This is a genomic window from Paenibacillus sacheonensis (genome assembly GCF_009909195.1).
Taxonomy (GTDB): domain Bacteria; phylum Bacillota; class Bacilli; order Paenibacillales; family Paenibacillaceae; genus Paenibacillus_Z; species Paenibacillus_Z sacheonensis.
In genome coordinates, this window is sequence record NZ_JAAAMU010000016.1 from 57,672 (window position 1) to 115,342 (window position 57,671).

Here is a 57,671-nt window from a genome sequence, read left to right on the forward strand (position 1 = left end):
CCGCAACGATATGATTCGCGATGAGGTCTTAGCCTGGCGGGCAGCTTAAGGTGCATCCTTATCAGCGGCAGCACTGCCGCTTGCCGCCGTATCGCCGCTTGCCGCGGCATCCTCGCCTGCCGCAGACTCCGTAGCCGCCGGCTGCGACGCGGTCGATCCGAATGAATTGACGTCGATGAACGGTACGGCGCCCCCGGTTACGCTCGGCAGCTTGCCGTCCCATTTGTCCACGGCCATCTCCTGCACTTCGATCTGCTTCAGCTGAATCAACTCCGGCGTGACCTCCTGCTTCTTCAGCTTGAGCGACTCCGCTTCCGCCTGCGCCTGCGCGACCTTCTGCTGGGCTTCAATCTGTACGCGCTTCAGATCGTTCTCGGCTTTCAGCGCTTGCTGCTGGGCGACCTGCTTCGCTTCGATGGACTGGTCGAACGCATCGGAGAACTTGAAGTTGACGATATTAATGTCGTTTACGAGCAAGTCGTATTTAGCGAGCCGCTTGGTCAGGGCATCGCGGACCTCGCCGGCCACGATGTCGCGCTTGGCGATCAGATCCTCCGCCGGGTAGCGGGCCGTCACTTCCTTGACGATTTCCTGAATCGCCGGGTTCACGATCACGTTGTCGAACGAACCGCCGACGTCGTTCATCAGCTTGTAGGCCGATGCCTTATCGACGGAGTAGTTGACGGCCACGTGCGTCGAGACGGGCTGCAAATCTTTGGACGAGGCCGAAGTATCGGTCTCCGCTTTCGTCACCTGCACGTTCACTTGGATGATCGACTGTACGAAAGGAATTTTGAGGTGGATGCCGGGAGCCAGGATATTGTCGTTGAGCTTGCCGAACGTTTTGTACAGGCCGACATTCCCGTATTGAACGGTCGCGAATGCGTTCAAGATCATGACTAGCCCCGCAAACACGATGACGGCGGTCCAAATGAGGATTCGCAAAGGAAATCGCGGTTTATTCGTATTCGGTTCAATGACAGGCATGATGAACCCCTCCAATGTCGATTGGCCATGACGCTCTGGCAGAGCGTATGGGCGCTTATGGAAATCATACGTCCGGGGGAGGGGAAAGTGGCAACATTTTTTGGTAAACTGAATGGAGAGCATCGGAGGAGGAAGAACCCATGGAAAAGGATCAGAAAATTGAAGAAATCGCGCAGTGGATGCTGGAGGAACTTAGATCGGCAGGCAAGCTGTATCAGGATCAAGCGGTCGCGCACATTCGGGAGAAGTATGGCGATTCGTTCCTCTATATCAACGAGAACGGCAACGTGTCGATCGACAAGGAAGTGAAGAAGCGCTTCAAGAAGCTGCATGGCGGGCGCGCGGCCTGGGAAAGGGACGCTTTCTTCTGGGCATGGGTATAGCATGGAGGGGCGCCGGTGCAGGCAGCCCCTATGGATGTGCGCGGGAGCGATAGCTGCCCATTCATTGCATGACGCAAGCAGGATCACCCGCTAAACTAAACGTTGTAGTCGATGCGGCCGTCTGCCCAAATAATGAGCTGTTTGCGATCGACGTCATACTCGACTTCCCCATGCGTGGAGAAAAACCAGGTCTTGCGGTCGGCCGCACCGCCGGGCACGAAGAAAATATTCAGCTCGTCGCGGCTGCTGCAGATTCCCTCGGCATGTGCGCGGTCTCCAATTTCGATCATGATTTTCCAGCCATCCCGATTCGCGGCCGGCTCGATGGCAAACGGCGTTTCATGCTTGATGGAATCCAGGAACAGCCTTCCGCCTACGGTGTGACGGATATACAAATGGTCCATGACAACCCCTCCTTGACATCCTTACTATAGCACAATATGATACTTACATAAAGTAAGTAAATAAGCGTTTGGAATGTGGATTTGCGATAAGGCTGACTTGCGCGCGTTGAACAATGAACGTTGAACAGTGATCGTTGGACAGTGAACGTTGAACAGTGAACGTGAAGACAAACGAGAACGATGATTCCTATTCGTGCCAATACTCCCACTACTGCCATTACAAAGGAGCGTGTTTCCCATGATTAACGTATACCCGGCGTCCTCGCGTCATTCCGGCGATCTTGGCTGGCTTCAATTTAATTTTAGTTTCTCGTTTGCGGACTATTACGATCCGGACAATGTCAATTTCGGTCCGCTTCGCGTGTTCAACGAAGATTATATTCAACCGTCGCGCGGCTTCGGCATTCACCCGCATCGCGATATGGAGATCGTAACGGTCGTGCTGAAAGGCGAGCTGAAGCACGAGGACAACACGGGCGGAGCCGGCTTGATTCGTCCAGGCGAGGTGCAGCGGATGACGGCGGGCTCCGGCATCCTGCATTCCGAGGTGAATGCATCCGACACGGAAGTCGCGAATTTGCTGCAGATGTGGTTTCTTCCGGAAGCGAAGGGGCTGACGCCGTCTTACGAGCAGAAAGCATTCGACCAAGGGGCGATGAGAAACACGCTGCTGCCGATCGTCTCGAATACGATCCAGGGCGAATCGATCGTGAGCATTCATCAAGATATGAGCATCTATTTGTCCGAACCGGATGCCGGCACTTCCATTCATTACGAGGGCTCTGCTTCCCGTAAAATCTTTCTCTTCGTCATGCGCGGCGAGGTGACGCTGAACGGAACGCATACGCTCGGCAGAAGCGATTCCGCCCGCATTACCGACCTCGCGAAGCTGGAGATCCGTTCGGAGCAGGGCGCGCAGTTCATGCTGATTGATTTGCCGGGAATCGAATAAGCCTGCCAAGTCCCGTCAACACTGAATCGTAGGATGGTTACCATCGTACGCGAGGAGGAGACGAGATGGAGTTTAAACCAGCGTTATTGGACCGGATAGCCTTAACGCAGCTGCAGCAGCTCGAGAACGAGCTGCGCATGCATACCTCGGAGGAAATCGTCATTGTCGCCTATAAGGCAACGGGCGATTCGGATCGCGTGACGCATACCGCCGAGTAATGGGGAATAACCGATGAGCAGCCGCACGGGGCGCGAACTGTAACAAGTTCGTGCCTTTTTGCCTATACAAGGGGCAGGATTTGCCGCCAAGCCGACGAAAGAAGTTAGGCGAGAACGGCAAAGCAAAGGAGCAGAAGAAGAAACATGCGGTTGAGAACATCCATGCTGGCGCTCGTATGCGCGGCTTTAGCGGTCTTCATGCTCACGGGCTGCAGCAAAAGCGAGACGCCGTTGACCTATATGGACCAGGTCGAATCTACCGACTTGAGCGCCGAGCAGGGCGGAGCGGCCGACCTCGGCATCAGCGAGCAGGAGCTCGTGCGGCAGAAGGGCAAGCCGATCCGGACGCTGAACGACGGCGGGCGAAGCTTCATCTTCATGTACTCGGATTATCAGTATACGTCGGTCGACAACGAGGTGGTGGGCTACACCTTGAGCCCTGATTCCATGACGGCCAAGGGACTGAAGCTCGGCGCCGCCAAGGCGGATGTCCTAAGGCAATATGGCGACAGCTTCTACACGAGGGGCGAGAGCGGAAGCTCGGCAACGATCGGGTACATCGACAAGACGAATACGCTTGCCCTGGAGTTCGAGCTGAAGGACGGCCGGGTGAAGAATATCAGCGTCACGCTATTGAAAATGTACGAGTAAGGTCCATATCCGGGACACAAAGAAGCGGCAAAAAGAAGCGGCAAATAGCGAAAAACGGCTGCCCTTGGACGTAAGGAGGCGGCCGTTTTTCGCTTTTTCGTTGGAATTGCCCTGCGCAAACGATGCGGAATCAAGATTGGAGATTGCCTTGCGCCAATAAATTAGGCTGATAGATTTCCGGACTTAATTGCGCTAATAGCTAGCGGGATTAATGGTACGGATAACCTTAACTGCGCTAATTAATGGCGCACTATAACCGCGCGAATTCATGCAGGAATCGATACTGATTAGTAAGCGGACCAGCCGCCGTCCGCGGTCACGACCGTGCCGTTGACGAACTTGGCGTCATCGGAAGCGAGGAACAGCGCTACGCTCGCGATATCGTTCGGGTCGCCCGGCTGCGTACGCTGCAGACCCATGCCGGCCATAGCTTGCTCCAGACCGTATGGATCCGGCTCCGAACCGCCGATGCCGATGTTGGTCATGACGGCGCCGGGCGCGATCGCGTTGCAGCGGATGCCGAGCTTGCCGTATTGGAAGCCGACGTTCTTCGTCATCCCGACGACGGCGTGTTTGGACGCCGTATAAGCAAGTCCTGCCCGCGAGCCGAACAGACCGCCGACCGAAGCGGTGTTGATAATCACGCCTTGGCCTTGCTCCTTCATGATCGGAATCGCTTTGCGAATGGCCCGCATCGGACCGGTTACGTTGATGCTCATGACCTTGTCCCACATGGCATCGGTTACGGCTTCCGCGCTCATCATCGCATCCATGACCCCCGCGTTATTGACGAGAATGTCCAGCTTGCCGAAGCTCTCGACCGCCGTGTCGATCATGCGCGCGACGTCTTCTTCGTTCGTGACGTTGACGGTGACGCCTTTGGCACTGCCGCCGGCCGAGGCGATCTCCTGCACGACCGTATCTACGGCCGAGGCATTGATGTCGGCGACGACAACGCTTGCCCCTTCGCTTGCGAACAATAAGGCCATGGATTTGCCCATGCCTGATGCGGCTCCTGTGATGACTGCGCTTTTCCCTTGCAATTTCATCTTCGTTCATCCTCCTGTCGATTGGTCGAATGGTGCGTTCATTGTGGCAATAGGGTCCAGACGCTTATAATAATAGCAATCCGTTAACCGAATAGATGACATTTTCCCCGAAAATGTAGTCTCTCGACGAAGTTGGCGAACATGCGCAAGGGTGGGAACCAGGTATGACCAAAGTCGTTCATGAATCGGATGCACGGACCGCCCGTTCGCGGAGTCAATTGAAATCGGCGCTGCTCGAGCTGCTGGGCGAGAAGCCGTTCAGCCAGATCCGAACCAAAGAAATCGCCGGGCGCGCCCGTATCCATAGAGTCACCTTCTACGATCATTATGCGGCGAAGGAGGATTTGCTCGAAGAATTGATCGATGACGTACTGACGGAATATGCGGACATCATCGAAAGCACGCCGAGCAATCTGATCGCCCAATGGCCGCCGATGCTGCTCGTCAAAACGATTCGGCAGTCGATCCGCCATATCGGCAAGCACGCGGAGTTTTATCGGATCCTGCTGCTGACCAACGGCGTGCCCGACCTGACGAACCGGCTGCACGATCAGATGAGCCGTTCGCTTCACGTATCGCTCGGTCGAATGAGCACGAAGCATGCCGATATCGACTACGACCTGTTCATCGACTGGATCATCGGCGGCGCGATCGCGATCTATAAGCATTGGCTGCAAAGCGGCATGAAGCAGACCGAAGAAGACATCGCGAAGCAGATGCTCCGCATCACGCTGGCCGCGGGCCAGGTATTTAACCCGCGACGAGTCATCTTGTGAATAGGGAAGAGGAGGCATTCGTCGACCTTCTCCCCTATAAATAACGCTGCATCCGCCATCCTCTCCGTGAGTCATAACTCGCCGCCTGGCGCAGTCCAAGCACCTCATGCTTTCCCGCGCGAAGGCCGCACTCGGCGCGTTACCCCAAAAGAGCCGCCCGGGCGTCGAACAATCCGACGCCGAGGCGGCTCTTCACCATTTAAATCAAATCCACATAAAGCGGTCCGAACGTCTCTTCCTTGCCGCCGGCGGCAAGCTTCAGCTCCAGCGCGTCGCCGTCCGCCAGCGGTCCGACGCCCGCAGGCGTGCCGGTGTAGATAATATCGCCGGCGCCGAGTCCCATGCGCGTGCCGATGAAGTCGATCAGCTGCTGCAGGGAGAAGATCATGTCCCGCGGCGAGCCGGATTGCACGGTCTCGTCATTCTTGAGGAGACTGAAGACGATCTCCCCGAATGCCGCCTCGCCCCCGAACGGCTGAAACGGCCCCAATACGGCTGAGCCTACGAAGCCTTTGGCCAGCAGCCATGGATGACGCTTCTCCTTCAATTGCGACTGCACGTCTCGGGCGGTCAGATCGATGCCGAGCGCGATGCCGTCGACCAGTTCGTCCACGGTCATGCCGGCCTTATAAGTCTTCCCGATGCGGGCGACAATCTCCAGCTCGTAGTGGATTTCTCCGATCGAGCCGGGCAGCGCCAGCTTGCCGCTTGCCGGATGCAGCGCGTGCGTAGGCTTGGAGAAGATCATCGGCTCCTCCGGCACGTCGTTGCCGAGCTCCTTCGCGTGCAGCGCATAATTGCGGCCGACGCAGTAAATGTTGCGAATTTCTTCCATGATTCATATGCTCCTTCGCTTACGAGGTCTGTTTTTCCATCATGCCCTAATGATAGCACGAGAGGGGGGCAAACTTCATATCCGATCGTCGGCACCTTAAAAAAGCAAACCTCATCCCTTGATTTCGCGCATTGTTGAAAACCGGTTGGTACATGATAATAAGCGTATATTAACCCAAGGGGGATTTAAAGATGGTTAAAAAGTCCACAAAAACGGCCGCAATCGCTCTGACCGCGGCAACACTGCTGCTAGGCGCGACGGCATGCGGCAGCAAAAACAACGATAACAACACGAATACCGGCAATGCAGGCACGAACGCCGGTACGAACGCAGGCACCAACGCAGGCACGAACGCAGGCGCCAGCGACGAGAAAGTGACGATCAATTTCCAAAACATCTACCCGGATCCGGCGACCCCTTCATACAAAATGCTTCACGCGATCGTGGACCAATACCAAAAAGATCACCCGAACGTGAAGATCGAGCTCGAATCGATGAATACGGACCAACAAAAGTTGAAATTGAAGACGCAAGCGGCTTCCAACACAGTGCCGGACATCACGATCGTTAACCCGTCCGCTCAATTGCAGCCTTACCTCAAGGTGCTTGCTCCGCTGAACGACATGATCGATAAGAACGGCCTCAAAGACACGTTCCAAAAAGGCCTGCTCGACTACTACAGCGCTGACGGCAACACGTACGCCTTGCCTGACGGCAATAACATCGAAGTTGTCTACTACAATAAAGACCTGTTCGCGCAAGCGGGCATCACGGCTCCTCCGACGACGTTCGATGAATTCTTGGCGGACGTGAAAGCATTGCGCGCGAAAAACATCACGCCGATCGCCGAAGGCGAGAAAGACTCCTGGACGGGTTCGTTCCTGTTCATGAACATCCTGCTTCGCACGAACAACGGCCCAGGCTTCCTGAAAGACGTCAATGACGGCAAGAAAACGTTCAAAGATCCAGCGTTCATCGAAGCCGTAACGGCCATGCAAGATCTGATCCAAGCGAAAGCCTTCGAAGAAGGCGCAACGTCCATCGATTACAATACGGGCGGCAACATCTTCAAGACAGGCAAAGCGGCTATGATGATCATGGGTACTTGGGAAACCGGCGCGGTCGACTCTTCGGCTGTAGGTCCTAAAGTAGGCGTATTCAAATTCCCGACGGTCAACGGCAAAGGCGATCCGGACGAATTCATGCTGGCGCCAGGATCCGCATTCGCGGTCTCCGCGAACAGCAAGCACCTGCAAGCAACGAAGGATTTCCTGAACTACTTCATGACGGAAATGCCGAAGAAACAATTCGAACTGAAGAACGCAGTCGGCAGCGGCCAAATCATCACAGGCGACTTCAAAGCAGCCGGCTACTCGCAACTGGCGCAAGACGTGCTTGAAATGTTCAAAAGCCAAAAAGGCGGCGACATCGCGTTCGATAACACGATGAAACCGGCCATCGCGCAAGCTCACCTCAGCAGCATCCAGAACATGTTCGTCCAAAAGGTTGATCCGGCTGCCGTAGCTGCCGAGCACCAATCCGCATTCGACGCAAACAAGTAAGAATCGTCTGAAACGCACCGTAGTCGGTGGCGGGCAAGTCGCTTCGGCGGCTCAGCCCGCCGATTGACTTTGTTCGACGAAGCAGCATCGCGGCGGGCTATACTAAGCCGCGATCGTTGCTTCATACTTTTTCATGAATCAGGAGGCAACCCCAGTGAATGTTTTAAAAGTACCGGCCCGCACAATCGCTGTATTCGTCCTGCCGTGTCTACTTATTTACATCGGTCTCGTGTTTGTTCCCATTATCGTATCCGTTTACGACAGCACGTTGAATTGGGACGGCATCAATACGGCGAAGCACATCGGGATCGATAACTTTAAGACGATGTTCGCGCACGATGCGAATTTCTGGCCAGCCGTCCGCCATACTTTGATGTACGCCGTCTTCTCCATGCTTGAAATTCCGATTTGCTTGTTTGTCGCGGCACTGATGAACCGCTACGTCAAGAAGGCAAACACGCTCGTATCCATCTATTTCGTCCCTGTTATTTTATCCACCGTTATCATCGGCCAATTGTGGAAAACGGTCTATAATCCGGCTGAAATGGGCGGTATGCTCAATGGCATTCTGAATTCGATCGGTCTTGACAGCTGGACGCGCAGCTGGCTCACGGAGCCGAAAATCGCGATGTATTGCTTGTATGTCGTATCGTTGTGGCAGTATTTCGGTTATCACCTGCTTATTCAATTCACGGGCGTTCAGAACATCCCGCAAGAAGTATACGAGGCGGCCAAGATCGACGGCGCCGAAGGCTTCAAATCCGACTGGTACATCACGTATCCGATGGCGGTTCCGATCTTCAAAATTTCTATCGTACTCGCGTTTATCGGCTCTTTGCAGTCGTTCGACCTCGTATGGGTCATGACTGGCGGCGGTCCCGCGCACGCGACGGACACGATTGCGACGCTCATGTACACGAGCTCCTTCTCGTCTAATCAATACGGGTACGGAAGCGCGATCGCGACGTTCCTCGTTGTTATGTGTCTGGTTGTTACGGTCATTATCAACGCCGTGTTCAAAAAAGTCGAAGCGAAGTACAGCTAGAAGGGAGAACGGCAATCATGAAGGCAATTTCAAAATGGGTCGTGTACCTGCTTCTGGCGATCCTCGTTATTACGCAAATTTATCCATTGTTCTGGCTCGTTCTATACTCGCTTAAAACGAACGATCAGATTCTCGGCGGCAGCTTCTTCTCGATGCCGACGACGCCGCAATGGGCTAACTATAAAGCCGCCTACACGAGCGGACATTACTTGCAATATCTCGGCAACAGCGTGCTTGTCACTTGCGTGACGCTGCTGTGCGTCATCGTATTCAGTTCCATGGTCGCGTACGCGATTTCGCGCTTCAAATGGAAGTACGGCCCGGTCGTCACGCTTATCTTCTTGATGGGCATGATGATTCCGATGTCGGCGACCTTGCTGCCGCTGATGGTCATCTTCAAAAACATTCATATCCTGGATACCCGTTGGGCGCTCATCCTGCCGTATATCGCCTTCTCGACGCCGATCTCGGTCTTCATCCTGAGCGGCTTCATGCGCGGCATTCCGGCCGAAATCGAAGAGTCTGCCTTCATGGACGGCGCCAGCGTGTACCGGATCTTCCGCAGCATTATCCTGCCGGTATCGGTGCCGCCGATCATGACGGTCATCATCCTGACCTTCATTACGATATGGAACGAATATATCATGGCCGCGACCTTCATCTCGTCGGAGAAGTTGAAAACTCTCCCGTTCGGCATCTATACGTTTGTCAGCCAGTACAACGTCAACTACGGCGCAATCGGCGCATTCCTTATCCTCGGCGCGCTGCCTGTCCTGCTCGTGTACTTCATTCTTTCCGAACGAATTACGAAAGGTATGGTCGCGGGAGCGGTTAAAGGTTAAACTTAAAGGGTTATGTACAGAGTGAAGCATAAAGGGTTAGCAAGAAGCAATGCTGCCTCGGAAAGGCGGTAAAGGCGTGACGCGCGGTTTTCATTCCATCCAATATCGACTGTTCGTGCTTTTCCTGGTGAGCATGTCCGCGATCGTGCTTACGGTCAGCGTCTTATACTACAATCGAACGACGGTGCAATTTCATGAGAAGATCAGCAGCCTCTCGAAGCAGAACGTATCGCAGACGGCGGGCCTGTTCGATCTTCTTCTGAAAGGGTATGACAGCTTATCCAAATCCGTCACCGGCAATACCGACCTTACCCGCATATTGAGCAATCCTCAAATCGACAGCCCCGCTGTCGATTATTTTAATGAGCAGGCGATTACCAATATATTGGGCACCGCTTTTTTGTCGCAGGAAGACATCATCGGCATTCATGTGCTGACGGAAAAAGGGAAAGTCTATAATTACGGGAATTATGCCAATGTCATTAATCCGGATTACAAGACGACCGGCTGGTATGGCATGATTGCGGCTTCGACCGGCGACATGCAGTGGCTCGGCGTGTTCGATCACTCGATCATCGACCAAGTCGATGACCGCGACGTGTTCGCGTTCGGGCGTCCGATCTACGATCTCAACAATCATCAACCGATCGGCGTGGCTTTGTTCGAGACGGACCCGCAGGCGATCACCGCCGCAATGGACAATTTGAAGCTCGGCGCGCACAGCGAGGTTTTCCTGATGAACAGCAAGGGAGATATCATATCCACGACGGCGTACCATTGGGATCCCGCTTGGCTGTCGAGCCTGCCGCGTCCGAAGAACGGCGTGCCGGTCGTCGAGGAGCATGACAAACAGCTGGTCGTCGCCTCGCAGCTGCCGTTCGCGGATTGGACGGTGCTCAGCGTGACGCCGAACCGGGACCTGAACGTGGAGCTGACGGAGACGAAGCGATTCCTGATCATCGTCGGCGCCATTCTCGTCGTGGTCTCGGTGCTGCTTGCGACGATCTTCTCGCGCACGCTCTCGTCGCCGCTGAAGCGGCTGATCTCGGAGATGAAGCAGGTCGAAATCGGAAATTTCCGCGGCTCGCTTAACGTGACCTCCTATCGGGAAATCAACATCTTGGTCGCGTCCTTCAATCAGATGGTTAACCATATCGCGGAGCTGATCGAGCGCGTGAAGGTCTCCTCGATCAGCGAGAAGAACGCGGAGCTGCAGGCGCTGCAATCGCAGGTCAATCCGCATTTTCTGTACAACACGCTCGATATGATTTATTGGATGCTCGACGAGAAAGGGCATGATCGTCTCGGCGAGGTCGTGCTCTCGCTGTCCCGGTTGTTCCGCTACAGCAGCCACTGGGTGGACGGCGCCGCCGTCACGCTGCGTCAAGAGACGGAGCAGATCCAGCATTACTTGAACATCATCGTCACGCGCCTGGAGGGAAGGTTGACGGTCCACGTGGACGTCGGCGAGCCGTGGATGAGCATCCCGCTGCCCAAGATGACGCTGCAGCCCGTCATCGAGAACGCCGTGAAGCACGGCCTGGAGCCGATTGTCGATCGTCCCGGCGTGCTGCGCGTCTACACGGAAGAGGAGGAACGTCAGCTGCGCATCCTGGTCGAAGATAACGGTATCGGCATGGATGCGGGGACGCTGCAGGCGCTGAACGAAAGCCTGGAACGCGCGAAGGACGATACGGCCTCGGACGTGAACGAAGAGTCGGAACGCCGGGAGGGGGGCATCGGTCTCGTCAACTTGCAGCGGCGTATCCAGCATATGTTCGGCGAAGCGTACGGGATCGAATTAAGAAGCGAGCCTAACCGGGGGACGACGGCGATCATTACGATTCCGCTCCTGCCCCAGAAGGAAGGAGGCGCTGCACTTGGCAGTGAATATCCTCATCGCGGATGACGAAAGCGTCATTCGGGAAGGTGTAAAACGAACCATCAACCGGGCTTTTCCCGACTATATCATTCATCTGGCCGGCTCTGCGGAAGAGGCGGTCGGTATCATAGACGCGCAGCCCGTCGATATCGTGCTGACGGATATTTTAATGCCCGGCATCAACGGACTGGAATTCATGAAGATGTCGCGGCGTAAATATCCGCATGTGAAATGGGTCGTGATCTCGGCGCATTCCGAGTTCTCGTATGCCCAGGAGGCGGTGCGGCTCGGCGCGCGCGACTATCTCTTGAAGCCGATCGGGAAGCAGCGGCTCGTCGAGCTGATGGAGCAGCTTGCCGAGGAGACCAAGACGGAGACGGAGCTGTCTCGCGAGGGCGATCTCTTGAAGCGGAATCTGAAATATCTCCGCGAGGCGGTCTTCCAGCGGCTTGCTTCGGGGCTGGATATCGGGAATATCGATATTGCGCCCGTATTCGAGGCTTATCCGGAATTCCATCTCGTGATGACGCATATCGAAGAGGCCGTCAAATCGGTTCATCTCGAGCATTTCATCATCGAGAACGTCCTGTCGGAGCTGGTGGACCGGCATGGCGAGGGGTTCGTCGTCAATTTCGACCGGCAGAGCCTGCTGGCCATCGTCCATTTCAAGGACGCGGCCGAGGAAGAGGCGATGCTGGCGGAGCTGCGGACGCATCTCGGCCATTATTTGAAGCTGCCGTTCCGGATCTCGCACTCCGGCAACATAACGGACGTTCACGACATTGCCTCGGAAGTGAAGCGGCTCCGCCAGGCCTCCTCCGTTCCCGGCTTGGAGCGCGGCGAAGGCAGCGATCGCGCGATCGAGGTCGCCCTGCAGTATTTGAAGGCGCATTACAACGAGGAGCTGTCGCTGGAGAAGGTGGCGTCCGTCGTGTTTCTCAATCCCATCTACTTCAGCCAGCTGTTCAAGCAGAAGACGGGGCAGGGGTACAAGGACTACGTCATCAGCCTGCGCATCGAGCAGGCGAAGGAGCTGCTGCGGCAGCACGGCCTGAAGCTTGCGGATATCGCGGAGCGGATCGGCTACGGCGACGTGCGCCACTTCACGCAGGTGTTCCGCAAGAAGACGAATGTGACGCCTACGGAGTATCGTCAGATGATCTTCGCGGAGCGGGGGTAAGGGGAGGTTCCCCCCTGTGACCCCCTCTTTTCACTTCAACCTTTCAACCTGCAAACCTTTAAAGCTTAAACTTGCAAACCTTTAAACCTACAAACCTTTAAACCTACAAACCTTTAAAGCTTCAAGCTCTTAAACCTTCAAATCTTCAGGCTCATGTCAAGGGCGTTTCACAACCCCCTAAATCCCCCTTGCCTAAGGGGGACCCCAGGGACGCCGTCCCTGGACCCGGATGTGGCGCGCCTGCAGCGGGGCCGTCTTCGAACATTCGTTTGAGGAGGGCTCGTTTTCGTCTGCCTGGGCAGACACACTTTACGTGCGGCGTGCTTTCTTTACTTGGTGCCTGATGTTGGTAGGTCGCGCACGTGCCGTGCGCGACCTACCCCTTGCCTGAGACCCCAGGGACTCCGTCCCTGGACCCGGGTTTGGCGCGCCTGCAGCGGGGCTGTCTTCGAACTTGCGTTTGAGGAGGGCTCGTTTTCGTTTGCTTGGGCAGACACACTTTACGTTTGGCTTGCTTCCTCTACTTGGTGCCTGATGTTGGTAGGTCTCGCACGTGCCGTGCGCGACCTACCCCTTGCCTGAGACCCCAGGGACTCCGTCCCTGGACCCGGGATGTGGCGTGCCTGCAGCGGGGCCTCTTCGAACTTGCGTTTGAGGAGGGCTCGTTTTCGTCTGCTTGGGCAGACACACTTTACGTTTGGCTTGCTTCCTCTACTTGGTGCCTGATGTGGTAGGTCGCGCACGTGCCGTGCGCGACCTACCCCTTGCCTAAGACCCCAGAGACTCCGTCCCTGACCCGGGTTTGGCGCGCCTGCTGCGGGGGCCGTCTTCGAACTTGCGTTTGAGGAGGGCTCGTTTTCGTCTGCTTGGGCAGACACACTTTACGTTTGGCTTGCTTCCTCTACTTGGTGCCTGATGTTGGTAGGTCGCGCACGTGCCGTGCGGGACCTACCCCTTGCCTAAGACCCCAGGGACTCCGTCCCTGGACCCGGGTTTGGCGTGCCTGCAGCGGGGCCTCTTCGAACTTGCGTTTGAGGAGGGCTCGTTTTCGTCTGCTTGGGCAGACACACTTTACGTTTGGCTTGCTTCCTCTACTTGGTGCCTGATGTTGGTAGGTCGCGCACGTGCCGTGCGCTGCTTCCTGTGAATCAAAGTACGCCTGGTTTAGGTCTTCTTTTGTACCAACTAGGATTGACACCGAGGAAATTATTGACTATCATCGTATTTGTTTGATAATGATTATCAATATCAATATAAATTAATGGTGAGAGAAATGTCTTTCATCTGATGCCGACCGGGCATTGGGCTGTTGGAGGACATCTGATCGATACCAGGGGGAGAAACGACTGTCATGAGAAAGAAATTTATAAGTAGTGCGCTCATTCTTGTATTTACGCTGATTGTGAGTGCGTGCGGCAGCAATTCTAATGAGTCCGATGCCAACCCGAGCGCTAGCGCGAACGCTGCTGCCGACTCGAACGCCGGCACCGCTAATGAAGCCGGCACTGAAATGAACTCCGAATCCAATACCGAGGCCGGCACCAACCCCGGCGATTCTTCCGGCACTATTACGTATCAGTCGGAGAACGGTCCTGTCGTAGTACCGGCCAACCCGCAGCGCGTAGTCGCGCTTGCCGGATTTTCCGGACACTTACATACGCTGGGCATTCCGATCGTGGCGGTGGATGAGTGGTCCAAACAGAATCCGAACTTCGCCGTTTATTTGGGCGATACGCCGGAAGTGAACGATGAGGATCTGGAGAAGATCATCGAGCTGAAGCCGGATCTCATTATCGCCGCTGGCGACGTGAAGAATGATGACAAGTTGAAACAGATCGCGCCGACGATCACCTACACCTACGGGAAAGTCGCTTACCTGGATCAATTCCTGGAAATCGGCAAGCTGGTGAACAAGGAAGCGGAGGCGCAAGCATGGATTGACGATTTCAAGAAGCGCGCCCAAGCGGCCGGAGAGAAGATCCGGACCAAGATCGGCGCGGACGCAACCGTGACGGTCATGGAGAGCTACGAGAAGCAGTTGTATGTTTATGGCGATCATTACACGCGGGGCACGGAAATTTTGTATCAAGAGATGAAGCTGAATATGCCCGATAAAGTCAAACAGCAAGCGCAAAAGGAAGGCTACTATGCGCTGTCGACCGAATTGCTGCCGCAGTATGCAGGCGATTATATCGTCTTCAGTAAAGATCTCGCGCAAGACAACTCCTTCCAAGAAACGACGATGTACAAAAATTTGACGGCCGTGAAGAACAAGCATGTATTCGAGGTGGATACGAACCGTGCGTACTTCGATGATCCGGTCACGTTGGATTACCTGCTTGATTTCATCGTGAAGAGCTTCTTGGGTTAATTCCTTCGGCAAGGCAGGACCTCCTCGAACATTCGTTTGAGGGCGGTCCTTTTTTGGTTTGTGCCGCTTCCTTCGCGCGGTCCAGGGGGGGGCATACTCGGGGTTTATGGCGTGCGTCATAACGCCTAGGATTTGGTTATTATTGCGAAATTATGTTCTCGCGACCTATAGCCAAGCCAAGCGGAAGTGCGTTAGCGTGGTAGTGAATGGAAATTAAAGGAGGCAATGTAATGAAGAAAAAGATGCTGGCCGCTCTGCTCGTATCCGCGGCGGCGCTCGTGGCGGTGACCGGCTGCGGGAGCAAGAACGATAACGCTTCCGGCTCGGGCGCCAAACGCTACTCCATCGCGATCTCGCAGTACGTGGAGCATCCGTCGCTCGATGCGACGCGCGAAGGCTTCCTCGCGGCGCTGAAGGACGCGGGCATCGTAGAAGGCGATAACCTCAAGGTCGATATGAACAAAGCGCAGGCAGATGCCGGCAACAACCTCTCGATTGCCCAAAAGATCGCATCCGAGGATTATGATCTCGTGCTGGGCATTGCAACGCCGTCAGCGCTCGCCCTCGTGCAGGAGGAGAAGGAAAAGCCGGTGCTGTTCGCGGCCGTCACGGATCCGCTGAAGGACAAGATCGTCGACAGCCTGGACAAGCCGGGCGGCAACGTATCCGGCGCTTCCGATACGAATCCGGCGGCAATTACGCAATTGATGGATTTTATCGCGGGCAGCTTCGCGGACGTGAAGACCGTCGGCATGGTCATTAACGAAGGCGAATCGAACGCGGTCATCATGGCGGACTATGCGGAGAAGGCGCTCGCGGCGCATGGGATCAAGCTTATCAAGGCGCCCGTGACGGGAACCTCCGAGGTCAGCCAGGCGGCGGAATCGCTTGTCGGACGGGCGGATGCGCTGTATATCGCGCTCGATAATTCGGTCGTCAGCAGCGTGGATGCCATCATTAAAGTGGCGAACGACAACAAGATTCCGTTCTTCTCGAGCGATCGGGATACGGTGGAAGCGGGTGCTTTTGCAACCGTCGGCTTCAAATACTACGACCATGGCTATCAAGTCGGCCAAATGGCGGTCGATATTCTGAAGAACGGCAAGAAACCGGCGGATATGAAAGTAACGATCCCGGACAAGCTGGACCTGATTCTCAATTTGAAGGCTGCGCAAGCGCAGGGCATTACGGTAACGGACGAGATGAAGGGCGAAGTGAAGGATCAATCGGCCAACATTATCGAGTAACCACAACTAACCACGATCGGGGCAGGCGTTAGCAGCGCCCGCTCTATTTCGACAAGGAGGCTGGGCCGATGCTGGAGGCACTAACGGGAGCGGTAGAGCTGGGCCTGCTGTATGCCTTGATGGCGCTCGGCGTCTATATCACGTTCCGTATTCTGGATTTTCCCGATTTGACCGTCGACGGCAGCTACACCACCGGCGGCGCGGTTGCCGCGATCATGATCACGCACGGGTACAGCCCGATTATCGCGACGCTGTGCGCGTTCGTCTGCGGCTTGGCCGCGGGAGCATGCACGGGACTGCTGCACGCGAAAGGCAAAATCAACGGACTGCTTGCCGGTATTCTGATGATGATCGCGCTGTATTCGATTAATTTGCGCTTGATGGGAAGGCCGAATATTTCGCTCCTTCGCACGGATACGTTGTTCTCCGCCATCTCGGATAACCGCGCCGCGTTCATCCCGGTGCTCATTGCCGTGGTGCTCGCTGCGAAGCTGCTGTTGGACGCGTTTCTGCATACCGATCTGGGCCTTGCGCTCCGCGCGACCGGCGACAATGCCCGCATGATCCGCAGCCTGGGCGCCAATACCGATACGGCCAAAATCCTCGGCGTCAGCCTCTCCAACGGGCTCGTCGCCCTATCGGGGGCGCTCATCGCGCAGGAAGGCGGCTTCGCCGATATTGCCAGCGGGGTCGGCACGATCGTGCTGGGCCTGGCTTCCGTTATCGTCGGCGAAGCGATATTCGGCTTCCGTACGGTCTTCCAAGCTACGCTGGCGGTCGTCCTGGGCTCCGTCGCCTATCGCTTGATCTATGCGCTGGCGCTCCGTATCGATCTGCTGGATGCGTCGGATCTGAAAATCATGACGGCGCTGATCGTCATCGCGGCCTTGGTGATCCCGACCGTCAGGCGTTCCATGAGGCAGAAGGCTCTGGCCCGCAGGCGAACCGAAGAACTGCTCGGCGCGGCAGTCCGTCAAGGAGGTCGAACGTAATGCTGGAAATCGACCACGCATCGAAGCTGTTCAACCCGGGGACGCCGGACGAGAAAGTCGCGCTCATGAACGTTCGGCTGAAGCTGAACCCCGGCGATTTCGTGACGGTCATCGGCAGCAACGGCGCGGGAAAATCGACGCTGATGAACATCATCTCCGGCGTCATGAAGCCGGATATCGGCGAGGTGCGCATCGGCGGCAACGCGATTCAGGAGCTGCCGGAGCATGCGCGCAGCCGCTGGATCGGACGGGTGTTTCAAGATCCGATGGCCGGCACGGCACCGACGATGTCGATCGAGGAGAACTTGGCGATGGCGTACAGGCGGGGCGAGAAGCGCGGGCTCGGCCGGGGCGTGAACGCTTCCCGCCGCAAGCTGTTCCGCGAGCAGCTGAGCCGCCTCGGCATCGGCCTGGAAGAGCGGCTCGGCGCCAAGGCCGGCCTGTTGTCCGGCGGCGAACGGCAGGCGCTCAGCCTGCTGATGGCAACGTTCACGCAGCCGCGAATTCTGCTGCTGGACGAGCATACGGCGGCGCTCGACCCGGCCCGCGCGGCGCTCATTACGTCGCTGACGGAAGAAATCGTCCGCGAGACGAAGCTGACGACGCTGATGGTCACGCACAACATGGAGCAGGCGATCCGCTTGGGCAATCGCTTGATCATGATGGATAAGGGACGCATCATCCTGGACGTTCCGGAGTCGCGCAAGAGCAGCCTTACCGTGCCGCAGCTGCTCGGCGAGTTCGAGCGAATCAGCGGCAGTGCGCTGTCGGACGACCGGATCGTCCTGGGCTAAGCGCCGAAGACAAGCGAAGAAGAGGGTCGGAGATAGCGGTAGTAGAAGAGATCCAACAGCAGATGGCTTGTAGTAGAAGAATCGAACAGCAGCCGACAATTGCGCAAGACGACGAGCAGTAGGAGATACGCACAGAGGTCAGCTGGGCGGGGCAGAAGAAGTTTGCGTAGTAAAAGACGAGCAGGAGACGGCAGGAGAAGGCATTAGGCCGTCTCCTGTTTCTTTTATTTGGGTTCCGAGGGCTGGGATTCGTATGCTTTGGGCCGCGGTTTAAAAGAAGTCCGCAAATCCGATCGACACGGTTTTAACGAATTTTCGTATGCTTTGGCTGACTTATCGGCCCAATTCCAGAATCAGATCCGCCTCTGATTCCGGCACAGTTTTCGAAGCCGATTCCGGAGCCTGTTTCGGAGCGGCTTTCGGCGGCGCGGTCGGCCGGTCCCTTTGCAACAGGTTCGCCCGTAATGGTATGGTGTAAGAAGGTAATTATAGGAGGAAGAACATGGCGAACGAATCGAAGAAAAATAAACAATTTGCCAATCTGTCGCTTGGCGGGATGGCTGCCGGCTTCGCCGCGACTCTTCCGTTCGGCGGCGGCGGTCTCGGTCTGCTGCATGCCGGCTTCGAGGCTGGCGTCATCGGCGGGCTCGCGGACTGGTTTGCCGTGACGGCGCTGTTCCGGCATCCGCTCGGCATTCCGATTCCGCACACGGCGCTGCTGCCCCGCAACCGCAAGAAAATGACGGAGGGCATCGTGCGCGTGCTGGAAGACCGGCTGCTTGCCAAGGAGAGCATGCTCGAGAAGCTGAGGCAATTCGAGCTGATGGAGCAGCTGCTGCCGGCAGTCCGGAACGCGGTGCATTCGGCGGTGCACAGCGAGCGCCTGCCCGATCTCCTGGAAGGAGCAGTCCGCAGCGTGGACGCGGAACGGATCGTGCCGCTGCTGGCCGGCGAGATTCGAGGCGCCGTGCAGCGGATCGACCTGGAAGCGGCGCTGAGAGCCTTCCTGCGCAAAGCGGAGGCCGACGGCACGGACGAGCGGATGCTCGATCTGCTGCTGGAGCGCGCGGAGTCGTGGATCGCGACAGAAGGCATGCGCCGCGAGCTCGGCAGCGCGGTCATGACGCTGATCAAAGGATTGAATCTGGGCGGCCTGATGTCGTTCGCGGTGAACGCGTTCATCGGCTATCTGGAGGAAGACAAATTGGGGACGATGCTGCAGTCGTTCGTCCTCTCCAAGATTCACGAGCTGAAGATTCCGGATACGCAGCGTCGCATCATCGTCATGGGCAAGCTGCGCGAGGCGCTGGATATCCTGATCACGAGATTGGCGGAATCGGGTCAACTGGACGCCATGCGCGACGAGATGCTGAATGCCTTCGATCTCGACGGCGAGCTGCATAAGCTGTTCGAGCGCCTGCGGGAGCAAGGGATCGCCTTCCTGCACGCGGAAGATTTCGCCGGGAAGACATGGCCGTTTCTCGACGGCCTGCTGAAGCGGGTGGAAGAGAACGAAGCGCTGATCCATGATGCCGAACAATGGCTCAAAGGGCAGGCCGCTTCGTTGATCGAGCGCAACCATGTGCGGATCGGCTCCTTCGTGAGAGAGAACCTGGACCGCCTCGACAACGACCAGCTGGTCGAGCTGATCGAAGACAAGGTCGGGCAGGATTTGCAGTGGATCCGGGTCAATGGCGCGGTCTGCGGTTTCTTGATCGGGGTCGTGCTGCGCGGGATAGAGATGGCGACGGGGAACGGATAGCAAGAGGCACTGGCATGCGAGATTCGGCGGGGCTCCAAGCTGACGATTGCTGCGGGTTTTGGCTTAGCCAACCGCGCAAACCAATCGCCTTGGCCCCGCCGTTTGCCGTTTTTACAAAAAACGTTCATTTAGCGAGATAGCGGGAGATTGCTGGCGCCCGCCGCCATTGTAAGCGTTATATCCGACTCGCTTGGCTGTACAGGCGACCGAATTACCAGTGATATTCCTTTACAAAAAGCGGTGGCAGGCGTAACATACGATTCGTGCTAAAACAAACCATGTGACATCTACGCTGAATTTCCGAAGTAGGAAAACGGGGGAACCAATGACAGCTCGAGCATGCGAAGCCTTGCTTCGCCGCTTGCCGTCTGGGGTGAATCCCGAGCAAGGCCGCTGCGGCAGCCGTGCTCGGGTAGGGCAGCTCTTAGGGCCCGAATCCGACAGCTAACCTCGTAAGCGACCTGAGAGAGGCGACGAATATGCGTGCGACAGGACACTTCATTATAAGATGTGCCAGGAAGCCGCGAGAGGCGTTCCTCTGAACAGAGGCCGTTTTTCGTTGGCTTCTTTTTTGATGCTCGTATTCATCCGGGGCATAAGTTTCGGGAAAACATGTAAATTTATAGGTATAGGCAGGAAAGGGGCTTGTTGTTATGGCCGGCTACCGGCGTAAAACTCCGGAAGAGTTGCTGTTATCCATTTCTAAAATCCACCGCGGACGTCTCAAGATCTATATCGGCGCCGTCAGCGGTTCCGGGAAAACGTATCATATGCTGCGCGAGGGCCAAGCGCTCAAGCAGCAGGGGATCGAGGTGGTCGTATGCGCGGTTTCGACGATGCGCCGCCCGGAAACCGTCGAGCAGCTTGCGGATCTTGAACGTATTCCGAGCATCCATTGGATGAAGGGCGACGTGGAGAAGAAGGATTTGAATTTGGATGCGATCGTGGCGCGCAATCCGGAAGTGCTGCTGGTCGATTCGCTGGCGCATGAGAACAGGCCGGATGCGAAGTTTCCGACGCGGCGCGAAGATATCCGTTATTTGCTCAGCCTCGGCATCAGCGTCATCACGACGGTTAACGTTTACGAGCTGGAAGGCGTGACGGAGCAGGCTCAGAAGCTGACCGGCATTGCGCCGGAATGCACCGTATCCGCCGATCTGCTGGAGCTGGCGGACGAGGTGCGGCTGATCGACGCGTCGCCGGAGACCATTCTCAGCAGGCTAAGCGAAGGCCGGCTGAACAACGTCAAGGATCCGGAGCTGTTGAAACGCGGCAACGTCGGTAAGCTGCGCGAGCTGGCCCTTCGCCTGGTTGCGGAAGGCGTGAACGAGACGCTGGAGAAATACCGCGAGGAACAAGGGTTCATCGGACCCTCCGGCGTCTCCGAGCGTATCCTGGTCGCCGCGCAGTATCACATCAACGGTTCCATCTATATTCGGCGCGGGCAGCAGATCGCGAAGCGCCTCGGAGGCGACCTGCAGGTCGTCGTCTTCAACGATACGAGCCAGGAGCAGACCAAGGAGCGCGAGGCGTTCAAGAAATCGATCCTGAAGCTGGTCGAGAAGGTAGGGGCCGGCTTCCGCGAGATTGCCGTCTCTGGCCGCAAGCAGGTACCGCGCGCGATGATTCGTTATGCGATGCTGATTAATGCGACGCGCATCGTCATGGGCCATTCCAAGCAGACCCGTTCGGAAGAGCTGCGCCACGGCTCCATCGCCCACAGCCTGCTGAAGCAGACGCGCAATATCGACGTGTTCTTCATGGCCGACCGCGCGGAGCATGAGGGCGAGCGGGTGCTGCCGACGAAGCGCCACGTGCAGAAGCCGCCGTCCGAGCCGTACCGCCGCCTGAGCGAGCAGGAGGTCGAGAAGAAGATCGAGCGCATCCGGCGGGGCACGTTCAAGGTATACGTCGGGGCAGCGCCCGGCGCCGGCAAGACGTATATGATGCTGCGCGAGGGCAATGATTTGCTCCGCAAGGACATCGATGTCGTCATCGGCTATGTCGATGCGCACGGAAGACCCGATACGGAAGCCCAAATCGGCCGCTTGACGTCCGTTCCCCGCATGACGATCGGGGAGAACGGCGCCGAGGAAATGGACGTCGCGGCGATCATCGCGCGCAATCCGGAGGTCGCGCTGATCGACGAGCTGGCGCATGCCAACGTGCCGGGCAGCCGCAACAAGCACCGCTACGAAGATATCCGCGAGCTGCTGGACGCGGGCATCTCGGTCATCTCGACGATGAACGTCCAGCATTTGGAAAGCTTGAAGGACGCCGTGGAACAAATCACGGGAACGACGATCACGGAGACCGTGCCGGATCAATTCCTTCGCCTCGCGGACGAGATGGAGCTGATCGACGTGGCGCCAAGCGCGCTGCAGGAGCGGGTGCGGGACGGTCAGATTTGCAGGGCCGAGGATGTGGAAGGCGAGCTTGCCGGCATCTTCAAGACCGGCAACCTGATCGCGCTGCGCGAGCTGGCGCTTCGGGAAATCGCCGACGACGTGGATGAACGCCTGGAGTCGTGGGAGCGCAACGGCTCGCTGCGCGGACCTTGGAGACGCCACGAGTCGATCTTCGTCGGCGTCACGACGAGCAAGAACGCGGAGCGGCTTATCCGCCGCGGTTTCCGTATCGCGTACCGTCTGAAAGCAGACTGGCATGTGCATTACGTGCGTCCCGAAGGGGAGCGTTCGGCTGCCTGCGATCAGCGGATCGAGGAGATCAAGGCGCTGGTCGCCCGGCTTGGCGGCACGTTCGAGGCCGAGAGCGGCGTGGCGGCGAATCGGATTCCGGATGCGCTACTGGCGAAGGCGAACGAGCTGAAGAGCACGCAGATGATTCTGGGGCAGTCGGGTCGCGGCTTCTGGAGCCGGCTGAAGCAGAAACCGGTCATCGATACGGTCTTGCGGGAAGGCCGGCATATGGATGTCCTGGTCGTGGCGGACTTTAATCCGAACATGGCCCTTGGGGAAGAGGAAGAATAGAATAGATCGGGGTTCGGACATACATGTCCGGTTCAGCAGCGGCAACGCGTTGGACCGGGCTTTTTTTGTGTTATAAATGTTATGTTATCTAACATAAATATTACAAAAGGATTGTATAACCGAACAATTCTTGATAGGATTGGATTGAAATTCGGATTCTATCGAGGGGGACGCGAAATGAACAGAAGATTGGCGTTAGGTATTGTGACAATTCTATCGGCTGCCCTGCTTGCCGGTTGCGGGGCGAAGAAGGTCGCCGATAATAACGAAGGCGCTGCGGCGGGCAGCGGGAACAGTGGAAATACTGCAGCGGGCAGCGAGAACGGCGTCGCCGGCGGAAACGCCGCCGAAGAGAAGACGTATCAGTTTGCCAGCGATGCCAGCTATGCACCGATGGAGTTTCTGGATAAGGATGAGTTAAAGGGCTTCGATATCGACTTTCTCGCAGCGGTGATGAAGGAAGCCGGCCTTAAGTATGAGATCCGGAACGTCGCATGGGACGCGATGCTGGAGAGCGTCAAGCAAGGCACCGAGTTCCAAGCCGGGGTATCCAGCATATCGATCACTCCGGAACGGGGAGAAACCTATGATTTTTCCATGCCTTATTTCGAATCCAAGAACGTCATCATGGTCAAGGAAGGCAGCGACATCACGAGCGGGCTGGACCTGAAGGATAAGAAGGTCGCGCTGCAGGGCGGAACGACGGCGGATATTCTCATGACGAAGATCATGGGCGAAGGCAATACGGACTTGAAGAAGTTCGACAGCAACGCCGTCGCCCTGCTGGAGCTGGGCCAAGGCGGCGCGGATGCCGTCGTCGCGGATATCGCCATCGTGCGGGACTACATCAAGAACAATCCAGGCAAGAAATACAAGGAAGTCATGGACGACGTCAACTTCAATCCGGAGTATTACGGGCTTGCTTATCCGAAGGGCAGCGAGCTGAAGGCGCGGCTAGACCCGGCGATCAAGGCGGTTATCGAGAACGGCACGTACGCGGATATCTACAAGAAATGGTTTGATGAAGCACCGGACACGACGCATTTGCTGGAAACGAAATGATAAAGCGACGGCGGGGCATGCGTAATCGGGAACGTTGCGCGTGCCTTTGCTGTTCTTGCAGCCGAGCGAATGCGAAAGGGCGAGTGGACATGGACTTTAGATTCGATATTGTACGGGATTATTTGCCGCTGCTGCTGCGGGGCACGGTATACACGGTTTGCATTTCGCTGGCGTCGATCGCGCTCGGTTCGATACTTGGGCTTGGCGTCGGCTTGGGTAAAATGTCGCGGTACTGGTTCCTGCGCTGGCCGATGCACGCATACATTAATTTTTTCCGCGGGACGCCGCTGCTTGTCCAAATTTATATGGTGCATTTCGGACTTATTCCGCTCCTCTACGGCAAGACGGACGCGATCGCGGCGGCGGTGACCGCGTTGTCGCTCAATGCGGCGGCTTATACCGCGGAGATCTACCGGGCCGGCATTCAGTCCATCGACAAAGGACAGACGGAAGCGGCGCTGTCGATCGGCATGACGCCATGGCAGGCGATGCGGAGCGTCGTGCTCCCGCAAGCGGTGAGAAGGATGATTCCGGCGTTCGGCAACGAGTTTATCGTGCTGCTGAAGGATTCCTCGCTGGTCGCGCTGATCGCGGCGCCCGAAATCATGTACTGGAGCAGCGCGATGAAGAATCAGTACATCCGGGTATGGGAGCCGTATTTGACGGCGGCGCTGATCTATTTTATTTTGACGTACACGCTCAATAAGCTGCTGGTTCTGCTGGAAAGGAAGGTGGCCTGATCATGGCGTCGGCACATAGGCCCATCATTCAAGTGACGAACGTGTCGAAGCGGTTCGGCAAACACGAGGTGCTGTCGGACATATCGCTCGACGTCGCGCCGCGCGAGGTGCTCGTCGTCATCGGACCTTCCGGATCCGGCAAGTCCACCTTGCTGCGCTGTCTCAACTTACTGGAGCAGCCGAGCGGCGGAGAGATCGTCATCGACGGCAAGCCGCTGCTGGCGAAGGAGACGAATATCGTCGCCGTCCGCGCGGAGCTCGGCATGGTGTTCCAGCAATTCAACCTTTTCCCGCATCTGAAGGTGCTGGACAACATCACGCTGGGACCGGTGCGCGTCCGCAAATGGCCGGCGGCAAAGGCGCGCGACAAGGCGCTGGAGCTGCTGCGCAAGGTCGGCTTGGAGGACAAAGCCGGCGCTTATCCGGCGTCGCTCTCCGGCGGTCAAGCACAGCGTGTCGCGATCGCCCGCGCGCTCGCCATGGAGCCGAAGATCATGCTCTTCGACGAGCCGACGTCAGCGCTCGATCCCGAGATGGTCGGCGAGGTGCTGGCCGTCATGAAACGGCTGGCGAAGGAAGGGATGACGATGGTCGTCGTCACCCATGAGATGGGCTTCGCCCGCGAGGTCGGCGACCGGGTCCTCTTCATGGAGCAGGGCCGCATCATCGAACAGGGGGAGCCGAAGGCGCTGTTCGAGCGTCCGCAGCAAGAGCGGACGCGGGCTTTTCTGTCCAAGGTGCTGTAACGGCGGTCGTGGAGTTTATGGCAAGCTGAGTGAATCTTTCCCTCTAATCAAACAAAACGCTGGGAGTCCGATTGCGGACCTCCCAGCGTTTTTGCTTGTCTGACGTAATTCGTTTCAATGGAGCATGAACCGGCGACCGGCGACGCGGCCTGATTTAGATGGCCCAGTTGCCGCCGCGCATAAGCGGTTCGGCCGAACCGTCGGCGCGGATGCCGTCGATGTCGAGCTCGGCGGAACCGATCATGAAGTCGACGTGAACGAGGCTGGTGTTAAGGCCTGCGGCGATTTGCTGCTCTTCGTTCATTTCTTTGCCGCCCTCGATGCAGAAGGCGTACGCTTTGCCGATCGCAAGATGGCAGGAGGCGTTCTCGTCGAACAGCGTATTGTAGAAGATGACGTTCGTATCCGAAATCGGCGAACGGTGCGGCACGAGCGCGACTTCGCCCAAGAACGCGGCGCCTTCGTCGGTGCCGATGAGGTTCTTCAGCACCTCCAGCCCTTCTTCCGCTTGAATGTCGACCACCTTGCCGTCCTTGAATGTGAGGACGAAGTCCTTGATCAGATTGCCGCCGTAGCTGAGCGGCTTCGTGCTGGTGACGGTGCCGTTCACGCCGCCGCGAAGCGGAGCGGTGAACACTTCTTCCGTCGGCATGTTGGCGACGAAGATATCGCCTTTGGCGTTCTCGCTGCCCGCGCTGATCCAAATATGGCCGGGCGCAAGCTCCAGCGTCAGGTCCGTGCCCGGGCCCGTGTAGCGGAGCGCGAAGTACTTCTTCTCGTTCAGGAAGGCGGCCTTCGTATCGAGCGTCTCGATATGCGTCTTCCAAGCGGCTACCGGATCCGGCTCGTTGATGCGCGTCGCCGCGAAGATCGCATCCCACAGCGCATCCTCCTGCTGCTCGGCCGCAACGTCCGGGAACACTTTGGCTGCCCAGTCCTGCGAAGGCACGGCTACGATCGACCAGCTCACTTTGTCCGACATCGTGTATGTACGCCATGTCTTGAGCGCGATGCCGGCTGCCTTGTTGGCATTGGCGATCCGCTCCGGGTTGATGCCCTTCAGCAGATCGGGGTTGGCCGCGATGATGCTAAGGAAAGCCGCGTTGTCCTTGGCCATATCTTCCCAGCCCTGCGCGCGCCATTGCGGGTATTCCGTAAAGGCTTCGTCCGGAGCGAGCTCGTACTTGGTGCGGGTAACGACGTCGTCGTTCCACTCGACGTGCACGTTTTTGGCGCCGACTTCGTAAGCTTTCTTCACGACCATGTGCACGAACGGCGCGGACGAGATGCCGGCCGTCACGACAAGCGTTTGTCCCGGCTGCACGTTCACGCCGACCTCGACGGCAAGCGCCGCGTAGCGTTCGAGCTTCGTTTGGAAATCATTTATCATTGAAAACACTCCTTACGTTCATATAGCCCCATTTTAGCATAAAAGGTCTTCAAACCCTAAAGCGGGAAGGGGTCAGGAATGAAATTCCAGCAGAAGCGGAAGAAGGAAAATCCGCTTGCGCGGGGATGCTTGAACTTGAATCCAAGTAGTCGTAGATCAGGAAAATAGACGAAGCTTCTTCGGAAAATTTTGCGAACATATTTTCGCATAAACTGCTGTACGCACGGTAGAAGTGCGCTATACTAGGAAATACTAGAAATACAACTGGGGCTTGGCAGGCGGAGAAGGAGAAGGCGAGGGAGAAGAAGCGGACGAAAGTAACGCGGACGCGCTTCGAGCAGCATGAGCCGTCTCGCTGCCGCCGACATGAAAGGAAGGATCGAGGATTGACGCCATTTACAGCAGACGTAGTGAACATCATTCGGGGCATACCGCCCGGCAGGGTCATGACCTACGGCGGAATCGCGGAACGGGCGGGGAGCCCGCGCGCCGCGAGGCAGGTGGTGCGCATTCTCCACTCCATGAGCGGGAAGCACGATTTGCCGTGGCACCGCGTCATTAATGCCAAAGGCGAAATCGCCATCGGCAGCGACGAGGGGCGGTTCATGCAGCGCGCGCTCCTGGAAGAGGAGGGCGTCTACGTCAACCCGGCGGGCGTCGTCGATCTGGCGGAATTCCGGTTCGAGCCGGACCGGGACCTGCCTTACGGTAAGAATGTTGAAAGTTGAATGTTGGATGAAATGAAGGAAAGAAGGATGTATCGGTGCCCAGACTCGTCTATGCCGCGCTTCTCTGTTTGAGTCTTATCTGGGGCGGGTCGTTTTATTTCATCAAAATGCTGTTGCACGACTTCGGGCCGTGGTCCATCGCGTGCCTGCGCTCGACCTGCGGACTGCTCGTCGTGCTGCTCGTCATGCTTGCCTTGCGCAAGCCGTTCGGCTTTCGCGCGATTCCATGGTTAGCGATGTTCGCGATGGCAGTCATTAATACGGCGCTGCCCTGGACGCTCATCGCATTCAGCGAACAGCGGATTACGAGCGGAATGGCCTCGATTCTGAATGCGACCACGCCGGTATGGACGGTGCTCGTCGGCATGGCGTTTTTCCGCGGTCGGTCCGGCCGTATGCAGTGGGTCGGCCTCGGCGTCGCCATGATCGGTCTGCTCGTCCTGCTGGGGATCAGGCCCGGCGCGCTGCTGTCCGTGGACGGGATCGGATTTGCCGGCATGATGGCTGCGGCTTGCTGCTACGGCGTCGGCTCCCAGCTGTCCAAGCGGCTGTCCGTGCGCGGCTGTACGACGTATCAGATCACCTATGGGACGCTGCTCAGCAGTGCGGTACTATGCGGGGTCATGTCCTTAACGACGGAATCGATCCCGTTCTCGCGCCTGACATCCATGTCCACGCTGCCGATGCTCGTCGGCCTGGGCGCGTTCGGTTCCGGCATTGCCTATTTGTTGTTCTATTACATGGTGGAGAAAGGAAGCGCCGAGTTCGCCTCCATGGTCACGTATCTCGTGCCGTCGACGGCTTTGGTGTGGGGCTGCGTGCTTCTGAACGAGTCGATCCGATGGAATATGCTTGCCGGGCTCGCCATTATTCTGGCCGGCGTCTTCCTGGCCGGACGCAAGGGGCCGGGCGGCGAACGGCTGCCGGCGCGAAGGAAAGGCGTTCCATCGAGTTAAGCCCTTGAGGGCAAAGGAAATGGGGGAAACGGCGTGTCATTCGTAACGCGGCTGCAATGGTTTTTCAAAACAAGATGGTTGCATTATACGGCAGCGATCGTGCTCATGGCGACGGTCAACCTGCTTCAGACGATTCCGCCCAAAATGATCGGAAATACGATCGACGATATTCAAAAAGGCAGCTTGAACGCAGCGGAGCTTAGTCACAGCGTGCTGCTGCTGATCGGCTTGGCGCTCGGCATGTACGTGCTGGTGTACATATGGATTACGACGCTGTTCGGCAACTCCGTGCTGCTGGAGAAGTTACTGCGGGGACGCTTCATGGCGCATCTGACCCGCATGAAGCCGAGCTTCTTCCAGCGCAACAGCACGGGGCAGCTCATGGCGCTCGCCACGAACGATATTCTGGCGATCGGCAATACGGCGGGCTACGGCGTCATGACGCTCGTCAATACGCTGGTCGGCGCCTCCGTCGTCATCATCACGATGATCTCGCTGATCGATTACAGGCTGATGCTCGCCGCGCTGATTCCATTGCCGCTGCTGGCGGTCGTCATCAGCTACCTTGGCGGCAAGGTGAGAGTCCGGTTCCTCGCGGCGCAGGAAGCGTTCGGCAAAATGAATGAGCACGCGCTGGAGTCGATATCCGGAATCCGCGTGCTGCGTTCTTACGTCCAGGAGAAGCAGGACATCGCTGCCTTCGACGGCGTGACGACCGGCGTCATGGACCGGAACCGGGAAGTGTCGCTGCTGAACGCGCTCTTCCAGCCGCTCATTTCCCTTATCGTTGGGATCAGCTATTCCATCGGCATCGGGTATGGCTCGTATTTGGTCTTTCATCACGAGATCTCGCTGGGGCAATTGATTTCGTTCAATATTTATTTGGGCATGCTCATATGGCCGATGATTTCGTTCGGGGAGTTCATTAACGTGCTGCAGCGCGGCAACGCTTCCGCCGACCGCGTGGAGAAGTCGCTTGTCCAACAGCCGGATTTGGCTGACCCGGCCAATCCCGTCCATGTCGACGTGCCGGAGATGGTCGAGATGCGCGGACTTACGTTCACGTATCCGGCCGCCGAGCATCCGAGCCTGAAGGACGTCTCCTTCACGCTTGCGCGGGGCGGAACGCTTGGCGTCGTCGGGCGTACGGGCAGCGGGAAGAGCACGCTGCTCAAGCAGCTGCTGCGGCAATATCCGCTCGCGGAGAAGCAGCTGTTCATCGCGGGCGTCCCGGTGGAAGAGATCCTGCTTGACCGTGTCAAGCAATGGGTCGCGTACGTGCCGCAGGAGCATCTGCTGCTGTCCAAATCGATTCGCGACAATATCGCGCTCGGCAAGCCGGATGCGACGGACGAGGAGATTGCCAAGGCAGTGGAGATGGCATCCTTCGCCTCCGATGTCGCGCTCATGCCGGAAGGGCTGGGAACGATCGTCGGCGAGAACGGCGTCATGCTCTCCGGCGGGCAGAAGCAGCGGCTCGCGATCGCAAGGGCGCTCCTGCTGGATGCGGAAATTCTGGCGATGGACGATTCGCTGTCGGCCGTCGATGCCCGGACCGAGAGCCGGATTCTCCAGCATATCCGGCGGGAACGCGCGGGTAAAACCACCTTCATTACAACGCACCGCCTCTCTGCCGTCAGTCATGCGGACTGGATTCTCGTGCTTGACGAAGGCCGCGTTCTGGAAGAAGGGACGCATGAGCAGCTCATGCACTTCGGCGGCTGGTACCGGAAGCAATGGGACCGACAGCAGATGGAAGCCGGGCTGCAGGACTAAGCATTCTATGCGCCCTTCGGGGTGACATCGTCAGGAGGTCGTCCGATGAAATCAACCACGACGAGCAGGCTGAGCCGCTATGCGCTCGTCTACAAATACCGTATTATCGCAGCCATCCTCATTCTGTGCTGTGCCGTCGGCGCGGAGCTTGGCGGACCGTATATCGCCAAGACCATCATCGATAAGCATTTGTCCGCAGGCGAAGGGGATATCGGCGCCGTTCTGCGGCTGCTGGGCTTGTATATGGGCCTGCTGCTGACGGCCAGCGTCTGCAACTTCAGTCAGTCGTATATGCTGCAAGCCACCGCGCTGCGCATTATCAAGAATATGCGGATGGATCTAATGAAGCATATTTCCCGCATACCCGTAAGGTATTTCGACAATACCCCGATCGGTCAGGTCGTCTCCCGCATCGCGAACGATACGGAAGCGATTCGCGATTTGTTCATGAGCTTCATGGCGACCTTCGTCGTGAGCATCGTGCAGCTGATCGGCATCTACACCGCGCTATTCATCCTGGATGCCCGGCTGGCGCTGTTCACGCTGCTGCTTCCGCCGCTGTTCGTCGTCATCATGTACGTGCATCTGAAATTCTCCAAAATTTATATCACGATCATGCGCGCCAGGCTGAGCGACATGAACGCGATGTTCAACGAGATGATCAATGTCATGCCGATCATTCAGGCGTTCCGCCGGGAGAAGGTGACGATCGCCGAGTTCGAGACGCTGAATAACGACCGGTACGTCAATCAAGTGAAGCAGTTCCGGGTGTTCTCGCTGTCGTCGCGGAATATCGTGGGCACGATCGGCGGTTTGCTGACGGCCGGGGTCATCTGGTATTTCGGGAACGAGTCCCTTACGTCCGCGTCCATATCATTCGGCGTGTTCTATGCGTTCATCGATTATTTGGGCCGGATCTTCCAGCCGATCATCGGGTTCTTCGACCAGCTGATGAATGCGCAGCGGGCGTTCGTGTCCGCGGACAAAGTATTCGCGATCATGGATATCGAAGGCACGGAGGTGGAGGAAGCGGACGGTACCGCGCGTCCGGAAGGCGTCGTGAAGTTCGATAACGTAACCTTCGCGTACAAGGAAGGCGAGAACGTTCTGAAGGGCATCTCGTTCGAAGCCCGCAAGGGCGAGACGCTAGCGCTGGTCGGCCATACCGGCTCCGGCAAAAGCTCGATCATGAACCTGCTCCTCGGCTTCTACGAGCCGCAGCAGGGCATCATCTCGATCGACGGCCGGGATATCCGGACGTTCTCGAAGCAGTCGCTTCGCAAGCATATGGGTATCGTGCTGCAGGATCCGTTCCTGTTCGCGGGCGACATCATGTTCAATGTCAGCCTGTATAATAAAGACATTACGCCGGATCGCGTGAAGGGCGCGCTGCGCGAGGTCGGCGCAGCGTCGTTTATCGAGCAGCTGCCGAAAGGCTATAACGAGCCCGTCGTCGAGCGAGGAAGCACATTGTCTTCGGGGCAGCGGCAGCTCATCTCCTTTGCCCGGGCGCTCGCGTTCGATCCGTCCATTCTTATTCTGGACGAAGCGACGGCGAGCATCGACAGCGAGACGGAGGGGCTGATTCAGCAGGCGCTGAAGGTCGTCAGCGAAGGGCGGACGACGCTGGTCATCGCGCATCGGCTGTCGACGATCCGCGATGCCGACCAAATTCTAGTCCTTCATCGGGGCGAGATCGTCGAGCGCGGCAATCATCGCGAGCTGATGGCGCTAGGGGGAAGGTACTTTAAAATGTACCAGCTGCAGACGGGCGAAAGCGCGGCGATCCCGGCCAAGGCTGCGGTTCAAGATAGCGGGACGGCTTCAGGGAGCGGAACGTCGCAAACAGGCGGATCGCCTATCGTGATCTAGCATGCGACGGAAGCAAGTTCTATGCCGCAAGGCATCGCGCGGCAGCGAAGTTATCGGAGGGGAGCAGCAGCGAGGTATGGGGATGAACGAGTGGGTGAAACCGGACGGCACGCTGAATGAAGCGTCGGTCGCAGGGCGGGAGACGCTGTATACGGGAATGAACGGACAGCGTGTGGAGCGTCTGTTTCTCGTGACGGGGGAGAGCGTGATCTTCAAGCCGCTGACCAATGACAGCCAGCTGGGCAGGGAAGCGTGGGTATACGAGCATGTTTTGCCGGGTTTTCCGCCTATCTACCCTCGGCTTCTCGCGTACTCGGGGACCAAGGGGAAGTCGTGGGGTCATGCGGGCATGCTGGCTGAAGAAGAAGCCGCCTCTTGCGCTGTCGATGCCGATGCGATGGAGGCGACAGACCGAAATGGTGGTGAAGGCGATGGCTGCTGGTGCCTGTTCGAGGATTTGGGCCCGCTCTCTCACGAATTCACCGTTCGGACGGCCGCGGCGTTAATGCCATCGGTCGCTCGGTGGCAGGCGCTGCCGACGGAGGGACTGCAGACTGCTCCGCTGCTTGGACCTAAGCCGATGATAGACGTGCTGCTTAGGGATGTCCTAAGGCAGGAAGAGGAGCTGCGGGCTGCGCTGGCAGAGATCGCATGCGGCCGCGAATCGCTGGCACGAGTGTTGGATCCTCTAAGGGACGGCGGCGGGCTGCCTGAAGGCTGGAAGCTCCAGGTTCTATCTCACGGCGACCTTCATCTGGGCAACTATGCTTTGGTGAATGAGGAAGTCAAAGTGTTGGACTGGGAGCATGTCCACCTTAACAGTCCGTATTGGGATTTGTATCATGTGCTGGACCTGTCGCATCCGGTATTTCCGAAGGCGTTGGACGCCGTATCGAGGCAGTATCTATTGGATCTGTATGTACGGGAAGCAGACATAATCGGCATGAAGGTCGAACCTGTCGGCTTTAAAAGGGAATATGCCCGGTTTGCGGCCGTGTTCTCGCTGTGGATGCTGCTTCTGATCGAGAAGGATCTGAAGGCGGCGGCTGCCGCTGCGGGATTGCCTGCCAAATGGTCGCCGGAGCAGCTGCGCAGGCAGCGGACGGAGACGATCGACAGCTTCGCCCAGTGTGCGGAGCTGCTGGGTTAGAACTACGGGAGGAGCGCCTGTCGGTGAATGGGGAATCTCAAAGAGAATGCGAGCGTTTGGCTGGACCGGCTGCTCTCTTAAATCGGCGGGCCGGGCTAGGCCTTCCCTCAAAAAAAAGCACGTTCATGACTGCCCGTGGCGGTCATGGACGTGCTTTTTTTGATTCTTAGACGGAAGCCTGCAAGCTGCCGGCTTCGGCAATGAGTGCAAACGACCGCATCCGTGCTTCATGATCGTAAATTTGGGAGGTCACGATGAGCTCGTCGGCCATCGTATCCCGGAGAATCTCCTGCAGGCGCGATTCGACCGCAGCCTTGCTGCCGGTGATGCCGAAGTTGAACTTGGATTCCAGCGCTTCCCGTTCGTGCGGCTGCCACAGATCATCCATGTTGTCGACCGGCGGTCTCAGCTTGCCGGGGCGCCCGCGGATTAAGCTAAGGAATTGCTGCTGCTGGGAAGTCGCCAGCCGCTTCGCTTCTTCGTCCGTATCGGCGGCTACAATGTTGACGCCGACCATGATATAAGGCTTGTCGAGCGCTTCCGAAGGGCGGAAGCTGCTGCGGTAGAGATGAATGGCGGGCATGAGATATTCGGGCGCGAAATGGCTCGCGAACGAGAACGGCAGGCCAAGCTCGCCGGCCAGTTTGGCGCTGAAACCGCTGGAGCCGAGCAGCCAGATCGGCACGTTCAGCCCTTCGCCCGGCGTTGCGCGAACGGGACGATATTCATCGGCCGGCGGATTGAAATACGCGCGGAGCTCGGACAGCAGCTCGGGGAATTCCTGTCCGTGCGTCGCCAAGTCGCGGCGAAGCGCGCGAGCGGTCGTCTGGTCGGAGCCGGGCGCACGGCCGAGGCCGAGATCGATTCGGCCGGGGTACATCGACTCCAGCGTGCCGAACTGTTCGGCGATGACGAGCGGCGCATGGTTCGGCAGCATAATGCCGCCGGAGCCGACGCGAATCCGTTTCGTGCCGCCGGCTACGTAGCCGATGACGACGGACGTGGCGGAGCTGGCGATGCCCGCCATGTTGTGATGCTCCGCCAGCCAGTAGCGGTTATATCCCAAGCGTTCGGCGTGCTGGGCCAATTCCAGCGTTTGGGGGAAAGACGCGGCAGGCGTCCCGCCTTCTACGACAGGCGCCAAATCCAAGACGGAAAGCGGAACGGAACGTTCAAGGGTCATGTTAAAACCTCCTAAAAGTTTTGCGGGCGAAGCCGCGAAGCCGGGAACACGGCGAAAAAAGCAAAACTGCATCGGAAGCATGAGCTAAGTTTTGCAGCGAAGCCGGGAAGCCGGGAACCCGGCGAAAAAAGCAAAACTGCATCGGAAACATGAGCTAAGTTTTGCAGGTAAAGCCGCGAAGCCGGGAACCCGGCGAGAAAAAGCAAAACTGCATCGGAAGCATAAGCTAAGTTTTGCGGGCGAAGCCGCGAAGCCGGGAACCGGCGAGAAAAGCAAAACTACATCGGAAGCATAAGCTAAGTTTTGCGGGCAAAGCCGCGAAGCCGGGAACCCGGCGAAAAAAAGCAAAACTGCATCGGAAGCATAAGCTAAGTTTTGCAGGTAAGCCGCTGAGCGCTAATAGCAGCCCGGATCGTGGGGAACCGAGCGATAAGGTGTTCATATGGTTACTCCTTCTATTATGAAGCAGTCACAATTTTATATCAAGCTGCTAACAATTAGTTAGTGTCGGACGGCGCTGCTGCTGATCCGCAAGAAGGATGCAAATCGAATGACCTGTACAGGGGTCAAGCAGGAGCCGTGAAGGAATATAAGGAACCATGAGGAGCTCAACAGGCTGTCATTATTGGCTTCGTGCAGCAATCAAGCCAAGCCGATGCAGTCTTCTTGGCAATGTTGTACGCTGTACACAAATTTCCGCTATTTATCGCTGACATATCGGGATTGTTGTACTTTGTACAAGAAATAAGCCATTTTATGGGCAAAGAAGACCAAACGAAAGCAGCATTATTGTATTCTGTACATAAATCCGCGAAATTCATTGCTTACAGACAGGAATTTGTTGTATTGCGTACACAATCCTGCTTTGCCAACGCGGCGATAATCCTTCACTGTTCGGACGACACTCCCGCACGAACTCTCCCAAGCCACTCTTCAAATGCCACTATCGCACGCCACTCTCTCGAACCATTCGCCCAATCCACCTTCGCACGTCACTCCCTCGAGCCACGAGAGCCACTCTCGCTAGCCGCATGCGCACGCAGCACTTAGTAACTAGGGCCATATGCTTCATCTCCTAGTTTTGCTATAGTTAGGGAATGTTAACCAACTCTCAGGGGGCGTTCAAGCTTGTCCATCCTTAAACGTTTGGCTTCCTTGTCGATCTTGCCTAAGCTCGTGCTCACCTTCCTTATTACCCTTACCCCGCTCTACATCATCGGCTGGCGAATGAACGAGGTCGGCTCCAGACACGTGCAAAAGGAAATCACGGATTCTCTCGTATCGCGAACCTCCCTCTATATGAACATGCTGGAATTCGACCTGGACAGCGTGATCCGGCAGCTGCAGGAGTACGTCAACGACGACGATCTGCTGAAGCTCTCGTCCGCCTCCGAGTTCATGACCGAGATCGAGAAAATGCAGGCTCAGCTGCGCCTGAAAAATCGGCTCAATCAGCTGAAAAGCTCCAGTAAATTCGTTGAGAACGCAATCGCTTTCATCCCGCAGATGAACCGCGTCGTCTCGGCGAACGACAACGTCATCGGCAGTTTCGACCCGGAGGAATTCGAAGGGCTAAACAAGTCGACGAACCGGTTCGAAGCGCCTTTTCTGGTATGGAATAATCGGGTGTTCATCAGCCTGCCGAATCCCGATCCGGCCGTAGCCGGCGACCAGGAGCCGGTCTTTCTGCTGGCGGTGGAGATCTCCCGAAGCGAACTGGAACGGGCGCTGCAGGAATTCACGAACGAAGGCGGACGCACGGCGCTGGTCGGCGGCGAGCAGCCGTTTATCGTGACGGGCGGCGCGACGGCAGTCGACCAAGAACTCGTGCGGGATTTCAAGAAAGCAGGCGAGCATGCGGCGGAGGACCAGCTCCAAGCCGTCGACTGGAAAGGCGAATCGTATCTGCTCGTCTCCAACCATTCGAATCGCCTCGACATGACGCTGCTCATGTACGTGCCCGAGAACAAGGTCAACGCCTCGCTGGAGGTGTACCGGTTCTGGTTCTATGTCCTATCTGTCGTGTCGGTCATCCTGGTGATTCTATTCTCCTACAGCATCTACTTGATCATTCATATGCCGCTCAAACGGCTGGTCCGTTCCTTCCGGCGCATCGAGCAGGGGCAGTTCGACCAGGAGATGCACTACCCGCTGCAGGATGAGTTCGGCTACCTCTACGGACAGTTCAACGGCATGGTGCGTCGATTGGACGTGCTGGTGCACGAGGTTTATGAACAGCAGTATCGCGCGCGGCTGGCGGAGCTGCGGCATTTGCAGTCGCAGATCAATCCGCATTTTCTATATAACAGCTACTTCATCCTGTACCGGATGGCCAAGCAGCGGGATCATGACAACGTCATCTATTTCACAAAGCATCTCGGCGAATATTTTCAGTACATCACGCGCGACGGATCCGACGAGGTTCCCTTGTCCAGCGAGGTCCATCATGCCCGCACCTATGCGGAAATTCAGTCGATCCGCTTCTCCGAGCGCATCGAGGTGGCCTTCGAGGACGTGCCGGAGAACGTCCGGGACTTCCCCGTGCCCAGGCTGATCGTGCAGCCGATCATCGAGAATGCCTATAATCACGGTCTCGAAAACAAGCGGCGGGGCGGGCTCATATCCGTCGGCTTCCGCATTCGGCAGAGCGCGATCGATATCGTCATCGAAGACAACGGCGACGACATGAGCGCGGACAAGCTGCGCCTCCTGCAGGCGAGCCTGCAGGACAAGGCGGAGCCTACGGAGCATACGGGGCTGCTCAACGTCCATCGGCGGATCATCATTCGCTACGGCGGCGGCGGATTAAAGCTCGACCTTGGCGCGGAGCAGGGGTTGAAGGTAACGATAACCATTCCGAGAGAGGGAGGCGGGGCAGATGTATCGCTTATTGATCGTTGACGACGAGCGGTTCACGGTCGACGGCCTATACGAGATGATCGAGGAGATCGCGGACCTGGAGCTGGATCTGTACCGGGCGTATGCGCCGGAAGAAGCGCTGGAGTGGCTGGCGCGGACGAAGATCGACATCGTGCTGAGCGACGTGCGGATGCCTGGCATGACGGGCCTGGAACTGCAGAAGCGAATAGCCGCGCAGTGGCCGCGCTGCAAAATCATTTTCCTGACGGGCATTCATCAGCTTGAAACGGCGCAGCATGCCATTCGTTCCGGATCCATCGACTATATTCTCAAGACGGAGGGCGACGAGGCCATTGAACGCAGTATCCGCAAAGCGGTCGCGGCGCTGGATGCGGAAACGGCAAGCGAAGGCTTTCTGTTGCAGGCCCGGCTGCGCATGAGCGAAGCCATGCCCCTGCTTCATCGCGATTGGCTGCAATCGGTGCTGGAGCTGCAAGCGCCGGCGGTGACGGACGAGAAGCTTGCGGAACTGCACATACCGCTCAAGAGCGGATCGCTCCTCATACCGCTCATCGGGCGGATCGACTGGCCGGAAGCAGCCGGTTACAGGGATCGGGCGCTGATGTATGCGGTGCAAAACATTGCGGCGGAATATTATGCCCCGCTCGCTTTCTTCTCCGTCAGCCTCGATATGCACCACTTCGTATGCCTGGTGCAGCCGCATGCGGAAGAGAACGGATCCGACGCTGCAGAGGCGGAAGGCAGCGAGGCTTGGGCGCAAACGCAGAGCTTCGTGCAAGGAACGATGGAATCCATCCAGCATACGTGCGAGCGGCTGCTGAAGCTGAGCGTGTCGCTCGTATGCTGCGTGCAGCCGGTTGCGTGGACGGCGTTGTCCGGCGTCTACGAAAGCATGAAGAAGCGGCTTATCGTCGGACTGGGCTCCCGCGACCGCATGCTCCTGCTGTGGAATCCCGGCGAAGAAGGGGAGAAGCCGGCAGAGCCCCTGCCCATGCCGCCGCTGCGCGTGCTGAGCTCGAACCTGGAGCGTCTGCTGGAGGAAGGGAGCGAGGAAGAGTTCGAGGAAGCGGTGCGGCAGTACACGTCGCTTCCCGACCGTTATGCCGACTTTGCGATCGTCTATTACGGCATCGCGAGCCTGCTGCTCGGCCAATTGACGCAGGGACAGAGCGAGTCCGGCGAAGAAGACATCGGCGCGATCGACTCGCTGATGAACCTGACCGCCCACCAAAGCCGGGAGGCGGCGCTTCAGTTGCTCCTGCGCACCGCAGCCGGCATCTACGCCAAGCGCAAATCGTTGCAGACGGAACGGACGCACCAGCTGATCTCGAAGCTGCATCAATATATTCGCGCCCATCTCGGGGGCGACTTATCGCTTACGCGTCTATCCGAGATCGTATACTTGAACCCGGCGTATCTATCCGTTCTGTACAAGCAGCAGACGGGCGGGAATTTGTCGGAGTATATCGCGGAGGCGCGAATCGAGAAGGCGAAGGAGCTGCTGACGACGACGTCGCTGAAGATTCACGAGATCGCCGAACAGATCGGCTTCGAGACGGCGGGGTATTTCAATCGGTTCTTTAAGAAAAGGCTGCATCTCACGCCGCAGGAATTCCGGTTCCGGGAATAGCCCGGGCCGAGGCGGGCCCCCTCCGCCGGCACATTCTATACAAGAGAGTAGAAATCTATAGATTGTGCCATGGAGTTTGAAAGCGCTGTCTTCTACACTGGAAGGGAAGGAAGATCGTATCTAAAGGGGGATTCAAGAATGCGAAAGACTGTAAAGTGGACGGCAGCGACCGCGATGGCGTCCTTGCTGATTCTTGCAACCGCTTGCGGCTCCAACAACAATGAACCCGACAAAGCTTCCAATGCAGGCAATAACGGCAAGGCACCGGCCAACAATGCGGCGAATACCGGCGATAACGCGGCGAATACGCCGGCCAACGCGGCCAATTCGCCGGCGGAGGGCGATCCGTACCTCGGCAAGTACGATCCGCCGATCACGCTCACGAGCGTGCGGATCATCAACGACACGATCAAATTCATGGAAGGCCAAACGATCGACAATAACATGTGGACCAAGGCCCTCGAGGAGAAACTCGGCATCAAGATCAAATACGACTGGGTCGTCAGCGGCGACCAGCCGGGCGGACAAGGCGAGCAGAAGATGAACGTCTCGATCGCGTCCGGCGATTTGCCCGAAGTCATTCCGGTCAACGCGAAGCAGCTGCAGCAATTGCAGGACGCGGGCGAGCTGGAAGACATGACGGCCATCTACGACAAATACGCATCGCCGTTCCTGAAGGAAATCCTTAATCAGGACGGTCCTGCCGCGATCTCGTCGGCAACCTTCGGGGGCAAGCTGATGGCGATTCCGAACACGGGCTCCTCCATGGACGGGGCCGCGATGATTTGGATTCGGACGGATTGGCTGAAGAAGCTGGGACTGGAGCCGCCGAAGACGATGGACGACGTGCTCAAGATCTCGGAAGCATTCACGACGCAGGATCCGGACGGCAATAAGAAGAACGATTCGTACGGCATCGCGATGAACAAGGACTTGTACGGCGGTTTCGCCGATATTACCGGATTGCTGAACGGGTACCACGCGTATCCGAAGCAGTGGATCAAGGACGCGAGCGGCAATATCGTCTACGGCAGCATCCAGCCGGAGATGAAGACGGCGCTGGCTACGCTGCAGGAGATGTACAAGAAAGGCGAGATCGATAAAGAATTCGGCGTCAAGGACGGCGGCAAAGAAGCGGAGCTGACGTCATCCGGCAGGATCGGCATGGAATTCGGCCAAATGTGGAACCCGCTCTTCCCGCTCGTCGACAATAAGAAGAACGATCCGAACGCGCAATGGCAGTCGTTCCCGCTCGTCTCGAGCGACGATCAGGCGGTGACGCCGCAGGTTGGATTCTCGACGGGACAATATTTCGCGGTGAAGAAGGGCGCCGAGCATCCGGAAGCCGTCGTCAAGGCGATGAACCTGTTCGTCGAGACCGGCTGGGGCGAGACGACGACGCCGGAGAACTATGCGGCCTACTTCACGAGCGAAGGCTTCGAGAAGTTCAAAATGATGCCGTTCCAAGCATGGCCTTCGCGTAAAAACCTGGATATCTACCTCCATGTCACGGACGCGATCAAAACGAAGGATACGTCGAAGCTCAATGCCGAGGAGAAGGACAATTACGGCAAGATCGCTGCGTTCCTTGACGGCTCGAGCACGGATGCGCTCGGCTGGGCGTACGAACGGATTTTCGCGACGGAAGGCTCGTTCAAAGTCATCGACGGCTATGTAAGCAATAATCAGCTGAAAATGACGGAGTTCTACGGCGCGCCTACGCCGGCGATGGTCGAGAAGGACTCCAACCTGCAGAAGCGCGAGATCGAGACGTTCACGAAGATCATCATGGGCGACCCGATCGACAACTTCGATAAGTTCGTGACCGAATGGAAGAAGCTCGGCGGCGACCAAATCACGCAGGAAGTCAACGATTGGGCCAAAAACAAATAAACGCGCGGCAGCGAGCGGCGGGGGAAGCGATGGCTTCCCCTGCCCTTGCCATACGAATGAAGCGGAGCAGGGAGGAACAACGCCATGTCATGGAAGAAGAGGAGCGAGCGGCTCCCGCTGCACCTGATGATTTTGCCGGGACTCGTCCTCATCATCGTCTACTGTTACGGCCCGATGTTGGGGCTGGTCATCGCATTCGAGAAATTCGTGCCGGCGCGAGGCATCTTCCATTCCAAATGGGCGGGATTCGATAACTTTCGCTACGTGCTGGAAATGCCGGAATCGAGCCGGATCATCTATAATACCGTCCTGATCGCGATCATGAAGATCGTCGTCGGCCTCGTGGCTCCGATCGTCACGGCGCTGCTGCTGAACGAGGTGCGCAAGGAAGCGTTCAAGCGCGGCATTCAGACCGTCATTTATTTGCCCCACTTTCTGTCGTGGATCATTCTGGGCGGCATCCTGATCGACATCCTGTCGCCGACGGACGGCATCGTCAACCAAGTGCTGGGCTGGTTAGGCATCCAGCCGATCTATTTTCTCGGCGATAACGGGTGGTTCCGGTACGTGCTTGTCGCCACGGACACGTGGAAGGAATTCGGATTCAACACGATCGTGTATCTGGCCGCGCTGACAAGCATCAGTCCGACCTTGTACGAAGCGGCGATCATGGACGGCGCGGGACGCTGGAAGCAGACGCAGCACGTGACGCTGCCGGGCATGATGCCGATCATTATCCTGCTGACGACCCTTAGTCTTGGAAACGTGTTAAACGCCGGCTTCGACCAGGTGTTTAATTTATATAGCCCGCAAGTGTACGAGACGGGGGACATCATCGATACGTTCGTCTATCGCATCGGCTTGGTCGACGCGCAGTTCGGCGTCGCGACGGCGGTGGGCATTTTCAAATCGGTCGTTTCGCTGATCTTCATCTCCGTGTCCTACTACCTGGCCTACCGGTTCGCCAAGTACCGCATTTTCTAGAGAAAGGAGTGAGCGGGAATGCTGGAGCATTATACGTTTAGCCGACGGCTGTTTCTGGGCTTTAACTACGTTTTCCTCGCCTGCTTGGGAATCCTTTGCATTCTGCCGATCATCCACGTGCTGGCGCTGTCCTTCAGCTCGAGCAATGCCGCTCAGGCGGGATACGTCAAGCTGTGGCCGGTTCAGTTCACGCTAAGCTCCTACGATTTCGTGACGCATAAGGCCGCGTTCTGGAAATCCATTATCGTCACGCTGAAACGGGTCGGGATCGGCGTGCCGTTCAACATGCTGCTCACGGTGCTGGTCGCTTATCCGCTAGCCAAGGAAGTCGGCAAATTCCCGATGCGCACGTTCTACGCCTGGATCTTCGTCGTGACGATTCTGTTCGGCGGGGGACTGATTCCGCTCTATATGACGGTCAAATACACGGGCATCATGGACAGTTTGTGGGCGATGGTGCTGCCCGGCGCCGTGCCGGTGTTCAACGTCATCCTGCTGCTGAACTTCTTCCGCGGGCTGCCGAAGGAGCTCGAGGAAGCGGCGTTCATGGACGGCGCCGGCCATTGGACGACGCTGTGGCGGATCTTCCTGCCGCTCTCGCTGCCCGCGCTCGCCACGATTACGCTGTTCGCGACGGTCGGCCACTGGAATTCCTGGTTCGACGGCATCATCTACATGAACTCGCCGGACCATTATCCGCTGCAGAGCTATCTGCAGACCGTCGTCATCAACCGCGACCTGACGCTGATGTCCTCGTCGGACATGAAGTCGCTGACGGAGGTCAACGACCGAACCGCCAAAGCCGCGCAGATCTTCCTCGGAGCGCTGCCGATCCTGCTGGTGTACCCGTTCCTGCAGCGATTCTTCATGAAAGGGATCGTGCTCGGAAGCGTAAAAGAATAGAGATGATTGCGTCAGAACCCGCGCGTAGAGCGAATCTATGCGCGGGTTGTTTGGCATGCGGCGAAGGTGGATTACGCTAGTAAGCGCGATCCTATCCGTTCTCGCTGCGGATGCAAATTATGGAAACTAATGCTACTAATCTACTGTCTTTTTATGCTAATCTATGAGGGAATATGTAGAAATTGCACTGACCTGCCGAATAAGATTCTATACAGGTTTTTCGATTGTTTTCCGATTCATTCTCAAGGGGGTGTCCGGGTACGGATGAGAAAAGCTTTGAAAATCATGTTGGCGGGAATGGTCGTTATATCCGCTCTCCCGGTGCTGCAGGGAAAGACCGCCGAAGCGGCGGCAGCGCCTATATGCCCCGGCATGTCGGTGATGAGCGATCCGCTCGCGCTGAGCATGGAGGCCGGCAGCACGGTGATTTGGGACGGGGTAACCCCGGCTCTATTGGAAGCGAAGAAGAAATACGAGCAGCTGCTGAGCGAGCGGGGCTGGAAGATTACCTACAATTCCGCCTATCGACCCTTTGAATATCAGCGGCATTTGAAAGAAATCGTGTCGGCCCCGCTGAATGCCTGCAAGAGCGGCGAAAAAGCGAAGCATGCCTTGGGGACGGAAGTCGCCGCCGCGAACTACGAGGCGCCGCATACGAAGGGTATCGCCTTCGATGCTTCCGTCACGGACGAGAAAGGAAATGCGCTCAACGGCATGACCTTCGTGAGTCCCTTGCTCACGGAAGTCGCCGCGCGGGCCGGATTGGGATTTACGCTTCAGTCGACGGACGGCGTCCATCATGAACTGATGCTGGTAGTCGGCTCGAACCCGCCGGCACCGGGACAGCAAAGCCTGCCCGAGAAGAAGATCGGGACGGGCCTGGTCGTGACGACGAGCGGCAATCTGAATATCCGCAGCCAGGCGTCCGCCGTAGGGGCGATCGTCGGCAGCGCAAGCAGAGGTTCCTCCGTCAACGTCTACGGGATCGAGGGAGACTGGTATTTGATCCAAACCGGCAGCGTGGCTGGGTACGTGAGCAAGGACTACTTGAAGTACGTGCCGGCGACGCCGATATCCGATTCGCCGAAGGAGCCGAGTCTTCCAGCGGCGAAGATCGGGACGGGCACCGTCGTGACGCAAAGCGCGAATCTGAACATTCGTAGCCAGCCATCGACGGACGGAACGGTCGTCGCCAGGGTCCGGACCGGCGTTTCGCTGGACGTCTACAAATCCGAGCAAGCTTGGTATTTGGTCAAAACCGGTGCCATCGTCGGTTACGCAAGCAAAGACTACGTGAAGTTCGTGCCGGCAGCGACGGCGACGCCGAGCCCGCCGCCGACGAAGACGCCGCCGACGAAGACGCCGCCGGCGAAGACGCCGGAGTCTGGCGGGCAGACGCAGCCGGGCTTGCCGGATGCGAAGATCGGGACAGGCCTGATCGTGACGCAAAGCGGGGCGATTAACGTCCGCAGCCAGGCGTCGGCCGGAGGGGCTGTCATCAGCAGCGTGAATAAAGGCGCGACGGTCGATGTCTACAAGATCGCGGGGGACTGGTATTTGATCCGCTCCGGCAGCGTGACCGGGTATGTAAGCAAAGCGTATGTGCGGGTGGTCACGCTCGCCTCCGCGCCGCCCGCGTCGACCTCGGCGATCAAGCTTGCGAGCCAAGCGACCTTCGCCAAGATCTATCGCTTTACGATGGAGAAGGAAGGCTTGCTGACGAATAAGTCCTACGATTCCGGCGCCAAAACCAACCGCGGCATTACGCAAAGCGAATATTCGCAGTACCTCAAGAAGAAAGGACTGCGCGATAAAAGCGTGGCGCAGATCCAGGATGCCGAGGCCTACGACATTTACTACAATGCGTATTGGCTGGCTGTCGGGGCTGATCGCATGAGCGAGAAACTGGCCATTGTCATGTTCGACACGCTCGTGAACATGGGGTACGGCAGCAGCGGAGATACGGGCGGCGCCGTTAAGTTCCTGCAGCAAGCGCTTGGGGTAAAGGCGGACGGCGATTGGGGAGCGGCCACCGAATCGGCATTCCTGAAGCAGCCGCTCGAGAAGCATGATGCATTGGCGCGGCAGGTTCTCCAATCGAGGCTTGATTACCGCTACGCCCGCGTGAAGCAGGACATCGCGCAGCAGAAGTTTCTCGCAGGCTGGATAAACCGCGATTATGCGCTGCGGGCCTTCGTCGGCTTGAAATGAAGGAAAATGCGTTGGTCGGTTTGAAGTGAAGGAAAGCACGTCGAACGGAAAGAGCTGCCCGTAAGCCTTGTGGCTTTCGGGCAGCTCTTTTCAAATTGTAGAGAAACCCGCGTTTATGAAACGGCTGGTTCTCTCTTTATTTTTAAGTCTAAATTAGGGCGACGTAAACGACTGCGGCGGGGGCATCGGCTTGCAGCGGAAGCAGTCGATCGTTCAACGTGTGTTTGGGCACATCCCTAACTTCTAACGATTGTCAGCGGTGCTAATCCCCCAAAAAAACGGCTAAATAAACGCTAACGCTTCTGACAGACGTTATTAGGCGTATAGAGGCTGATTTCACGGAAAAATCGTTCAATAAGCTTCCTGGCAACCGTTAGCGATATAAAGTGCGCATTTTGAGCCGATTAGCGCTCCGTACAATCGTTAGCTGCAGAGCTGCAGGTGCTTTAAGGTTTAGGATCATTCTCGCAAGCAGGGTTTTAATGGCTTTCATCGGCGATCTGCATCCCGATAGAGTACCGGGATTTTTGGCATTCTCGACAATCTGAGAGCTGCCCGGAAGCCGCATGGCTTTCGGGCAGCTCATTTATTTTGTCCGACTCCCGTCCGCCGCTGCCATCATACATGCAGCAGCAGCAGGATAATCGAAGACAGGCTCAAGCATCCGTTGATCAGATAGAGAAACATGACGACCTGCTTCGGACTGAGTCCCGCCCGCAGCAGACGGTAATGCGCTTGACTGGCATCGGCCTGGTAGATGGGCTTGCCCATGAAGAAGCGCTTCACGACGACGAACAGATTGTCGAAGATCGGCACGCCGAGCGCCAGGATCGGGATGAAGAGCGAGAGCACGGTCGCCTGCTTGAACGCGCCGTCGAGGGCGATGACGGCCAGGATGAATCCGAGGAAGGTCGCGCCCGCATCGCCCATGAACACCTGAGCCGGCGGCTTGTTGTAGCGCAGGTACGCGATCGTGACGCCGCATAGAATGATCGCCATCAACGCGGACTCGGACTGCCCCTTGGCGAGCGCGACGACGAAGAGCGTAACGGCGGATATCGCGGATAGTCCTCCGGCGAGCCCGTCCATGCCGTCGGAGAAATTGATGACGGTCGTCACCCCGAAGATCCACAGAATCGTCAGGATGAACTGGAGCCATTCCGGTAAATTAACGAAGACGCCGCTAATGGGATTGTAGAAGCCGCTGAACGTGATGCCGGAGGCATAGACGATGACCGCGGCGGAAATTTGCACGAGAAACTTGGGCATGGTCGGAAAATCTTTGCCGCGCGTCTTGAACCAGTCGTCGACGGTACCGATGGCCAGCAGCAGCAGCGAGCCCAGGATGATCGCTCCCGTCTGCAGCGTAAACCCCTTCATCGCGAACAAATACGTCGCCATAAAGCCGGCGAAGATCGCGTAGCTGGCGGTCAGCGGAATCGGCTTGCGATGGATTTTGCGCTCGACGCCCTGCCGGGGCTTGTCCACGAAATCCAGGCGGAACGCCAGTTTGCCGAGCGGCGGGATGAGAAGGTACACGATGAAGAAGGATACGATGAAAGCAATGGCGTACGAAATGATCATCAGCTCCTGACATGATTTGGACGGTCCCCGTCGATGCTAAGGATGCGCTTTCCTGCCCGTCTTTATTCTATTGTTGAAGACGGGCCGACTCGGCGAAATGTTCCAATTTGTCGTCAAATGTCGAATCTTTTGTGAACAACCTGATAAATGGCTGCCAGTTGTGGGATAATAACCACATTCGTTCCAAAAAGGGATGCTGCAGATTCACTTTAATTTCCTGATTGTAATTCCGAGTAATCCAGTATACAATACTGGGAGATTGATAGACAACGAAGAGAGACAAGAGAGGGAGATCCACCATGCGTAGACGTAAAGGATTAGTAGGGGTAATCGTATTGCTGACATTGACACTGCTTCTAAGTGCCTGCGGCAACAACAACAACGGCAGCAATAATACAGGGGATTCTTCATCCGGGAATGCGCCGGCGAACAACGATTCGCAGAATGCGGCGGACGGCCAACCGAAAGACGGCGGCAGCCTGATTATCGCAGTTGGCGCGGATCCAGTCGTTCTGAATCCGAATTACGCGGGCGACCGCGTCAGCCTGACGATCGACCAAGCGCTGTACGCGCCGCTGTTCCAAGTCGACAATGGCAAGAAAACCTTCTATCTGGCGGACAGCCTGGAGCTCTCCGCGGATAAATTGACGTATACATTGAAATTGAAAGACGGATTGACTTGGCATGACGGCGAGAAGCTGACGGCCGACGACGTCGTGTTCACGATCGACAAGATTCTCGACGAGAAGCAGAACAGCTTCCTGCGCGGCAACTTCATCATTAACGGAAAACCGATCCAAGCCGTGAAAGTCGACGATCTGACCGTCGAGTTCAAGCTTCCGCAAGTGGCTCCGGCATTCGAAGCGACGCTCGTGCAAGTGTCCCCGATTCCGAAGCATATCTTCGAGAACGAAGCAGACATCGAGAAAAGCACGAAGAACGCTGCCCCGGTCGGTTCCGGCGCGTTCAAGTTCAAAGAATACAAGACGGGCGAATACGTGACGCTGGATCGTTTCGACAACTACTTCGGCGGCAAGCCGCATCTGGATTCCATCACGTACCGCATCGCGAAAGACACGAACGCGGCCAACCTGGCGCTTCAGAACGGCGAAATCAACGTCAAGTACCTTGATCCGCAGGACGTATCGACGATTCAAGCGACGAACAATTTCGATATCCAGCCTTACAGCGAAGGCCGGTTGTCCTACCTGCTCTTCAACGAAAACAGCGACAGAGGCGCATTGGCCAAGAAGGAAGTTCGCCAAGCGCTGTCTTACGCGCTGAACCGCGAGGAATTGATTACGACGGCCTACGTCTCCGGCGATTATGCCGACCCGGCCAAATCGATCCTGGCTTCCGACAACCTGTACTTCGACAACGACGTGCCTAGCTTCGACAACGACGCGGCGAAAGCCAAGGAAATGCTGCAAGCGGCGGGCGCGAGCAACTTGAAGCTTCGCTTCATCACATCGAGCGGCAACAAAGCGCAGGAAGCAATCGCCCTGTACGTTCAGCAGAAGCTGAAAGAAGTCGGCGTAACCGTGGAAATCAACGCGCTCGACGCTTCCGCGTACGGCACGAAATTCTCGGACCTGAAGGCGACCGATTTCGAATTGGCAGCCGGCGGTTACATCATGGGTTACGACCCTGACGCGTACAGCATTCTCTACACGACTGGCGGAGACGCCAACTACTTCCACTACTCCAACAAAGAAGTGGACGCGCTGTTCCAACAAGGCGCCGCCGAAGGCGATGCGACGAAGCGCGGCGAGATCTACAAGAAGCTGCAAGAGCTCGCGGCGGAAGACGCTCCGGTCTATCCGATCGCGTACACGAAAACCATCGTAGCCATCGACAAGAAATACGGCGGCTTGGATCAAGCGATATTGAAACCGGTCGTTATCTTCGAAGATCCATCCAAACTTTACGTGAAATAAGGATGAGCGAGAAAATAAGCTGGACCATCCAGCTTATTTTTTTGCCGTATTATTCGCCTTATTATTCGGCCCCGCGGGGCTGGCAGCAAGAATAAGCGTACGACCCGCGCGCACGTCGAGGACGCGCGGCGCGGAAGAACGCAGCTAGGAGAACAAGCCAATGAGACGACTGATTATCCGAAGACTCCTGCAAACCATCCCGATGATTTTCTTTGTTTCGCTGGTCTGTTTCGCGCTCGTCAAGGCGGCGCCGGGCGATCCGGTGAAGACGTTCCTGCCACCGAACATCCACCAGGCCGACATCGAACGCATCCGGCATAACCTCGGCTTGGATCAACCGGCTTACGTGCAGTACGCCAAATGGCTGAAAGAAAGCCTGTCCGGCAATTTGGGCTACTCGCTCGTCAATCACATGCCGGTGACGAAACAAATCCTAGACCGGCTTCCGGCGACGGCGGGACTCATGGGCGCGGCGATCGCGCTCGCGGTGCTGCTGGCGATTCCGCTCGGCCTTGCGGCGGGCTCGAACCGGAACAAATGGGTGGACAAGCTCGTGAACCTGTTCGCGTACATCGGCATTTCGGTCCCGCTGTTTTGGCTCGCCATTTTATTCGTTTATTTCTTCTCCATCAAGATGCACTGGCTGCCGAGCTTGGGCATGCACACGATCGGCAAGAAAGGCGCGATCGACGTCATCAAGCACGGCATCCTGCCCTGCTCGGTCTTGGCGATCAGCTTCTTGTCGTCGTACGTGCGTTACATTCGTTCCGGCACGATCAGCCAGTTGAAAGAAGATTACGTGCAAATTCAATACGCGTTCGGGTCCGGGAAGCGGACGATCTTGTTCCGCCATGTGATGAAGCATGTCCTGCTGCCGATCATCACGCTGCTCGGGATGTCCATGGGCGAGCTGGTGACGGGGGCGATCGTAACGGAGACCGTGTTCTCCTGGCCGGGCATCGGTTCGCTGGGCATGACGGCGGTGCGGGGCCTGGATTATCCCGTCATCCTGGGGATTACGCTGTTCTCCTCGCTCCTGCTGATCATCGGCAACCTGCTCGCGGACATCCTGTACGGCTTTGCCGATCCAAGAATCAAAACAACGAGGTGAGCACATGAATCGGAGCAAATGGCGCAATGTCGGCGCGGAGCTGATGGCGAACAAGGCGGGGATCGTCGCGATCCTTGTGCTCGTCGTGTTTGCTTTGGCGGCGGCCTTCGCGTTCCTGTCGTCCAAGGACCCGAACGAGATGAACGTAATGGAGAAGCTGAGGCATCCCGGCGCGGCGCATTGGTTCGGGACGGACGATTACGGAAGGGATTATTTCGCGCGCGCGCTGTACGGCGGGCGCGTATCGCTGACGGTCGGATTCCTGGCGATGATTCTGTCGACGGGCATCGGCGTGACGATCGGCGTGATCAGCGGGTATTTCGGCGGCTTGATCGACAGCCTGCTCATGCGTTTCGTTGAAATCATCATGTCTATTCCGTCCTTCTTGATCCTGCTGCTGCTCAGCATCTACCTGAAGCCGAGCATCGGCAACCTGATCGTAATCATATCGCTTCTGATGTGGATGAATATCTCGCGAATCGTTCGCGCGGAGACGATGTCCCTCAAGGAGCGGGAATACGTCCTCTACGCCAAGGCGTCGGGACAAAGCTCGTTCGGCATTATCGGCCGGCATATCCTGCCGAACCTGGTGTCCGTCATTATCGTCAGCGCGACGAACAACGTCGCATCGGCGATCATGATGGAGTCGTCGCTGAGCTTCCTCGGCTTCGGCGTGCAAGCGCCGAACGCCACGTGGGGCAGCATGCTGAACGGCGCGCAAGGCTTAATGTTTTCATCGCCGTACTTGGCGATTTTCCCGGGTTTGTTGATTTTCTTGACGGTACTTAGCTTTAACGTGCTGGGCGACATCCTGAGAGTCGGCTTCGAACCGAAGCTCGGCAAACGCTGACGCGCGGCGACCGATGGGCAAAGGAGTGATGGGACGATGACAGAACAACTGCTGACGGTCGATAATTTGAGAGTATCCTTCCATACCCGGGCGGGCGAGAACCAGGCCGTTCGGAGCGTGAGCTTCCGCGTCGGCGCCGGCGATACCTTGGGCATCGTAGGCGAATCGGGAAGCGGCAAGAGCGTCACGGCCAAGGCGATCATGGATCTGATCGCCGCGCCGGGCGAAGTGCTGGGCGGCGAGATCCGTTTCCGGGGCGAGAGCCTGCGCGGGCTGCCGCAGAAGAAATGGCGCCAGCTCCGGGGCAACCGGATCGCGATGGTCTTTCAAGATCCGATGACGTCGCTCAATCCGGTCAAGACGATCGGGTATCAGATCGCGGAGGTGCTTCGCAGGCACAAAGGGTTAGGCAAGGAAGCCGCCCTCAAGGAATCGGTCAACATGCTGCGCAAGGTCGGGATCAACGAGCCTGAGCGCCGCGTGCATCAATATCCGCATGAATTCAGCGGCGGCATGCGCCAGCGCGTCATGATCGCGATGGCGCTCTCGTGCGATCCGGAGCTGCTCATCGCGGACGAGCCGACGACGGCGCTCGACGTGACGATCCAGGCGCAGCTGCTCGATCTGCTCACGCAGCTGAAGCAGCAGTCCGACACCGCGATCGTGCTCATCACGCATGATCTCGGCGTCGTCGCCAAGGTATGCACCCGCGTCGTCGTCATGTACGCCGGCATGGTCATGGAAGAGGGCACAGTCGAGGATATCTTCTATCGGACGGGCCACCCGTACACGCAAGGACTGCTTCGGTCCCTGCCGCAGCGAGGAGGCGCGAACCGCGAACGGCTCGTGCCGATCGAGGGGTCGCCGCCGGATCTGATCGATCCGGAGCCCGGCTGCCCGTTCAGGGAACGGTGTCCGTATGCATTCGAGAAGTGCGGGGAGCTTCCGCCCATGCTCGAGACCGAAGGAGACGGGCACCGCTCGTTGTGCTGGCTGCTGGAAGGCGGCAAACGGACGCTTGCGCAGGCGCTGGAGGAAAGGGGCGAAGCGGCGCGATGAGCGACATCTTAATGAACGATGCGATCAGCAGTAAAGGCGCGGCTTCGGGCGCCAAGAACGACGTGCTGGTGGACGTGCGGAATTTGAAGAAGCATTTTACGAAGGGCACGGATATTTGGGGACGATCCAAGGACGTCCTGAAGGCGGTCGACGGCGTCAGCTTCCAGATTCGCCGGGGCGAAACGTTCGGCCTCGTCGGCGAATCCGGCAGCGGCAAGTCCACGGTCGGCCGCTGTCTCATCCGGCTGTACGACTACACGGCAGGCGAGGTGCTGTTCGACGGGACGGATATCTCGAAGCTCGGGGACAAGCAATTGAAGCCGTACCGCAGGCGTATTCAGACGATTTTCCAAGATCCGTATTCATCGCTTAATCCCGGCATGAACGTGCTGGATCTGATCGGCGAGCCGATGAACATTCACGGCTTGCACAAGAGCGGCGAGGAAAGGAAGGAAAGCGTCGGCGCCCTGCTCGAGCGGGTAGGGCTGAAACGCGAGCATATGTACAGGTACGCGCATGAATTCAGCGGCGGCCAGCGGCAGCGGATTTCGATTGCGCGCGCGCTGTCCGTGCGGCCCGACTTCGTCGTCTGCGACGAACCGATCTCGGCGCTCGACGTCTCCGTGCAGGCGCAGGTCATCAACATGCTCGAGGATCTGCAGGCCGAATTCGGACTGACCTATCTATTCATCGCCCATGATCTGTCGATGGTGCGCCATATCTCCGACCGGATCGGCGTCATGTACGGCGGCCGTCTCGTGGAAGTGGCGGACAGCGACGAGCTGTACGAGAACCCGCTGCATCCGTATACGAAGGCGCTGTTGTCGTCGATTCCGATTCCCGATCCGCGCGCGGCCCGCACGAGCAGTCCGCTGATCTATGATCCGCGAGGCGCTGCGGCCGGCGGGGATCAAGAGCTGAAAGAAGTCAGTCCGGGCCATTATGTAGCCGGTTATTGATCTTCTTGTATGTAGGGATCAACCAAAGCTAACAGACCGATAAGGAGGAACCGTCAATGGAAGATAAGGTCAAACTGTCCCAATGGGACGCGCTGCTGCTCGAAGGATTGCGCAGACTCGGCTGGTCCGACGACGAAGTGGTTCGGAGAGTGAAGGAACGCGACGAACTGCCTGCCGATGACAGTATATACGAATTCGATTACGGCCAGCTGGCGGATTTCGCCGCGGCTAACCCGGAGACTTTCGAGGCCGCCGTCCGTGGCGGTTACGGCATCAAATACAACACCGTTCGCGGCATTCGTTCCTGGATCAACGTCGCCTTCGCGCAGGAACCTGAGCTGGTGCTGGAAGCGGGCAATGAAGCTGTCGTCGCTTCGCTGACGCCTGCCGAGCATGAGCGGCTGCTGTCCGTATTGTCGTTTGGATGGGCGGTACGCGAGGAGAATCCCGGCAAAGCCGGATTGTACCGGATCGAACCAATCCAGCGTTAAGGCGGGTTGACGGGCCTCTCTTTGGCGCTCCGACTGGGCTAATCATGGGTAGCATGCGATACAAACTAACAAGGGGCGGTCCACTCGCGGGCGGCCCCTTTTTTTGCATATCGGCCGTTATCTACAAAACCTACATGGAATGCGCAGCGCGGGATGCTTCCAAGATATGCTACTATTATCAGTAAGGACGTTTTTAAGATTCGGACCCTATGGAGGCGGACACGTGGAAACGGCGGAGCTCGAGAAGCAGATGGCGTTCTTGGTTGAAATCGACAAGCTGAAGACGATTCGGCGCAAAACGAAAATCATGCACGGAGACCGGCTCGAAAACGACGCCGAACATTCGTGGCATTTGGCCATGATGGCGTTGATCCTGCAGAAGGAAGCGAATGCGCATATCGACCTGTTGAAAGTGATCAAAATGCTGCTTGTCCATGACATCGTAGAAATCGATGCCGGCGATACGTTCGCCTACGACACGAAGGGGCAGGAAGACAAATCGGCTCGGGAGCAGCGTGCAGCCGCGCGGATCTTCGGCCTCCTGCCGATAGAGCAGGAAGGGGAGCTGCTCGGGCTGTGGCGGGAGTTCGAGGCCAAGGAGACTGCGGAGGCTTGTTTCGCGGCATCGCTCGACCGCCTGCAGCCGCTCATTCACAATCACCATAACGATGGCGATACATGGCTGCGGTACAAGATTACCGAAGAGATGGTGCTGAAGCGCAATCGGGAGATCGCGAGCGGCTCGGAGAACTTGTGGGGTTATGCGCAGGAGCTCATTGGCCGCTCGGCGAAGCGGGGCATTTTGCGGCAATCGTACGAGGAATGAATCGAAGCCGGCCGCGCCGCTGGGTAAAGAAAGGGGTGGACCGTCGTCGGCCTTGCCCGCTGCAGGTTGACGCGGCCCAAATAATCGCATGGGAGGAGAAGGAACCGGAATGGATATTACGCTCGAGCCGCTCGGCGGCGAAGCGCTGAAGACGCTGTGGAAGTCCGCGTTCGAAGCGCATCGTTTGCACCGCCCCGAATCGTATTATGACGAGTGCCTGGCCGAAAACGCCGCCGGAACGCGCATTACGCTGCTTGCGTTGGCCGATGGCCAAGTGGTCGGCTGCGCACATTTGAAATATACGTCCTCGTATCCGTATTTCAAGGACAAGCATATTCCGGAGATCAGCGATATGAACGTATTCCCGGAGTACCGGAAACGGGGGACGGCCAACAAGCTGATGGATGAATTCGAACGAATCGTCGGGCTGGATCATAATCGGATCGGCATTGGCGTCGGTTTGTACAAGGATTATGGCGCCGCGCAGCGAATTTATTGTCAACGAGGCTACGTTCCGGACGGGAACGGCGTCATGTATCGCGACATCGAAGTCGTGCCGGGCCAGACGGTGCGCATGGACGACGAGCTGGTGCTTTATTTCGTAAAGGAGCTGGATTACGACTGAGACCTGCAGGCTGGCATGGCCGCCGATCGGGATTTCGATAGCTGCGCATGAACGAAAATCACCGTGACGAACATCGAGAGGAGCTGCCGAATGAAGCATCCAAAATTAGTGATCGCCGCGTTATCCGTCGTCGTCGTCATTCTGGGCATCGTCTTGTTCAACGATATCCGGGCGCGGAGCGACAGCGACGAACGATTGCGTTTCGTACAGCAAATGGCCGACAATTCCTTTCGCTACCAGCTGGGGGAAGCGGCCTCGAGCTTCGGCAAGGACATGGACGAGGATGAGGCAAGCTTCCATCAGTGCGTGGCTGCCGTATCCGCGGCTGCCGCGCTGGCCAAGCTGACTTCATTCGAGAAGCAAAACGACGGCATCGACGTCGTGCTCGACGGCTTCGGGAAAAACCTGCTCAATCCATCCAATCGGGCGGCGGTACTCGGCAAAGCGCCGGAGCTCCGGGAACTATTCGCGAAGTTGAATCAGAACCCGGCCGACAAGGAAACGACGAACAAGCTCGCTGAATTCGGGGACACGCTTCGCTAGCAGGCATCCGTACTATCGTTGTAATCGTGGAGGGGGAGGCCGGGGGCGGCTTCCTCCCTCTTTTTTAGGCGTCGGAACTGCTTGTCGCAGGCGATGAGTGGGCTTCCTTTCTGCCTATAAATCTGCTTTTTCGTATCGCTGAGCTCATTTGGCTTGGACAATGCCATATAGCATGATATATTAATATACATTCAAATGGAACGTAAGGAAGACTTCAGCGCGGCCGGCGGGCTGCCTGAATGATCGGAGGTAGTCATGACGAACGAGTCCCCATCAAAGCCGATGTATGAACGTATATTCGAAACGCTTCGCGACGAGATCAACGAGCGGAAATACGAGGCAGGCGACCGCGTTCCTTCGGAGAAGGAGCTGGGCGACGAGCACGGGGTCAGCCGGATCACGAGCAAGAAGGCGCTCGAGCTGCTGGCGAACGAAGGGTATATTATCCGGCAGCCTGGGCGGGGGTCGTTCGTGGCGGATGCAGCCGTGAAGGGGGCAGCCGCGAGAGCCGCCGGCTCGCATCCGATACGCCATAAGCCGCGGAGCGCGGAGGGCAAGCTGCTGATCGGCCTGGTCATTACGGATTTTGCCGACAGCTACGGCACGGCCTTGATCTACGGCATGGAGGAGGCCTCCCGCCTCAACGACGCTTATCTGGTGCTTCGCCGATCGTTCGGCAACCCTGCCAACGAGGCGGAAGCGATTCAAGGCCTGCTGGAGCTGGGCGTCGATGGGCTTATTATTTTCCCGGCGCAGGGAGAGTATTTTAACGCTGAAATCCTGAAGCTCGTCATTACGAAATTTCCGTTCATCCTCATCGATCGGCATCTGAAAGGCGTGGCAGCGGGCTCCATCAGCACGGATAACGTCGGCGCCGCAAAGGAAGGAACGAATTATCTGTTCGGGCTCGGTCATACGTCGATCGGCTTCCTGACGCCGCCGCCTGCGGATACGACCGCGATCGAGGAGCGGATCGAAGGCTTCATCCAGGCGCACGCGGAGAGGGGCATCAAGGTCGAGCGCGAGCTGTGGATCGAGACCATCGCTTCCTCGCTGCCGAAGGCCAACGCGGAGGAGAACAGGAAGCGGGACATCGCCGCAATCAAGGCGCATCTGACGAAGTATCCGCAGATTACGGCGCTCTTCGCGACGGAATACGATATCGCGCAATTGGCCATCAGGGCGGCAAGCGAGCTGGGATTATCCGTCCCGGAGGATCTCTCGATCCTGTGCTTCGACAGCCCGGAACACGACGGGACTTTCCCGCTCACGCACATGAAGCAGGATCAGCAAGGCTTGGGCAAGCTTGCCTTCGAGAACGTATTGAAGCTTCGGGAAGGCGAGTCGCTTCCGATCAAGACGCTGCTGGAAGCGACCTTGGTCGTCGGCGATTCGACGGGGCCGATGAAGCGGCGTTAGGGTGGCGGTGGCGAAGTGAATGCCGTATTCCCAATAATTCAGACTCTATTTAATCAAGACCCCGTATAAACAAGACCGAATCATAGTCTAGATCGAAACACATTCAAGACCGAAACACATTCAAGGCCTCCGGCAGTCTCGCCCCGGAGGTCTTCTTTTGCTTCTATACCAATTAATTTGTTAGTATAACAATATATTTAAATGTTATAAGTTATATATTGACATACCAGTTTCATGCCCATAAACTGTGATTGAAAGCGACGACGATCGAACGGTCGGTAAAACGTACATAGGAGAGTGGCAGCCATGATGTGGGCGAATCGCGCCGAAGAAGCGCAGCAAGCTTTAGCGGATCTGTACTGGAATCCTTCCATCCGGCTGTATGACATCGAGATTCCTTGCCCGGACGGGGCATGCAACACGATTTTTCATTATTGGTGGATGGCGCATGCCGTAGATGCGCTCGTCGACGGTTATGACCGGACGCGGAATCCGCGATATGCGGCGACGCTTGCCGATCTTCACGAGGGACTGCTCGTCCGTAATGGAGGGGCATTCCCGAACGAACTGTACGATGACATGGAGTGGATGGCGATCGCTTGGCTGCGTGCCTACGAGGCGATTGGCGTCGAGGCGTACAAAGCAACCGCGCTGCTGCTGTGGGAGGACATCCAAACCGGCTGGAACGATCACATGGGCGGAGGCATTGCCTGGCAGAAATCGCAGCCGGATTACAAGAATACGCCGGCCAACGCGCCGGCAGCCATACTGGCCGCCAGGCTCTACAAGGCATTCGGTCGTCCGGAGGACCTCGCCTGGGCGCAGCGGATCTACGGCTGGATGAAGGTGAATCTCGTTAATCCCGAGAATGGCTTCGTCTGGGACGGCATGAACCGGACCGGCGACGGCTCCATCGACAAGGACTGGAAGTTTACGTACTGCCAGGGCGTCTATATCGGCGCCGGCGTGGAGCTGTTTCGCTTGACGGGCGACAGCGTCTACCTGACCGACGCGAAGCGCACCGCGGCTGCTGCTGCGGCGGAATTGGCCGACCCGGCAAGCGGCCTGCTGCAGGACGAGGGAGACGGCGATGGCGGTCTGTTCAAGGGCATCCTCGTCCGCTATCTCGGCGAACTGGCACGCGCCGAGTCCGGCGGCACGGCTGCCGCCGTTACGGATACGGCCGCCGGCACGGATTCGAGCGCCGGATCCGGTGCGGACGCAATCACGCTGCTTGCGCT

The 57,671-nt window shown here is 57.5% G+C and carries 48 protein-coding genes and 1 riboswitch (1 of these 49 only partly in view); of the genes, 41 read left to right on the forward strand and 7 right to left on the reverse strand.

The window, feature by feature from the left end:
* Positions 1-45 precede the first annotated feature (45 nt).
* The gene (locus GT003_RS24125) at positions 46-987 is read right to left on the reverse strand and encodes a prohibitin family protein (RefSeq protein ID WP_161702731.1); all 942 of its coding nucleotides are present in this window, start codon (positions 985-987) and stop codon (positions 46-48) included.
* Positions 988-1,127: 140 nt separating this feature from the next.
* Between GT003_RS24125 and GT003_RS24130 the strand changes: the two genes are divergently transcribed.
* Positions 1,128-1,370 (forward strand): DUF6953 family protein, encoded by a 243-nt coding sequence (locus GT003_RS24130; RefSeq protein ID WP_161702733.1) that lies wholly within the window; start codon positions 1,128-1,130, stop codon positions 1,368-1,370.
* A gap of 95 nt (positions 1,371-1,465) precedes the next feature.
* On the opposite strand, the gene GT003_RS24135 is transcribed toward GT003_RS24130, so the two are convergent.
* A complete protein-coding gene (locus tag GT003_RS24135) occupies positions 1,466-1,774 on the reverse strand; it encodes a hypothetical protein (protein WP_161702735.1) in 309 nt (102 codons plus the stop codon).
* A gap of 238 nt (positions 1,775-2,012) precedes the next feature.
* Here GT003_RS24135 and GT003_RS24140 point away from each other — a divergent pair, with 238 nt between their 5' ends.
* The 3 genes from GT003_RS24140 to GT003_RS24145 all read left to right on the forward strand — a co-directional run bounded on the left by GT003_RS24140 (position 2,013) and on the right by GT003_RS24145 (position 3,595).
* On the forward strand, positions 2,013-2,726 hold the full coding sequence (locus GT003_RS24140) for a pirin family protein (protein ID WP_161702737.1): 714 nt from the start codon (positions 2,013-2,015) through the stop codon (positions 2,724-2,726).
* 65 nt (positions 2,727-2,791) lie between these two features.
* Positions 2,792-2,944 (forward strand): hypothetical protein, encoded by a 153-nt coding sequence (locus GT003_RS32175; protein ID WP_170312325.1) that lies wholly within the window; start codon positions 2,792-2,794, stop codon positions 2,942-2,944.
* Between the two features lie 144 nt (positions 2,945-3,088).
* A complete protein-coding gene (locus GT003_RS24145) occupies positions 3,089-3,595 on the forward strand; it encodes a hypothetical protein (RefSeq protein WP_161702739.1) in 507 nt (168 codons plus the stop codon).
* A gap of 287 nt (positions 3,596-3,882) precedes the next feature.
* Here GT003_RS24145 and GT003_RS24150 read toward each other — a convergent pair whose 3' ends face one another.
* Positions 3,883-4,644: a glucose 1-dehydrogenase gene (locus GT003_RS24150; protein WP_161702741.1), complete on the reverse strand. Its 762-nt coding sequence runs from the start codon at positions 4,642-4,644 to the stop codon at positions 3,883-3,885.
* A gap of 164 nt (positions 4,645-4,808) precedes the next feature.
* Between GT003_RS24150 and GT003_RS24155 the strand changes: the two genes are divergently transcribed.
* Positions 4,809-5,420 carry a TetR/AcrR family transcriptional regulator gene (locus GT003_RS24155; protein WP_161702743.1) on the forward strand — a complete coding sequence of 204 codons (612 nt, stop codon included), beginning with the start codon at positions 4,809-4,811 and terminating at the stop codon, positions 5,418-5,420.
* 199 nt (positions 5,421-5,619) lie between these two features.
* Here GT003_RS24155 and GT003_RS24160 read toward each other — a convergent pair whose 3' ends face one another.
* The gene (locus GT003_RS24160) at positions 5,620-6,255 is read right to left on the reverse strand and encodes a fumarylacetoacetate hydrolase family protein (RefSeq protein ID WP_161702745.1); all 636 of its coding nucleotides are present in this window, start codon (positions 6,253-6,255) and stop codon (positions 5,620-5,622) included.
* Positions 6,256-6,446: 191 nt separating this feature from the next.
* Between GT003_RS24160 and GT003_RS24165 the strand changes: the two genes are divergently transcribed.
* The 14 genes from GT003_RS24165 (at position 6,447) to GT003_RS24230 (ending at position 25,470) form a co-directional block, all read left to right on the forward strand.
* Complete coding sequence (locus tag GT003_RS24165) at positions 6,447-7,817, forward strand: extracellular solute-binding protein (protein ID WP_161702747.1); 1,371 nt, start codon at positions 6,447-6,449, stop codon at positions 7,815-7,817.
* A 154-nt stretch (positions 7,818-7,971) separates the two neighbouring features.
* Positions 7,972-8,862: an ABC transporter permease subunit gene (locus GT003_RS24170; RefSeq protein WP_161702749.1), complete on the forward strand. Its 891-nt coding sequence runs from the start codon at positions 7,972-7,974 to the stop codon at positions 8,860-8,862.
* Between the two features lie 17 nt (positions 8,863-8,879).
* Positions 8,880-9,704 (forward strand): carbohydrate ABC transporter permease, encoded by an 825-nt coding sequence (locus tag GT003_RS24175; RefSeq protein WP_161702751.1) that lies wholly within the window; start codon positions 8,880-8,882, stop codon positions 9,702-9,704.
* A 76-nt stretch (positions 9,705-9,780) separates the two neighbouring features.
* Positions 9,781-11,613, forward strand: a complete 1,833-nt coding sequence (locus tag GT003_RS24180; RefSeq protein ID WP_161702754.1) for a histidine kinase — start codon at positions 9,781-9,783, stop codon at positions 11,611-11,613.
* Complete coding sequence (locus GT003_RS24185; protein WP_161702894.1) at positions 11,591-12,766, forward strand: response regulator; 1,176 nt, start codon at positions 11,591-11,593, stop codon at positions 12,764-12,766. The genes GT003_RS24180 and GT003_RS24185 overlap by 23 nt, the downstream gene beginning before the upstream one ends.
* A 1,351-nt stretch (positions 12,767-14,117) precedes the next feature.
* Positions 14,118-15,137: an iron-hydroxamate ABC transporter substrate-binding protein gene (locus GT003_RS24190; RefSeq protein WP_161702756.1), complete on the forward strand. Its 1,020-nt coding sequence runs from the start codon at positions 14,118-14,120 to the stop codon at positions 15,135-15,137.
* Between the two features lie 230 nt (positions 15,138-15,367).
* Positions 15,368-16,384, forward strand: a complete 1,017-nt coding sequence (locus GT003_RS24195; protein WP_161702758.1) for an ABC transporter substrate-binding protein — start codon at positions 15,368-15,370, stop codon at positions 16,382-16,384.
* A 68-nt stretch (positions 16,385-16,452) separates the two neighbouring features.
* Entirely contained in the window at positions 16,453-17,376 is a 924-nt protein-coding gene (locus tag GT003_RS24200) for an ABC transporter permease (RefSeq protein ID WP_161702760.1), read from the forward strand.
* Positions 17,376-18,170, forward strand: coding sequence for an ABC transporter ATP-binding protein (locus tag GT003_RS24205; RefSeq protein ID WP_161702762.1), 795 nt, complete (start codon positions 17,376-17,378; stop codon positions 18,168-18,170). Before GT003_RS24200 ends, GT003_RS24205 begins: the two co-directional genes overlap by 1 nt.
* Before the next feature lie 502 nt (positions 18,171-18,672).
* Positions 18,673-19,932 (forward strand): DUF445 domain-containing protein, encoded by a 1,260-nt coding sequence (locus GT003_RS24210; protein WP_161702764.1) that lies wholly within the window; start codon positions 18,673-18,675, stop codon positions 19,930-19,932.
* A 280-nt stretch (positions 19,933-20,212) separates the two neighbouring features.
* Positions 20,213-20,407, forward strand: a riboswitch (cyclic di-AMP (ydaO/yuaA leader).
* Positions 20,408-20,585: 178 nt separating this feature from the next.
* Positions 20,586-22,922: a histidine kinase gene (locus GT003_RS24215; RefSeq protein ID WP_161702766.1), complete on the forward strand. Its 2,337-nt coding sequence runs from the start codon at positions 20,586-20,588 to the stop codon at positions 22,920-22,922.
* Between the two features lie 177 nt (positions 22,923-23,099).
* The gene (locus GT003_RS24220) at positions 23,100-23,984 is read left to right on the forward strand and encodes a basic amino acid ABC transporter substrate-binding protein (protein ID WP_161702768.1); all 885 of its coding nucleotides are present in this window, start codon (positions 23,100-23,102) and stop codon (positions 23,982-23,984) included.
* Positions 23,985-24,073: 89 nt separating this feature from the next.
* Entirely contained in the window at positions 24,074-24,724 is a 651-nt protein-coding gene (locus GT003_RS24225) for an amino acid ABC transporter permease (RefSeq protein ID WP_161702770.1), read from the forward strand.
* A gap of 2 nt (positions 24,725-24,726) precedes the next feature.
* A complete protein-coding gene (locus GT003_RS24230; RefSeq protein ID WP_170312329.1) occupies positions 24,727-25,470 on the forward strand; it encodes an amino acid ABC transporter ATP-binding protein in 744 nt (247 codons plus the stop codon).
* A 154-nt stretch (positions 25,471-25,624) separates the two neighbouring features.
* On the opposite strand, the gene GT003_RS24235 is transcribed toward GT003_RS24230, so the two are convergent.
* A complete protein-coding gene (locus GT003_RS24235; RefSeq protein ID WP_161702898.1) occupies positions 25,625-26,857 on the reverse strand; it encodes an aminopeptidase in 1,233 nt (410 codons plus the stop codon).
* 389 nt (positions 26,858-27,246) lie between these two features.
* Between GT003_RS24235 and GT003_RS24240 the strand changes: the two genes are divergently transcribed.
* The 5 genes from GT003_RS24240 (at position 27,247) to GT003_RS24260 (ending at position 33,342) form a co-directional block, all read left to right on the forward strand.
* A complete protein-coding gene (locus tag GT003_RS24240) occupies positions 27,247-27,588 on the forward strand; it encodes an MGMT family protein (RefSeq protein WP_161702772.1) in 342 nt (113 codons plus the stop codon).
* A 35-nt stretch (positions 27,589-27,623) separates the two neighbouring features.
* Positions 27,624-28,544, forward strand: a complete 921-nt coding sequence (locus GT003_RS24245; protein WP_161702774.1) for an EamA family transporter — start codon at positions 27,624-27,626, stop codon at positions 28,542-28,544.
* Positions 28,545-28,577: 33 nt separating this feature from the next.
* Positions 28,578-30,320, forward strand: coding sequence for an ABC transporter transmembrane domain-containing protein (locus tag GT003_RS24250; protein ID WP_161702776.1), 1,743 nt, complete (start codon positions 28,578-28,580; stop codon positions 30,318-30,320).
* 45 nt (positions 30,321-30,365) lie between these two features.
* Positions 30,366-32,192, forward strand: a complete 1,827-nt coding sequence (locus GT003_RS24255) for an ABC transporter ATP-binding protein (RefSeq protein ID WP_161702778.1) — start codon at positions 30,366-30,368, stop codon at positions 32,190-32,192.
* Positions 32,193-32,268: 76 nt separating this feature from the next.
* Complete coding sequence (locus GT003_RS24260) at positions 32,269-33,342, forward strand: phosphotransferase (protein WP_161702780.1); 1,074 nt, start codon at positions 32,269-32,271, stop codon at positions 33,340-33,342.
* A gap of 166 nt (positions 33,343-33,508) precedes the next feature.
* On the opposite strand, the gene GT003_RS24265 is transcribed toward GT003_RS24260, so the two are convergent.
* Positions 33,509-34,525 carry an LLM class flavin-dependent oxidoreductase gene (locus tag GT003_RS24265; protein ID WP_161702782.1) on the reverse strand — a complete coding sequence of 339 codons (1,017 nt, stop codon included), beginning with the start codon at positions 34,523-34,525 and terminating at the stop codon, positions 33,509-33,511.
* 1,128 nt (positions 34,526-35,653) lie between these two features.
* Between GT003_RS24265 and GT003_RS24270 the strand changes: the two genes are divergently transcribed.
* From GT003_RS24270 to GT003_RS24295, 6 genes are all read left to right on the forward strand, one after another.
* The gene (locus GT003_RS24270) at positions 35,654-37,426 is read left to right on the forward strand and encodes a sensor histidine kinase (protein WP_161702784.1); all 1,773 of its coding nucleotides are present in this window, start codon (positions 35,654-35,656) and stop codon (positions 37,424-37,426) included.
* Positions 37,404-39,035, forward strand: coding sequence for a response regulator transcription factor (locus GT003_RS24275; RefSeq protein WP_161702786.1), 1,632 nt, complete (start codon positions 37,404-37,406; stop codon positions 39,033-39,035). The genes GT003_RS24270 and GT003_RS24275 overlap by 23 nt, the downstream gene beginning before the upstream one ends.
* Before the next feature lie 138 nt (positions 39,036-39,173).
* Positions 39,174-40,928 (forward strand): extracellular solute-binding protein, encoded by a 1,755-nt coding sequence (locus GT003_RS24280; RefSeq protein WP_161702788.1) that lies wholly within the window; start codon positions 39,174-39,176, stop codon positions 40,926-40,928.
* An 84-nt stretch (positions 40,929-41,012) separates the two neighbouring features.
* Positions 41,013-41,912, forward strand: coding sequence for an ABC transporter permease (locus GT003_RS24285; RefSeq protein WP_161702790.1), 900 nt, complete (start codon positions 41,013-41,015; stop codon positions 41,910-41,912).
* An 18-nt stretch (positions 41,913-41,930) separates the two neighbouring features.
* Positions 41,931-42,815 carry a carbohydrate ABC transporter permease gene (locus GT003_RS24290; protein ID WP_161702793.1) on the forward strand — a complete coding sequence of 295 codons (885 nt, stop codon included), beginning with the start codon at positions 41,931-41,933 and terminating at the stop codon, positions 42,813-42,815.
* A 264-nt stretch (positions 42,816-43,079) separates the two neighbouring features.
* Entirely contained in the window at positions 43,080-45,026 is a 1,947-nt protein-coding gene (locus GT003_RS24295) for an SH3 domain-containing protein (RefSeq protein WP_161702795.1), read from the forward strand.
* Positions 45,027-45,644: 618 nt separating this feature from the next.
* Here GT003_RS24295 and GT003_RS24300 read toward each other — a convergent pair.
* Positions 45,645-46,610: an MraY family glycosyltransferase gene (locus GT003_RS24300; protein ID WP_204798965.1), complete on the reverse strand. Its 966-nt coding sequence runs from the start codon at positions 46,608-46,610 to the stop codon at positions 45,645-45,647.
* A gap of 299 nt (positions 46,611-46,909) precedes the next feature.
* On the opposite strand from GT003_RS24300, the gene GT003_RS24305 reads away from it, so the two are divergent.
* From GT003_RS24305 to GT003_RS24355, 11 genes are all read left to right on the forward strand, one after another.
* Complete coding sequence (locus tag GT003_RS24305) at positions 46,910-48,547, forward strand: ABC transporter substrate-binding protein (protein WP_161702797.1); 1,638 nt, start codon at positions 46,910-46,912, stop codon at positions 48,545-48,547.
* 160 nt (positions 48,548-48,707) lie between these two features.
* Entirely contained in the window at positions 48,708-49,658 is a 951-nt protein-coding gene (locus GT003_RS24310) for an ABC transporter permease (protein ID WP_161702799.1), read from the forward strand.
* Positions 49,659-49,662: 4 nt separating this feature from the next.
* The gene (locus GT003_RS24315; protein ID WP_161702802.1) at positions 49,663-50,508 is read left to right on the forward strand and encodes an ABC transporter permease; all 846 of its coding nucleotides are present in this window, start codon (positions 49,663-49,665) and stop codon (positions 50,506-50,508) included.
* Between the two features lie 36 nt (positions 50,509-50,544).
* Complete coding sequence (locus GT003_RS24320; RefSeq protein WP_161702804.1) at positions 50,545-51,567, forward strand: ABC transporter ATP-binding protein; 1,023 nt, start codon at positions 50,545-50,547, stop codon at positions 51,565-51,567.
* 11 nt (positions 51,568-51,578) lie between these two features.
* Positions 51,579-52,526, forward strand: coding sequence for an ABC transporter ATP-binding protein (locus GT003_RS24325; protein WP_161702902.1), 948 nt, complete (start codon positions 51,579-51,581; stop codon positions 52,524-52,526).
* Positions 52,527-52,582: 56 nt separating this feature from the next.
* A complete protein-coding gene (locus GT003_RS24330; protein WP_161702806.1) occupies positions 52,583-53,017 on the forward strand; it encodes a hypothetical protein in 435 nt (144 codons plus the stop codon).
* A gap of 250 nt (positions 53,018-53,267) precedes the next feature.
* On the forward strand, positions 53,268-53,843 hold the full coding sequence (locus GT003_RS24335) for an HD domain-containing protein (RefSeq protein WP_239566098.1): 576 nt from the start codon (positions 53,268-53,270) through the stop codon (positions 53,841-53,843).
* A gap of 109 nt (positions 53,844-53,952) precedes the next feature.
* Complete coding sequence (locus GT003_RS24340) at positions 53,953-54,468, forward strand: GNAT family N-acetyltransferase (RefSeq protein WP_161702810.1); 516 nt, start codon at positions 53,953-53,955, stop codon at positions 54,466-54,468.
* 90 nt (positions 54,469-54,558) lie between these two features.
* On the forward strand, positions 54,559-55,011 hold the full coding sequence (locus GT003_RS24345; RefSeq protein ID WP_161702812.1) for a hypothetical protein: 453 nt from the start codon (positions 54,559-54,561) through the stop codon (positions 55,009-55,011).
* A 255-nt stretch (positions 55,012-55,266) separates the two neighbouring features.
* A complete protein-coding gene (locus GT003_RS24350; RefSeq protein ID WP_161702814.1) occupies positions 55,267-56,430 on the forward strand; it encodes a GntR family transcriptional regulator in 1,164 nt (387 codons plus the stop codon).
* Between the two features lie 306 nt (positions 56,431-56,736).
* Positions 56,737-57,671 carry the 5' portion of a glycoside hydrolase family 76 protein gene (locus GT003_RS24355; protein WP_161702817.1) on the forward strand. The gene runs 199 nt beyond the window's last position, so the window shows 935 of its 1,134 coding nt (coding positions 1-935); the start codon lies at positions 56,737-56,739; its stop codon lies beyond the right edge, outside the window.

Bases quoted from the DNA above. Each gene is read 5' to 3' on its own strand.
- GT003_RS24125 (WP_161702731.1), bottom strand. From the start codon at position 987: ATGCCTGTCATTGAACCGAATACGAATAAACCGCGATTTCCTTTGCGA.
- GT003_RS24130 (WP_161702733.1), top strand. From the start codon at position 1,128: ATGGAAAAGGATCAGAAAATTGAAGAAATCGCGCAGTGGATGCTGGAG.
- GT003_RS24135 (WP_161702735.1), bottom strand. From the start codon at position 1,774: ATGGACCATTTGTATATCCGTCACACCGTAGGCGGAAGGCTGTTCCTG.
- GT003_RS24140 (WP_161702737.1), top strand. From the start codon at position 2,013: ATGATTAACGTATACCCGGCGTCCTCGCGTCATTCCGGCGATCTTGGC.
- GT003_RS32175 (WP_170312325.1), top strand. From the start codon at position 2,792: ATGGAGTTTAAACCAGCGTTATTGGACCGGATAGCCTTAACGCAGCTG.
- GT003_RS24145 (WP_161702739.1), top strand. From the start codon at position 3,089: ATGCGGTTGAGAACATCCATGCTGGCGCTCGTATGCGCGGCTTTAGCG.
- GT003_RS24150 (WP_161702741.1), bottom strand. From the start codon at position 4,644: ATGAAATTGCAAGGGAAAAGCGCAGTCATCACAGGAGCCGCATCAGGC.
- GT003_RS24155 (WP_161702743.1), top strand. From the start codon at position 4,809: ATGACCAAAGTCGTTCATGAATCGGATGCACGGACCGCCCGTTCGCGG.
- GT003_RS24160 (WP_161702745.1), bottom strand. From the start codon at position 6,255: ATGGAAGAAATTCGCAACATTTACTGCGTCGGCCGCAATTATGCGCTG.
- GT003_RS24165 (WP_161702747.1), top strand. From the start codon at position 6,447: ATGGTTAAAAAGTCCACAAAAACGGCCGCAATCGCTCTGACCGCGGCA.
- GT003_RS24175 (WP_161702751.1), top strand. From the start codon at position 8,880: ATGAAGGCAATTTCAAAATGGGTCGTGTACCTGCTTCTGGCGATCCTC.
- GT003_RS24190 (WP_161702756.1), top strand. From the start codon at position 14,118: ATGAGAAAGAAATTTATAAGTAGTGCGCTCATTCTTGTATTTACGCTG.
- GT003_RS24195 (WP_161702758.1), top strand. From the start codon at position 15,368: ATGAAGAAAAAGATGCTGGCCGCTCTGCTCGTATCCGCGGCGGCGCTC.
- GT003_RS24200 (WP_161702760.1), top strand. From the start codon at position 16,453: ATGCTGGAGGCACTAACGGGAGCGGTAGAGCTGGGCCTGCTGTATGCC.
- GT003_RS24205 (WP_161702762.1), top strand. From the start codon at position 17,376: ATGCTGGAAATCGACCACGCATCGAAGCTGTTCAACCCGGGGACGCCG.
- GT003_RS24210 (WP_161702764.1), top strand. From the start codon at position 18,673: ATGGCGAACGAATCGAAGAAAAATAAACAATTTGCCAATCTGTCGCTT.
- GT003_RS24215 (WP_161702766.1), top strand. From the start codon at position 20,586: ATGGCCGGCTACCGGCGTAAAACTCCGGAAGAGTTGCTGTTATCCATT.
- GT003_RS24220 (WP_161702768.1), top strand. From the start codon at position 23,100: ATGAACAGAAGATTGGCGTTAGGTATTGTGACAATTCTATCGGCTGCC.
- GT003_RS24225 (WP_161702770.1), top strand. From the start codon at position 24,074: ATGGACTTTAGATTCGATATTGTACGGGATTATTTGCCGCTGCTGCTG.
- GT003_RS24230 (WP_170312329.1), top strand. From the start codon at position 24,727: ATGGCGTCGGCACATAGGCCCATCATTCAAGTGACGAACGTGTCGAAG.
- GT003_RS24255 (WP_161702778.1), top strand. From the start codon at position 30,366: ATGAAATCAACCACGACGAGCAGGCTGAGCCGCTATGCGCTCGTCTAC.
- GT003_RS24260 (WP_161702780.1), top strand. From the start codon at position 32,269: ATGGGGATGAACGAGTGGGTGAAACCGGACGGCACGCTGAATGAAGCG.
- GT003_RS24265 (WP_161702782.1), bottom strand. From the start codon at position 34,525: ATGACCCTTGAACGTTCCGTTCCGCTTTCCGTCTTGGATTTGGCGCCT.
- GT003_RS24275 (WP_161702786.1), top strand. From the start codon at position 37,404: ATGTATCGCTTATTGATCGTTGACGACGAGCGGTTCACGGTCGACGGC.
- GT003_RS24280 (WP_161702788.1), top strand. From the start codon at position 39,174: ATGCGAAAGACTGTAAAGTGGACGGCAGCGACCGCGATGGCGTCCTTG.
- GT003_RS24285 (WP_161702790.1), top strand. From the start codon at position 41,013: ATGTCATGGAAGAAGAGGAGCGAGCGGCTCCCGCTGCACCTGATGATT.
- GT003_RS24290 (WP_161702793.1), top strand. From the start codon at position 41,931: ATGCTGGAGCATTATACGTTTAGCCGACGGCTGTTTCTGGGCTTTAAC.
- GT003_RS24295 (WP_161702795.1), top strand. From the start codon at position 43,080: ATGAGAAAAGCTTTGAAAATCATGTTGGCGGGAATGGTCGTTATATCC.
- GT003_RS24300 (WP_204798965.1), bottom strand. From the start codon at position 46,610: ATGATCATTTCGTACGCCATTGCTTTCATCGTATCCTTCTTCATCGTG.
- GT003_RS24305 (WP_161702797.1), top strand. From the start codon at position 46,910: ATGCGTAGACGTAAAGGATTAGTAGGGGTAATCGTATTGCTGACATTG.
- GT003_RS24310 (WP_161702799.1), top strand. From the start codon at position 48,708: ATGAGACGACTGATTATCCGAAGACTCCTGCAAACCATCCCGATGATT.
- GT003_RS24315 (WP_161702802.1), top strand. From the start codon at position 49,663: ATGAATCGGAGCAAATGGCGCAATGTCGGCGCGGAGCTGATGGCGAAC.
- GT003_RS24320 (WP_161702804.1), top strand. From the start codon at position 50,545: ATGACAGAACAACTGCTGACGGTCGATAATTTGAGAGTATCCTTCCAT.
- GT003_RS24325 (WP_161702902.1), top strand. From the start codon at position 51,579: ATGAACGATGCGATCAGCAGTAAAGGCGCGGCTTCGGGCGCCAAGAAC.
- GT003_RS24330 (WP_161702806.1), top strand. From the start codon at position 52,583: ATGGAAGATAAGGTCAAACTGTCCCAATGGGACGCGCTGCTGCTCGAA.
- GT003_RS24335 (WP_239566098.1), top strand. From the start codon at position 53,268: ATGGCGTTCTTGGTTGAAATCGACAAGCTGAAGACGATTCGGCGCAAA.
- GT003_RS24340 (WP_161702810.1), top strand. From the start codon at position 53,953: ATGGATATTACGCTCGAGCCGCTCGGCGGCGAAGCGCTGAAGACGCTG.
- GT003_RS24345 (WP_161702812.1), top strand. From the start codon at position 54,559: ATGAAGCATCCAAAATTAGTGATCGCCGCGTTATCCGTCGTCGTCGTC.
- GT003_RS24350 (WP_161702814.1), top strand. From the start codon at position 55,267: ATGACGAACGAGTCCCCATCAAAGCCGATGTATGAACGTATATTCGAA.